At 65.3% G+C, this 57671-nt stretch carries 42 protein-coding genes, 1 other RNA gene and 3 pseudogenes (2 of these 46 running past the window's edge); 29 read left to right on the top strand and 17 right to left on the bottom strand.

Annotated features, from left to right (window positions below; genetic code table 11):
• From accB to XpruCFBP8353_RS08900, 5 genes are all read right to left on the bottom strand, one after another.
• Positions 1-339 carry the 5' portion of an acetyl-CoA carboxylase biotin carboxyl carrier protein gene (gene accB / locus XpruCFBP8353_RS08925; RefSeq protein WP_101362896.1) on the bottom strand. The gene continues 147 nt to the left of window position 1, outside the view, so only the first 339 of its 486 coding nucleotides appear in the window; the start codon lies at positions 337-339; its stop codon lies beyond the left edge, outside the window.
• A gap of 98 nt (positions 340-437) precedes the next feature.
• Positions 438-884, bottom strand: a complete 447-nt coding sequence (gene aroQ, locus XpruCFBP8353_RS08920) for a type II 3-dehydroquinate dehydratase (RefSeq protein ID WP_042821192.1) — start codon at positions 882-884, stop codon at positions 438-440.
• An 820-nt stretch (positions 885-1704) separates the two neighbouring features.
• Complete coding sequence (locus tag XpruCFBP8353_RS08910; RefSeq protein ID WP_101362894.1) at positions 1705-4032, bottom strand: protein-disulfide reductase DsbD family protein; 2328 nt, start codon at positions 4030-4032, stop codon at positions 1705-1707.
• Between the two features lie 15 nt (positions 4033-4047).
• Complete coding sequence (gene cutA, locus XpruCFBP8353_RS08905; protein ID WP_101362893.1) at positions 4048-4371, bottom strand: divalent-cation tolerance protein CutA; 324 nt, start codon at positions 4369-4371, stop codon at positions 4048-4050.
• Between the two features lie 585 nt (positions 4372-4956).
• Positions 4957-6765, bottom strand: a complete 1809-nt coding sequence (locus XpruCFBP8353_RS08900; RefSeq protein WP_101362892.1) for an endonuclease — start codon at positions 6763-6765, stop codon at positions 4957-4959.
• Positions 6766-7196: 431 nt separating this feature from the next.
• Between XpruCFBP8353_RS08900 and XpruCFBP8353_RS08895 the strand changes: the two genes are divergently transcribed.
• Together XpruCFBP8353_RS08895 and groL are read left to right on the top strand one after the other, a co-directional pair.
• Positions 7197-7484: a co-chaperone GroES gene (locus XpruCFBP8353_RS08895; RefSeq protein ID WP_003483210.1), complete on the top strand. Its 288-nt coding sequence runs from the start codon at positions 7197-7199 to the stop codon at positions 7482-7484.
• A gap of 147 nt (positions 7485-7631) precedes the next feature.
• Positions 7632-9272, top strand: a complete 1641-nt coding sequence (gene groL, locus XpruCFBP8353_RS08890; RefSeq protein ID WP_101362891.1) for a chaperonin GroEL — start codon at positions 7632-7634, stop codon at positions 9270-9272.
• A 257-nt stretch (positions 9273-9529) separates the two neighbouring features.
• On the opposite strand, the gene xopX (XpruCFBP8353_RS08885) is transcribed toward groL, so the two are convergent.
• Positions 9530-11737 (bottom strand): XopX family type III secretion system effector, encoded by a 2208-nt coding sequence (gene xopX / locus XpruCFBP8353_RS08885; RefSeq protein ID WP_101362890.1) that lies wholly within the window; start codon positions 11735-11737, stop codon positions 9530-9532.
• A 228-nt stretch (positions 11738-11965) separates the two neighbouring features.
• On the opposite strand from xopX (XpruCFBP8353_RS08885), the pseudogene XpruCFBP8353_RS23920 reads away from it, so the two are divergent.
• A pseudogene (locus tag XpruCFBP8353_RS23920) lies at positions 11966-12739 on the top strand (IS5 family transposase); the annotation flags it as partial.
• A gap of 75 nt (positions 12740-12814) precedes the next feature.
• A non-coding RNA gene (locus XpruCFBP8353_RS08875) (sX9 sRNA) lies at positions 12815-12890 on the top strand.
• Between the two features lie 87 nt (positions 12891-12977).
• On the opposite strand, the gene xopX (XpruCFBP8353_RS08870) is transcribed toward XpruCFBP8353_RS08875, so the two are convergent.
• Both xopX (XpruCFBP8353_RS08870) and xopX (XpruCFBP8353_RS08865) read right to left on the bottom strand, forming a co-directional pair.
• The gene (gene xopX / locus XpruCFBP8353_RS08870) at positions 12978-15194 is read right to left on the bottom strand and encodes a XopX family type III secretion system effector (protein WP_133125637.1); all 2217 of its coding nucleotides are present in this window, start codon (positions 15192-15194) and stop codon (positions 12978-12980) included.
• Between the two features lie 247 nt (positions 15195-15441).
• Positions 15442-17463 carry a XopX family type III secretion system effector gene (gene xopX / locus XpruCFBP8353_RS08865; protein WP_407071307.1) on the bottom strand — a complete coding sequence of 674 codons (2022 nt, stop codon included), beginning with the start codon at positions 17461-17463 and terminating at the stop codon, positions 15442-15444.
• Between the two features lie 47 nt (positions 17464-17510).
• Between xopX (XpruCFBP8353_RS08865) and XpruCFBP8353_RS08860 the strand changes: the two genes are divergently transcribed.
• From XpruCFBP8353_RS08860 to XpruCFBP8353_RS08835, 7 genes are all read left to right on the top strand, one after another.
• Entirely contained in the window at positions 17511-17771 is a 261-nt protein-coding gene (locus tag XpruCFBP8353_RS08860) for a hypothetical protein (RefSeq protein ID WP_133125636.1), read from the top strand.
• Positions 17772-18223: 452 nt separating this feature from the next.
• Entirely contained in the window at positions 18224-19174 is a 951-nt protein-coding gene (locus XpruCFBP8353_RS08855) for an IS5 family transposase (protein ID WP_101362887.1), read from the top strand.
• Between the two features lie 363 nt (positions 19175-19537).
• Positions 19538-22327 (top strand): TonB-dependent receptor plug domain-containing protein, encoded by a 2790-nt coding sequence (locus XpruCFBP8353_RS08850; protein ID WP_101362886.1) that lies wholly within the window; start codon positions 19538-19540, stop codon positions 22325-22327.
• Positions 22328-22651: 324 nt separating this feature from the next.
• Complete coding sequence (locus XpruCFBP8353_RS23385; protein ID WP_133125635.1) at positions 22652-23035, top strand: hypothetical protein; 384 nt, start codon at positions 22652-22654, stop codon at positions 23033-23035.
• A gap of 27 nt (positions 23036-23062) precedes the next feature.
• On the top strand, positions 23063-24136 hold the full coding sequence (locus XpruCFBP8353_RS08845) for a 3-deoxy-7-phosphoheptulonate synthase (protein ID WP_101362885.1): 1074 nt from the start codon (positions 23063-23065) through the stop codon (positions 24134-24136).
• 586 nt (positions 24137-24722) lie between these two features.
• Positions 24723-26900 carry a translocation/assembly module TamB domain-containing protein gene (locus tag XpruCFBP8353_RS08840; RefSeq protein ID WP_162300988.1) on the top strand — a complete coding sequence of 726 codons (2178 nt, stop codon included), beginning with the start codon at positions 24723-24725 and terminating at the stop codon, positions 26898-26900.
• Between the two features lie 92 nt (positions 26901-26992).
• Positions 26993-29434 (top strand): hypothetical protein, encoded by a 2442-nt coding sequence (locus XpruCFBP8353_RS08835; RefSeq protein ID WP_101362883.1) that lies wholly within the window; start codon positions 26993-26995, stop codon positions 29432-29434.
• A 265-nt stretch (positions 29435-29699) separates the two neighbouring features.
• Here the strand turns inward: XpruCFBP8353_RS08835 and XpruCFBP8353_RS08830 are convergent, their stop codons facing one another.
• Both XpruCFBP8353_RS08830 and XpruCFBP8353_RS08825 read right to left on the bottom strand, forming a co-directional pair.
• Positions 29700-30617 carry an SMP-30/gluconolactonase/LRE family protein gene (locus tag XpruCFBP8353_RS08830; protein ID WP_101362882.1) on the bottom strand — a complete coding sequence of 306 codons (918 nt, stop codon included), beginning with the start codon at positions 30615-30617 and terminating at the stop codon, positions 29700-29702.
• Positions 30617-31135 carry a cupin domain-containing protein gene (locus XpruCFBP8353_RS08825; protein ID WP_101362881.1) on the bottom strand — a complete coding sequence of 173 codons (519 nt, stop codon included), beginning with the start codon at positions 31133-31135 and terminating at the stop codon, positions 30617-30619. The genes XpruCFBP8353_RS08830 and XpruCFBP8353_RS08825 overlap by 1 nt, the downstream gene beginning before the upstream one ends.
• 162 nt (positions 31136-31297) lie before the next feature.
• Here XpruCFBP8353_RS08825 and glnE point away from each other — a divergent pair, with 162 nt between their 5' ends.
• Positions 31298-34123 (top strand): bifunctional [glutamate--ammonia ligase]-adenylyl-L-tyrosine phosphorylase/[glutamate--ammonia-ligase] adenylyltransferase, encoded by a 2826-nt coding sequence (glnE, locus tag XpruCFBP8353_RS08820; RefSeq protein ID WP_101362880.1) that lies wholly within the window; start codon positions 31298-31300, stop codon positions 34121-34123.
• A gap of 93 nt (positions 34124-34216) precedes the next feature.
• Here glnE and XpruCFBP8353_RS08815 read toward each other — a convergent pair whose 3' ends face one another.
• Both XpruCFBP8353_RS08815 and XpruCFBP8353_RS23380 read right to left on the bottom strand, forming a co-directional pair.
• A complete protein-coding gene (locus XpruCFBP8353_RS08815; RefSeq protein ID WP_101362879.1) occupies positions 34217-34777 on the bottom strand; it encodes a VUT family protein in 561 nt (186 codons plus the stop codon).
• A gap of 367 nt (positions 34778-35144) precedes the next feature.
• Complete coding sequence (locus XpruCFBP8353_RS23380; RefSeq protein ID WP_133125634.1) at positions 35145-35456, bottom strand: hypothetical protein; 312 nt, start codon at positions 35454-35456, stop codon at positions 35145-35147.
• A 110-nt stretch (positions 35457-35566) separates the two neighbouring features.
• Between XpruCFBP8353_RS23380 and XpruCFBP8353_RS08810 the strand changes: the two genes are divergently transcribed.
• Entirely contained in the window at positions 35567-37453 is a 1887-nt protein-coding gene (locus XpruCFBP8353_RS08810; protein WP_101362878.1) for a S53 family peptidase, read from the top strand.
• 295 nt (positions 37454-37748) lie between these two features.
• Here the strand turns inward: XpruCFBP8353_RS08810 and XpruCFBP8353_RS08805 are convergent.
• The 3 genes and pseudogenes from XpruCFBP8353_RS08805 to XpruCFBP8353_RS08795 all read right to left on the bottom strand — a co-directional run bounded on the left by XpruCFBP8353_RS08805 (position 37749) and on the right by XpruCFBP8353_RS08795 (position 40103).
• Positions 37749-38258 (bottom strand): annotated as a pseudogene (locus tag XpruCFBP8353_RS08805) (hypothetical protein).
• Positions 38255-39113: pseudogene (locus XpruCFBP8353_RS08800) on the bottom strand (DUF2145 domain-containing protein). Before XpruCFBP8353_RS08800 ends, XpruCFBP8353_RS08805 begins: the two co-directional pseudogenes overlap by 4 nt.
• 30 nt (positions 39114-39143) lie before the next feature.
• Positions 39144-40103, bottom strand: a complete 960-nt coding sequence (locus XpruCFBP8353_RS08795; protein ID WP_101362877.1) for a mitochondrial fission ELM1 family protein — start codon at positions 40101-40103, stop codon at positions 39144-39146.
• Between the two features lie 134 nt (positions 40104-40237).
• On the opposite strand from XpruCFBP8353_RS08795, the gene XpruCFBP8353_RS08790 reads away from it, so the two are divergent.
• The 7 genes from XpruCFBP8353_RS08790 to XpruCFBP8353_RS08760 all read left to right on the top strand — a co-directional run bounded on the left by XpruCFBP8353_RS08790 (position 40238) and on the right by XpruCFBP8353_RS08760 (position 47807).
• Positions 40238-40828: a malonic semialdehyde reductase gene (locus tag XpruCFBP8353_RS08790; protein ID WP_101362876.1), complete on the top strand. Its 591-nt coding sequence runs from the start codon at positions 40238-40240 to the stop codon at positions 40826-40828.
• Positions 40829-41033: 205 nt separating this feature from the next.
• Positions 41034-41771 carry a YceI family protein gene (locus XpruCFBP8353_RS08785; protein WP_101362875.1) on the top strand — a complete coding sequence of 246 codons (738 nt, stop codon included), beginning with the start codon at positions 41034-41036 and terminating at the stop codon, positions 41769-41771.
• Between the two features lie 108 nt (positions 41772-41879).
• Positions 41880-42152, top strand: coding sequence for a hypothetical protein (locus XpruCFBP8353_RS08780; RefSeq protein ID WP_101362874.1), 273 nt, complete (start codon positions 41880-41882; stop codon positions 42150-42152).
• 31 nt (positions 42153-42183) lie between these two features.
• Positions 42184-42702, top strand: coding sequence for an RNA polymerase sigma factor (locus XpruCFBP8353_RS08775; protein WP_101362873.1), 519 nt, complete (start codon positions 42184-42186; stop codon positions 42700-42702).
• Entirely contained in the window at positions 42695-43780 is a 1086-nt protein-coding gene (locus XpruCFBP8353_RS08770) for a FecR family protein (protein WP_101362872.1), read from the top strand. The genes XpruCFBP8353_RS08775 and XpruCFBP8353_RS08770 overlap by 8 nt, the downstream gene beginning before the upstream one ends.
• Before the next feature lie 245 nt (positions 43781-44025).
• Positions 44026-46527: a TonB-dependent receptor domain-containing protein gene (locus XpruCFBP8353_RS08765; protein ID WP_101362871.1), complete on the top strand. Its 2502-nt coding sequence runs from the start codon at positions 44026-44028 to the stop codon at positions 46525-46527.
• Positions 46527-47807 (top strand): histidine-type phosphatase, encoded by a 1281-nt coding sequence (locus tag XpruCFBP8353_RS08760; protein ID WP_101362870.1) that lies wholly within the window; start codon positions 46527-46529, stop codon positions 47805-47807. The genes XpruCFBP8353_RS08765 and XpruCFBP8353_RS08760 overlap by 1 nt, the downstream gene beginning before the upstream one ends.
• Before the next feature lie 73 nt (positions 47808-47880).
• Here the strand turns inward: XpruCFBP8353_RS08760 and XpruCFBP8353_RS08755 are convergent, their stop codons facing one another.
• The gene (locus XpruCFBP8353_RS08755) at positions 47881-48675 is read right to left on the bottom strand and encodes a siderophore-interacting protein (RefSeq protein ID WP_101362869.1); all 795 of its coding nucleotides are present in this window, start codon (positions 48673-48675) and stop codon (positions 47881-47883) included.
• A 328-nt stretch (positions 48676-49003) separates the two neighbouring features.
• The gene (locus XpruCFBP8353_RS08750; RefSeq protein ID WP_407071310.1) at positions 49004-49540 is read right to left on the bottom strand and encodes a PadR family transcriptional regulator; all 537 of its coding nucleotides are present in this window, start codon (positions 49538-49540) and stop codon (positions 49004-49006) included.
• A gap of 188 nt (positions 49541-49728) precedes the next feature.
• On the opposite strand from XpruCFBP8353_RS08750, the gene mdcA reads away from it, so the two are divergent.
• The 9 genes from mdcA to XpruCFBP8353_RS08705 form a co-directional block, all read left to right on the top strand.
• Positions 49729-51375, top strand: coding sequence for a malonate decarboxylase subunit alpha (gene mdcA, locus XpruCFBP8353_RS08745; RefSeq protein WP_101362868.1), 1647 nt, complete (start codon positions 49729-49731; stop codon positions 51373-51375).
• A gap of 9 nt (positions 51376-51384) precedes the next feature.
• A complete protein-coding gene (mdcC, locus tag XpruCFBP8353_RS08740; protein WP_101362867.1) occupies positions 51385-51702 on the top strand; it encodes a malonate decarboxylase acyl carrier protein in 318 nt (105 codons plus the stop codon).
• Positions 51703-51713: 11 nt separating this feature from the next.
• Positions 51714-52616: a biotin-independent malonate decarboxylase subunit beta gene (locus XpruCFBP8353_RS08735; RefSeq protein ID WP_101362866.1), complete on the top strand. Its 903-nt coding sequence runs from the start codon at positions 51714-51716 to the stop codon at positions 52614-52616.
• Positions 52607-53311, top strand: a complete 705-nt coding sequence (mdcE, locus tag XpruCFBP8353_RS08730) for a biotin-independent malonate decarboxylase subunit gamma (protein ID WP_101362865.1) — start codon at positions 52607-52609, stop codon at positions 53309-53311. The genes XpruCFBP8353_RS08735 and mdcE overlap by 10 nt, the downstream gene beginning before the upstream one ends.
• Before the next feature lie 2 nt (positions 53312-53313).
• The gene (mdcG, locus tag XpruCFBP8353_RS08725) at positions 53314-53955 is read left to right on the top strand and encodes a malonate decarboxylase holo-[acyl-carrier-protein] synthase (RefSeq protein WP_101362864.1); all 642 of its coding nucleotides are present in this window, start codon (positions 53314-53316) and stop codon (positions 53953-53955) included.
• Complete coding sequence (mdcB, locus tag XpruCFBP8353_RS08720; RefSeq protein WP_101362863.1) at positions 53952-54821, top strand: triphosphoribosyl-dephospho-CoA synthase MdcB; 870 nt, start codon at positions 53952-53954, stop codon at positions 54819-54821. Before mdcG ends, mdcB begins: the two co-directional genes overlap by 4 nt.
• A 226-nt stretch (positions 54822-55047) precedes the next feature.
• Positions 55048-55968, top strand: a complete 921-nt coding sequence (mdcH, locus tag XpruCFBP8353_RS08715) for a malonate decarboxylase subunit epsilon (protein ID WP_101362862.1) — start codon at positions 55048-55050, stop codon at positions 55966-55968.
• An 87-nt stretch (positions 55969-56055) separates the two neighbouring features.
• Positions 56056-57411 (top strand): SLC13 family permease, encoded by a 1356-nt coding sequence (locus XpruCFBP8353_RS08710; RefSeq protein ID WP_101362861.1) that lies wholly within the window; start codon positions 56056-56058, stop codon positions 57409-57411.
• Between the two features lie 78 nt (positions 57412-57489).
• Positions 57490-57671: the 5' portion of a GntR family transcriptional regulator gene (locus XpruCFBP8353_RS08705; RefSeq protein WP_101362860.1), read on the top strand. It continues 538 nt past the right edge of the window; only the first 182 of its 720 coding nucleotides appear in the window; it begins with the start codon at positions 57490-57492; its stop codon lies beyond the right edge, outside the window.

The raw sequence follows: 57671 nt of genomic DNA, 5'->3' as shown, positions 1-57671 counted from the left end.
CTGCTGGCCCACCGTGACGAAGGCCGGTTTGTCGGGCGAGGGCGAGGTGTAGAACGTGCCGACCATCGGCGCGCGCAGCACGTGGCCTTCCGGCAATGCGGCCGCCTGCTTGGCGCCGCCGGTGGACGCTTCGGTCGGCGACTGCATCGGCATGGTGGCCGCAGCCGGCGCCTGCGTGGCGGGGGCCGGCGCGTACTGTTGCACCGGAGCGCTCATCATCGCCGTGCCCTTGGGCACGCGCGCCAGGCGCACGCTTTCTTCGCCTTCCTTGATCTCGATTTCGGCGAGATTGGATTCTTCAAGCAGGTCGATCAGTTTCTTGATTTTGCGGAGATCCATAAGGGCCTCTGGAAGTGAAACGGTGGGGAGTGCCGGCGGATGCCGGCGGGAATGGGGTCAGGACGCCGGCGCGCTGGCCGAGGTCGGTGCTGCGGGTGTCATGCGTCGCGCTCCAGGCGCGCGATCACCGCTTCCAGCGCCAGCCGGTAGCTGTCTGCGCCGAAGCCGCAGATCACCCCGTCGGCCTTGTCGCTGAGATAGCTGTGGTGCCGGAACGGCTCGCGCGCATGCGGGTTGGACAGATGGATCTCCACGAACGGCAGGCCCACGCCCAGCAGCGCGTCGCGCAGCGCCACCGAGGTATGGGTGAAGGCCGCCGGGTTGATCAGGATGTAGGCGGTGCCGTCCTCGCGGGCGGCGTGGATGCGCTCCACCAGCACGTGCTCGGCATTGGACTGCAGGCAGTCCAGTACGTGCCCGGCGGCTTGCGCGCGGTCCACCAGGGCTGCATCGATCTGCGCCAGCGTGGTACGCCCGTAGACCTCCGGCTCGCGGGTGCCGAGCAGGTTGAGGTTGGGGCCGTGCAGCAGCAGCAGATGGGCCATGGGATCCAGCGGAGCGGAAAGGCCAGAAGTCTGCGCGATGTCGCCGATGCTGTCCAGTTCGACGAACTTAGGTCTGTTTAAAACAAGCGTTTTAAATTTTGAATGGTTTTGGTAGGGGCCAACGGCGGCGGGCATGCGCGCGCAGAAGGTCATAGTGCCGGCTGCCAAAGACGCCACGCCGATGCGAGCGGAGCGGGTGGGTTGCCGTGCTCATCCGCTGCGCAGCGGTGACGCCCGCGCCGCCAGATGCACCGGTGCCGGCGCGGCAACGCCGGACTCGCTGCTGTCTGCATCCTCCCCTGTCGGGCGTCAGAATGTTGTGCCGTTGGCAGCAGTTCGGGAAGTGCCGGCTTCCCCGCAGCCGGAGGGCACTTAAGGTGACGCCGCAACATGCGGCGACGCGCGTTTCGCGTGGCGATCTGGGCATCAACAACGCGGCCCCGGGCCGACAAGGTCGCGCGCCAAATGGGGTGCAAGTAGCGCGATCGAACCCATCGACTGCCATGTTCCATGCAACTGCCTGCGGTGCAGTGCGCCTCCGCTGTCCCCGTTGGCGCGCATCGCAGGCATGAGGTGTATCGAATGGGCGACTCACCAACAGACTGCCGCAGCGCATCCTCGCCGAGGGTGCTAGTCAGCAAGGTCTGCAGATCGTCAGCTGAGCGCTTGGGGCCTTAGATGCGCCAGATGGACAAGGCCAGCGTCTCATGCGCAGCAAGGCGTTCCTTGGCACTGGCGCGGTCTACCTGGCCAGCAGGACTTCCGGCGCAGCACTGTGGGCCGTGGATCAAGGACCCAGTCACTGCATCGAAGTCGCGCCTCACCGCGCCGCGCGCAGCAAGGCATCCTCGGTGATCGCGTTGGTCAGCACCGTGGGCAGGATCGCCGGCGGAGCACCGGGGCCGTAGACCACGTATAGCGGCACGCCAACGGCCTGGTGCTGGTCGAGGAAGGTGCTGATGGCAGGGTCGACATTGGTCCAGTCGCCTTTCATGTAGACCGCATCGACGCGGCGCAGCGCATCGCGGAAGTCGGCGCTGCCCAGCACGTTCTTTTCGTTGGCCTTGCAGGTCACGCACCAGTCGGCGGTCATGTTGACGAAGACCACGCGGTTGTCGGCGCGCAGGCGGTCCAGCAGTTGCGGCGAGAACGCCACCACGCCCTCGGCCGCGGTGGCGGCCGGCAGGCGCAGGCGGGTGACGCCCACTACCGGCACGATGGCGAGCACCAGCATCGCTGCGGCCAGGCGCATGCCGGCGCGGTTGCTGTTCCAGCGGCTGCGCTCGAAGCACCACAGGCCCAGCGCCAGCAGGGTGGCACCGACCAGCATCAAGGCCAGTGCATCCACACCGCGCTGCTTGCCCAGCACCCACAGCAGCCAGATCGCGGTGAGATACATCGGGAACGCCAGCACCTGCTTGAGCGTTTCCATCCACGCGCCAGGCGTGGGCAGGCGCCGCGCCAGCGAGGGCACGAAGCCGATCAGCAGGAACGGCAGCGCCAGGCCCAGGCCCAGCGCCAGGAACACCAGCATCGCCAGTAGCGCCGGTGCAGTGAATGCGTAGGCAAGGGCCGTGCCCATGAATGGCGCGATGCAGGGGCTGGCGACCACGCAGGCCAGCACGCCGGTGAAGAAGTCGCCCAGCGGCCCATTGCGCGCGGCCAGCGACTGGCCGATGCCGCCCAGGTTGCTGCCCAGCGTGAACACGCCCGACAGGCTCAGCCCTACTGCAAACATCAAATACGCCAGTGCGGCAACGAACCACGGCTGCTGCAGCTGGAAGCCCCAGCCGGCGGCCTGCCCGGCTGCGCGCAAGCCGATCACCAGCCCGCCTATGGCGGCGAAGGACACCAGCACACCCAGCGAGTACCAGATGGCGTGGCTGCGTGCGTGGCCGCGGCTCTCGCCGCTATGCGCCAGCCCCAGCACCTTCAGCGACAGGATCGGCAGCACGCACGGCATCAGGTTGAGCACCAGCCCGCCGAGCAGGGCCAGCACCAGCATGCCCAGCAGGCCCTTGTCGGTATGTGGCGGCGGCGTACGCTCCGGATTGCCGGCCGAGGCGTCGGCGACCGGGTCGGTAGCGCTGGCGGGGGGCGCAGCAGGCGCGGGTTCGACAGGCAGCTGGCCGGCAGCCAGCGGCGAAATCATCAGCGGGGCGGCCTGCGCCTGGTTTTGCGGCGACACCGTCCCGGCCGGCAAGTCGAGGCTGACGCGGCGGGTCATCGGCGGGTAGCAGATACCGTCGGTCTGGCAGCCCTGGAAGGTGGCCACCAGGGTCACCCGTGCCGGGTCGGGATGCTCGCGCAGCAGCGGCAAGGTCACTTCGGCCTGGTCGAAATACACCACCACATCGCCGAAGTGTTCATCGCGGTGGGCCTTGCCCTGCGGCCAGCGCGGCAGCCCGGTACGTACGCCGCCGACGCCTTCCAGCGCCAGCGAGGTGCGGTCGCGGTAGATGTAATAGCCCGGCGCCGGGGTGAAGCGCAGCAGCAGGCTGTTGCCGTCGCCGACGATGGCTTCGAAGTTGAAGGCTTGCTCGGCCGGCAGCGGCAATGCATCCACGCCGGCGGTCTGGCCGGGGGCACCGAACAGGCGCGGGCCGGCGGCACTGCGCGGCACCAGCGCACCCAGGTTTTCGCGTTGCGGGGCGGTGCCAGGCGTACCGGCTGCCTCGGCGGCGGGCAGGTTGACGCGGATCTCGCGCCGCTGCGGCGGATAACACACGCCGGCGTCGGCGCAGCCCTGGTATTGCACCTGCAGGACAGCGGTCTTCATGGCAGGGTCGGCCTTCCCGGCCAGGGTGGCCTGCAGCTGCTTGCGGTAGGTCTGCACCTGGCCGAAGAACTCGTCGTGCTTGCTCTCGCCTTCCGGCAGCGCCAGTTCGCCAGCGGCAAAGCCCTGCCCGGATTTGACGCTGATGCGGTGGCGATACAGGTAATAGCCTGGCGCGATCTTCCAGGTCAGCGCGATGCGGTCGCGGCTGTCGGCGGTGGCGCTCAGCGCAAACGCCTGGTCCACCGGCAGCAGGTCGGCTTCGGTCACCGCGGCCTGCGCGGGCGCGGGCGCCAGCACCACCAGCGACGCGGCGAACACGGGGGCGGCCAATAACGCGCAGCGGGCGATCCAGTGGGACAGAGACTTCATGGACGTCAGAATTCCTTAGCGGGTATCGGCCCGGACCCAATCGAGATACGCCGGCAGCCCGGCGCTGGCTTGGACAGCGACCGCCTCCGGCAGTTCATAGGGATGCAGCGCCCGCAGCCGTGCGATGGCGTCCGGCAGGCGATCCTCCCAGGTCTTGATCAGCAGCTGTACTTCGGTGCTGCGCTCGATCACGCCATTCCAGCGGTACAGCGATTGCGCGCCAGACAGCTGGGTGACGCAGGCCGCCAACCGCTCTTCAAGCAACGCATGCGCGATGCGGTCGGCGCTGTCGGCGTCAGGGCAGGTGCTGAACAACAAATGGAGGGAAGAGGCGTTCATTCGGCCCGGCAGTGTAATCCCCTGTCTGCGGGGGAGCGACTGCGCGTTCCGGAACACGGCGTCAGCTTCGCTGGATTGGCGCTGCAGGCGGCCGGTGCGGTGGCGGTTCGATGGTCTCTGGGTAGCCGAATGGATGCGCCGGGCTGCGACGAAGGCATCCACGCGCGCGCCGATGAACCCCGTACGCCGGGTGGCTGTCCGGCGCCGTATGCACCGCTGTCCGATGCGTTCCTGAGGGCATTCCGCGCCAGTCGCAGATTTGCGCAGGAACCATACGGCTACCCCGCGATCAGCAAGCGAGCTCCGCTCCTCCCGGCAAGATGGAGTGGAGCGACCCATTCCCCAGGCCCGGCACGGCGATACGCCGGTTTGCGGAGTGCATGCGCGCCGGTTGCCGACGCCGATGGTCGCGCCGCAGGCGGCATCGGCCGCCGCGCAACGCCAGCTGGCGCCCACGCTACGATCGGCGAGAGGCCGCCGGTCGGCTGCCGCCGCTGGCATCGGACAGCACGCGGCTATCTGGCACGCGCGCAACGCGGCTCCAGCCATACCGGCCCGACGCAGCATGCGTCGGGCCGGTGGGGCTCAGTTGGCCAGCTGGCAACTGGCCGGTTTGGCCGAGGTGAACAGGCTGGCGGTGGCCCATTCGGGGTGATCGACGAATGGGTTGCGGTTGCCCTGGAAGCTGAAGATCACCTGGTTGCGGGCGCGTTCTGCATCGTCCGGCGGGTCGGCCTGGTGCCAGGCCAGCAGCGTGTACAGCAGGCCCATGTAGGCGGGCGATGCCGAGGTCTGCACGATCTTGCTGCGGTCGTCGGTGAGTTCCAGATCCGGTTCGGACTGACCGGTGGTCGCATCAAGGCCGCCTTCGTAGCGGATCGCCATGTACATCACCGCCCGTGCCATGTCGCCCTTGCGCTTGCCCCACACCTCGAACGTGCCGCTGTTGCCGTCTGGCGTGCGTACCCAGTTGGAATTGCCCGGATAGCGCCCGCTGCCGCCGCCGCTGCCGTCGTTGACCTCGGTCACCCGTTCGCCGCAGCTGCTGGTGCAGGTGGCGTAAGGCTTGTTGCCGCGGTCGGCGTTGAAGGTGGTGTCGGTCAGGTACAGCATGTGGGTGTCGCTGTAGGGCGCATACGGCAGGCCGCGATCGCCGGTGGCGCTGCCGAAACCCAGCGAGTTGGGCCAGGTGTGCTCGCGGTTATAGGTCAGGCCGCTCCCAGTGCCGGCCCGGTCGCTGCCCTTGGCGTAGCTGCGGTTGCGGTAGGCGTCCAGGATCCGGCCGCTGTTGTTGGGATCCTCGTCGGCCATCTCCAGGATGGTCCAGGTGCTGGTGCCCGAGCCGCTGTACGGATAGACCGTGTGGCCCTTGATCACGGTGTGCAGCGAACAGCGCAGCTGGCTGGCATTGGCGGTGTTGACCCGCGCGTAGTAACCGGTACCGCCGCCGCTGGCGGTGGCCACGGTGAAGGCGATCGACTGGTTGGCGGCCGGGCTCAGCCCGCTGGCATCGCGGATGGCGCTGGCGGTGATCGCCAGGGTGCAACGCTCGCCGCCGACCAGCGCAGTGTTGGTCGACAGGCTGAAGCGGGTGCCACTGCTCGGGTAGCTCAGCGCCACCGTGCCGGAGCTGGCGCAGCTCAGCGCAAAGGCGCCGCTGCTCAGCGTCACCGCCTCGCTGAAGCCCACGCTCAGGTCGCCCGCCGCCGGGAAGCCGGTCGCGCCCTGGGTCGGGGTGGTGCTGGTGATCGTCGGTGCGCCGGTCGTGCCGCCACCGCCGCCGCCATTGAAGGTCTGGCCGCGGTTGCAGGCGCCGAAGGTCTGCGCCGCCGAGCCCGCCCAGCTGAAGTTGGCCGCTGCACTGCCGGTGCCGGTGAGTTGCAGCGAACTGCCGACCGCGCTGCTGTTGCTCTCGCTGACCGGCAGGTTCTGGCTGGTGACGCCGGCGGCAGGGCCGCCGCTGGCGGTGATGGCGCCTTCGTAACTGAGGAACTGCACCAGCTGCCCGCTGGGATCGACCAGCGCCACGCCGTCGTTGGGCCCGTTCTGCACCCCGTTGCTGGCGTAGCCGACCGTGGCCACGCGCACCTGGCTGCCGCAGCTGACCAGGCTGCCGGCCGGAACCGCCGTGTTGGCATAGACCGTGGCCGCACCCGGCGTGCTGCCGTTGTACAGATAGATGCGGTAGCCGCTCAGCGACTCGCCGGCGGTGGCCACCACTTCCACGCCTTCGCCGCTGTCGCCGGAGGCGCCTGCGTCGTCGTAATGCAGTTCGTTGATGAACACCGCCGCGTGGGCGGCGGGGACGGCCAGCGCGAGCGCACAGGCCAGGGGAAGCGTGCAGCTGGGGGACCAGCGCAAGGGGAAAACACGGGCACGGGACGGCAACCTCATCGACAGCTCCTTGTGATCGGGGAATGCGTGGCCGACTGTAAGACGTGCGCATGACAATCGGTGGAACCTGGTTCCATTTTTAGAGCGGCTGCTCCGGCGATTGCTCGGTGCGCACCGTCCGGCGTGCCAGTAGCCCGGTAGCCGGTCTCAGGCGCAGCCGGCGATTGCGCAGCCCGGTTCCCACCCGGCTGTCGGTCGCCAGCGGGGCAACGCGCGCCAGGGCGTATCGGCCGCTTCGTGGCCCTGGCACGCAACTGCCCGGCGAAAATTTTTTGCCCCCAGCCCTTGAAACCCGCCCGCCCAGCACAATCTCTGGCCCGCACCCGCTCTGTCGGGTTTTTTCCGCGCGCTGTGCTGGCAGTCGTCACATACGAGTGCTAACATCGCCGATAATTTCCAGACCAATCAATCACTTAAGAGGGTCTTTCTCTATGAGCATCAAGCCGCTTCACGACCGCGTTGTAGTCAAGCCGATCGAAGCCGACGAAGTTTCCGCCGGCGGCATCGTGATCCCGGACTCCGCCAAGGAAAAGTCCACCAAGGGTGAAGTCGTCGCCATCGGCGCCGGCAAGCCCCTGGACAACGGCAGCCTGCGCGCGCCGGTGGTCAAGGTCGGCGACAAGGTCATCTACGGCCAGTACGCCGGCAGCAGCTACAAGTCCGAAGGCGTCGAGTACAAGGTGCTGCGCGAAGACGACATTCTGGCCGTCATCGGCTGATCAGGCGCTATGCGCCGGGAATCGGGAGTTGGGAATCGGGAATGGGCAAAGCGGCTAACCCACTTCGCCATCCCACCCTGCCCCGATTCACGCTGTTGATCTACCGATTCCCCATTCCCTATTCCCCATTTCCGGAGTTACATACAAATGGCTGCTAAAGACATTCGTTTCGGTGAAGACGCACGTACCCGCATGGTTCGTGGCGTCAACGTGCTTGCCAATGCCGTCAAGGCCACCCTGGGCCCGAAGGGCCGCAATGTCGTGCTCGAGAAGAGCTTCGGCGCGCCGACCATCACCAAGGACGGCGTCTCCGTCGCCAAGGAAATCGAACTGGCCGACAAGTTCGAGAACATGGGCGCGCAGATGGTCAAGGAAGTCGCTTCCAAGACCAACGACAACGCTGGCGACGGCACCACCACCGCCACCGTGCTGGCCCAGGCCCTGATCCGCGAAGGCGCCAAGGCCGTGGCCGCCGGCATGAACCCGATGGACCTCAAGCGCGGTATCGACCAGGCCGTCAAGGCCGCCGTCATCGAGCTGAAGAACATCTCCAAGCCCACCACCGACGACAAGGCGATCGCCCAGGTCGGCACGATCTCGGCCAACTCGGACGAATCGATCGGCAACATCATTGCCGAAGCGATGCAGAAGGTCGGCAAGGAAGGCGTGATCACCGTTGAAGAAGGCTCGGGCCTGGAAAACGAGCTGGACGTGGTCGAGGGCATGCAGTTCGATCGCGGCTACCTCTCCCCGTACTTCATCAACAACCAGCAGAGCCAGTCGGCCGACCTGGATGACCCGTTCATCCTGCTGCACGACAAGAAGATCTCCAACGTGCGCGACCTGCTGCCCGTGCTGGAAGGCGTGGCCAAGGCCGGCAAGCCGCTGCTGATCGTCGCCGAAGAAGTCGAAGGCGAAGCGCTGGCGACCCTGGTGGTCAACACCATTCGTGGCATCGTCAAGGTCGTGGCCGTCAAGGCACCGGGCTTCGGCGACCGTCGCAAGGCGATGCTGGAAGACATGGCCGTGCTGACCGGCGGCACCGTGATCTCCGAGGAAGTGGGTCTGGCGCTGGAGAAGGCCACGATCAAGGACCTGGGCCGTGCGAAGAAGGTGCAGGTCTCCAAGGAGAACACCACCATCATCGACGGTGCCGGCGACTCGGCCACGATCGAAGCCCGCGTTGGCCAGATCAAGACCCAGATCGAGGACACCTCGTCCGACTACGACCGTGAAAAGCTGCAGGAACGCGTGGCCAAGCTGGCCGGCGGCGTTGCCGTGATCAAGGTCGGCGCCTCGACCGAAATCGAAATGAAGGAAAAGAAGGCACGCGTCGAAGACGCCCTGCACGCCACCCGTGCAGCCGTCGAAGAAGGCGTGGTCCCGGGCGGCGGCGTGGCCCTGGTGCGTGCGCTGGTGGCCGTCGGCAACCTGACCGGTGCCAACGAAGACCAGACCCACGGCATCCAGATCGCCCTGCGCGCGATGGAAGCCCCGCTGCGCGAAATCGTCGCCAATGCCGGTGAAGAGCCGTCCGTGATCCTGAACAAGGTCAAGGAAGGCACCGGTAACTACGGCTACAACGCCGCCAACGGCGAGTTCGGCGACATGGTCGCATTCGGCATCCTGGATCCGACCAAGGTCACCCGTTCGGCGCTGCAGAACGCAGCCTCGATCGCCGGCCTGATGATCACCACCGAAGCCATGGTGGCCGATGCACCGAAGAAGGACGAGCCGGCGATGCCGGCCGGCGGCGGCATGGGCGGCATGGGCGGCATGGATTTCTGATCCAGCCGGCGCAAGCCGAACGCAATACCGCAGTCAAAGGAGCCCCGCAGCGATGCGGGGCTTTTTTTATGCAGCGGCGCTGCGCATTGTCGTGCCGGTTGCAGCCGTGGTGAACACTCCAGTCTGGAACGACATTGCAGGCGCCAGGACATCCATGGCGTGCGATCTCATCGCAGCGGCCCTGGATCCAAGGAAGCCCCGCCGCGAGGCGCGGCCTGGATCATCGGCGTGCAGCTGCGCGTGCCTGTCTTGCAGCGTCAATGCAGCGTCGAAGGACGGCCGACTGTCGCGTCATCGCGGGTCGAGGGCGCCTGCGCATCGTCGAGGGTTGTCGGTGCGCTGGGCTCGGCAATATCGCTCTGCGTAGAAGCTTCCAACTCGGCGGTGGTCGGCGCTGTTGCGTCAGCGCTGGTCGACGGTTGTGGCGGACTGTTGTCCGGTGTTGCTGCGATGGGCGCAGCAACGCTGCCATCCTCCTCGATCTCGGTGATGGTCACGCGGCTGGTGCTCGGCCGCGCCGCGGTGCTGGCGTCCTGGATCGCCTGCAGCGCGGCGTCTGGAGCGACGTGCTCCTCGTAAGCCTGCAAGTGCTCCGGCGACAGCTGCAGCAGATACTGCAACGTGCGATGCGTCGTCTCCTGCAGCTCCTCCGGCGTGGAAGCAATGGTGGTTGCGAGCTGCGTGCCGTCGGGCCCGGTGAACAACCGGCCGATCTGCCGTCCACCCCAGTTCATCGCCGACTCGGTGGCGTTGGCGACCGGCCCGGGCATCGTCATCGCCATCAGTGACATGACCGCACCCGCATAGTAAGGCGAGGTGGACGACGCTTCGATCAGGCTCCGGTCGGCGAAGGTCTTGGCCAGTTTCTCGGCCGTAAGTGCCATGGCAATCACCATGCTGCCGCCGCACATGGCCTTGAAACGCTCCATCGCGTCCTGCCGGTTCGCATTCTTGTTGAAAGCCGACTGCAACATCACCGTCGTCACGACCGCGGTATCTGCCAGCGAATCCACCGTCCCGATCCGGTCCGGCTGAATCAGGTAAATCGCCGAACCGGTCACCGCCGTACCCAGCAAGGCCAACGACAATTTGGAGGCAACGTCGTCGTTGGACAGCTGCCGTGGAATCGACTCAGACCGGCCCTGGTCGTGCTGCAGCGCAGTGCTCAGGCGCTGGCAGCAACGATCGAGTGTTTCCAGCAGATGGGTGCACTGGGCATTGAGCGTACGGGTGAGTTCATGCCCCTGGCCCGGGCCGGTGAAGTCTCGGCGCACCTGTTGAAATGCATCCCGGCCGTTGAGCAGCACGGTTGCGATCTGGTCGAGCTGCATGCGCAGTTCCGCGCTGATCTGGCCGGGGGTCATGCCTGCGCGCGTCCGCTGCGCGTAGTCAGTGAAGCCCAATTGGTGCGCAGCGCTCGCGCGCAACCTCGACGCCTGGTCGCGCGCGCGATGACCCAAGGCGCTAATGCTGCTCCAGAGAAAGGGGGTGACCATCATCGCCGCGCACGCCGTTGCGGCGGCTGCGCCAAACCCCATGTTGTTTTCCAATGCTTCGGCTTGATGTGCCGCAGCGTGATTTTGGGTTTTCTTGCTGATTTCGAATGGCAGGAACAAACCATTAAGCAGGTAGGCATACAGATGCAGCTCGTCGGCGTCGCGCCCCAACTGCCCACCCCCAACGATCGGGATGGGAAGCCCGTCGGCGGTAGGGCGTAGTGCGGATGCCGACAACATCAAGACACTCCTGGCGGCGAGTGCAAGCGAATACGCAAACGTCTTGGCCTGGTTCGCCATGAACGGGCTTGGCACGAGCGCTGGCCAGGCATTTGCCAAGTTGAGCAGTGCCTTCAGCGCACGACCGGTTGCCGGCGTTCCGTGCGCCAGCGGATGCAGTGCGTTTTCTACAGCTTTGATGTCGCTCAGGAAGGCGTTACGGAAGCGCTCTTCCAGTCCGTTTTCAGGGTTTGAAATGGCCCCACGTAGCTGCGTGATGGCTGCGCTCAAACGCGCCAGGCTATGGGGCGCGGCCTGCTCTTGATCGAGCTGACGCACCATTTGCAAGAATGCGGGGTCGCTCGCGTGTACCTGCAGCATGGTGCGCAGATCTGAGATCGACCACAGGCCGGAGGCTGCGTGCGATAGCGCATCGGTCGTGTATTGCGTGCCGGTTGCCAGTGCCGAGCGCGCGCGCGCGAGCAGTCCTGTTTCGGTCGATGGTGCCGGCGTGGCCGCGGGCGGCGTTTCGTTGGAGGATGGCTCTGCCACGGTCCCGTGACTCGCAGTGGCGGCAGCGGAGGTGCTTGCGCGTCGACGGGGAGACAGGGCCGCCAAGGGCGCCGCGACGGGTGTATCTGGTGGTGATGCAGATGTCTGTCCCGCCACGCCGGTGTCGGGGCGCGTTTGCTCGTGTGATGTAGCGCCGGGGGATGACGATTCGGCGGCGTGCTGTGGTTGAATCCTCATGAGGTGGTTTCCTCGTTAGGGAGTGGCCGGGCTGCGGTGCGTGACCATGATTCGAGCAGACGCCATATCGATGCGCGCTTGATGCGAAATATTGCGCTGTCATGAGAAACAACGAGTGTTTTCATAGCAGCTCTTTCATGTAGTTTTCCTGGCTCATTAAAGGGCTGCTAACCCCCTGAATGTTGCCTCGTCGTTGACAAAATCGCGGACGTGACACATCGCAAATAGATCCCCATTGCGCTGTGCAAGCGCATCGAGCCACTGATTCTGCAATGAAGCGTTCGCCCAACGCTGCGACGGCCGCATATCGGTGATCGGGAAGTCCTCCATGGCAGCGTCTATGCGTTGCGCACGGCCGTGCATTGGGAGAATAAGCCGTTGGAGCTGGGCTATGCAGCGGCATTACGTGCTGTCGCCGGTTGCGTGATTGGCAGGAGGCCGGTGTGTGGCAGCGCCTGCATCAGGTGCCGCTGGACGCGTTACGACGCGGCCAGACGCCAGATCTGAGTCAGGCACGTCTGGACGCCGCCAGTGTGGCCCCCCAGGAGGGAATCACATACTGGGCCAAAAATCCGACCGATCGCGGCAAACTCGGCAGCAAACGACATCTGATCGTCGATCGCAACGGCGTGCCTTGGCTGTGTGCGTCACCGACGCCAATTGGCACGACTCGGTCGTGTCGGAGGAGTTGCTGGATGCGTTGCCTGCAATCGCCGGAAAACCAAGGCGTCCGCAACGCTTGCCTCGCAAACTGCATGCCGACAAGCCGACGACATCGAGCGTTGTCGCGACGTCCTCAAGCAGCGTGGCATCGTCGCGCCGATTGCACCCAAGTTAATCGGGCGCAATGACCGATTATGCCGTCATCGCTGGGTTGTCGAGCGTACGCATGCCTGGTTCGCGGGCATGGCCAAACTGCGCATCCGCTTTGAACGCTGCATCGATATCCACTTGGCGCTGCCCTTGCTTGCTCCATCATCTGCGTACTGCTTCCGCCTTGGTTGTAGCGGCTCTAAGAGCAGCCAACAACACTACTATGCAGCCGCCAGGCGTGCGCGGCCGGTGCTCGGAATCGGCATGTACCACGCGTACACTCCAGTTCCTGCGCGCCGTCCACACCCGCCTGGCAACTGCTCGCTACGTTTTGTTAGCCGCTCTAAGGCTAACCAGGATGCATCGCCCGGATTGTTACCTTTCACCCAGTCTGGCAATGCGCACTTGCCGGCCATGTGTTGCAGTTTCAGTGGTGATCCGATGGGTGGCCAGCGGTGGTGTCCCCCGGCTCATAGGCGCGCACGCTGCCAGCGTTACTCGCCGAAGCGGACACAGTGGCGTCGCTCTCTTCTTCGATCTCGTTGCCGATACCGCGATTAGATCCGCCCGGCGCGTGGGTACCGGCATCCCGGACCGTCCCATGCTCCATTGTGCCGCCGGCCTCCGTCGGCACGCGTGGCCCCGTAGCGGCGCCGGTGCCATCTTCGACTTCGGTGATGGTGACGCTGCTGGCGCGTGGCTGCGCCGCCGCACCAGCATCCTGGATCGCTTGTAGCGCGGCGTCTGCTGCCAGTCGCTCAAAGGCTTGTTGCTGCTCCGAGTTTAGTTCCAGGAAATACGCCAAGGTGGTGCGCGTCCTTTCAAGCATTCCTTCCTGGGTATCTGGCAGACCGGTAGCGAGCGGCGTGCCGTCCGGCCCGGTGAAGCTACGGGCGAACTGACGTCCTCCCCAATTCATTGCCAACTCCGCACCGCGAGCGACTGGTCCCGGCATCGTCAAGCACATCAGCCCAATCACCAAGCCTGCGTAGTATGGCGACGCCGACGATGCTTCAATGAGGCTCCTGTCGGCCGCGATTTTGGATAGCTTTTCAGCGCCGAGTGCGAGCGCCAGTACCATGCTGCCGCCGCACATGGCCTTGAAGCGCTCCATCGTATCCTGCCGTGTCGCGTTTCTATTGAATGCTGACTGCAGCATCACCGTTGTCACGATGGCCGTATCGGCCAATGTATCCGCGGTGCCGATCTTGTCTGGCTGGACTAGGTAGACACCCAGTGCGCTCAATCCCGAGCCCAAGAGCGCGAGTGAAATTTTGGAAGAGAAGTCGTCGTTCAACCGCTCTCTTGAGATCGATGACGGTTGCTCCTGATCACCCTGCAGGGCATCGCGCAGGCGTTTGCTGCAGCGGTCGAGTGTCTCCAATAGATGTGTGCATTGCCCATTGACGGTGCGGGTGAGCTCGCGCCCCTGGCCCGGGTCGCTGAAGTGTGAGCGCGCCTGCTGGAATGCGTCACGGCCAGCCACTAGTGCCGTCGTGATGTCTTCGAGCTGAGCGCGTAAGTGCATACTGATCTGGCCGGGCGTGAGGCTAGCGCGCCATTGCTGGGAGAGCGTGCCAAAGCCCACTCGCTGCGTGATGCTGGCCCCTAGTGTTTTTGCCTGGCGATACACTCGATTGCCGGTCGCACTGACGCTGCTCCAGATAAAGGGCGTGATCACCAGCGCCGCGCATGCTGTTGCCGCAGCGGCGGAAAATCCTAAATTGCCTTCCACCGATTCGGCTTGATGTCGCGTCGACGGAGAGCCGACTCTCTTTGCAATCTGAGTGCCCAGAAAAATTCCATTCAACACGCTGGCGTACAAGTGCAATTCATTGGCGTCGCGCCCCAACTGGCCGCCAAACAGGGGTAATGGGAATCCATCGGCGGTTGGGCGCGCTGCCGAGGCTGCGAGCATCATCACGCCCTTGGATGCCAACGCAAAGGTGTAGGAAAACGTCTTGGCTTGGTTGCCCAGCAATGGGCTTGGCACAGCTATTCGCCACAGATTTACCATGCTGGCCAGCGCCTTGACTGCCCGCCCGAGTGCGGGCGTCCCATGCTCCAGCGGTTGCAGGGCGTCTTCCACCGCCTTGATATCGCCAAGTATCTGTCGACGAAAGCCAGCCTGCAGCCGCTGCCCGTCTTCTCCCACTAGCAACTCGCGGAGTTGGGTGATCGTTGCACGGCACTGGGCCAAGCTGTGCGGCGCGGGTTGTTCGGGATCGGTCTGACGCACCCACTGCAAGAATGCAGGATCGCTCGCGTGGACCTGCAGCATGGTGCGTAGATCAGAGAGTGACCATAGATCCGAGGCTGCCTGCGACACCGCAGCAGTGGCGTGCTGTGTGCCGCTTGCCAGTGCCGAACCCGCGCGTGCGACGAGCCCTCTGGCGGTCGATTGCGTAGCAGTGGCGGAACGAGGCGGCTGGGGTGGCGCTGGCTCCGCGTTCGCTGCGTGGCTTGCTGCCCTGCCAGCGAAGGTGCTGGCACGGCGAGAGGGAAGTGCAGCCAGGGCGGCTGAGACCGGCATCGCCTGCGGCGATGCCGATGGTTGTATCTCGCCGCCGCTTTCGGCAGACACCTGCTCGTGTAACGTGTCCGCCGAAGAAGAGTGTGCGGTCGTTGGCTGTTGGATCTTCATGACTTGGTTCCTGGTGAGGTAAGCAGCAAATATTCACTCTTGCGTGCTGTCATGATCCGAACAGGGTCGCCCGCTCCCAAGCGATGGCACGAAACGCTGCGCTGCAGAAAGAAGCAGCGGCCGCGTGTTTGATGCATCTTTTTTCATATCTTCATGCCAATACGGCGCGATGACGGAGCGGATGCCTGCTAACCGGCTTGGCACCCGCATCCGTTCTGCTTTTAGATCCGGCGCATGCTGAAGGTGCTTACTTGGGGCGTGGTCGGTCCGCGTCTGTGGCCGAGGAATGCTCAGGCATGGCGGCAGACCCGGTCTCTTCTATCTCGGTAATGGTCACACTGCTCTGTGGTGCCTGCGGCGGCGTTTGGCTCGCTGCTGCCTGGATCGCTTGGGCAACGTTCTCGCCGACCCCTCTGGCGTAGTGCTCCCGTTGCTCTGGGTCAAGGCCTTCTACATATTGGGCGGTGGCTTGCATGTGCTCCTGCATGTCCTGGAAGGAGGTGGGCGTCCGTGTCGCGAGTTCGGTTCCGTCCGGGCCGGTAAAACGCCGCAACAGACTGCTTCCTACCCAGTTCATCGTCAGCTCTGCGCCGCGTGCGATCGGTCCCGGCATGGTGACCGCCATCAGCGACATGATGGCTCCAGCATAGAACTGTGCGTTGGGCGACCCCTCGATCAGACTCTCGTCGTTCAGTACCTTGGATAGTTTGTCGGCACCCAACGCAAGCGCGATGACCATGCTGCCTCCACACATCGCTTTGAAGCGGTCCATGGCGTCTTGACGTGTGGCCAGCCTGTTCCACGCCGACTGTGCCATCACCGCCGTCACGATCATGGTGTCGCTCAACAGATTAAGCGTGCCCAATCGATCCGGTTGCACGAAGTACACGGTGGAACCAGTCACGGTGGTGGCCAGTATCATCAATGCCAACTTGGAGGAAAAATCATGGTTGTGCAGTTCACGTGGGAGACTCGATGTCTGGTTGCCTTCGAGCTGCAGCGTGCTTGCCAGACGTTTGCTGCACCTGTCCAGCGTCTCCAGCAGATGCGTGCATTGTCCATTGACTGTTCTGGTCAATTCCTTTCCGCTTGGGTCGCCGACAAAATCCTGGCGCGCCTGTTTGAACGCATCGCTTGAGGCGTCCAGATGCGCGCGGATATCCTGCAGTTGCGCACGCAGTTCCTCACTGATCCGGGATGGGGTCAGTCGGTTGCGCACGCTTTGCGCTGCGTTATTCAGGCCAACCGACTGCGCGAGACCCGCCCTCAGGCCCGCTGTCTGGTCCAGAACCTTGTTGCCGAGTTTGCTGAGGCTGCTCCACAGGAACGGAGTCAGCATGATGGCTGTAAACGTCACCGATACGCTGGCGCCGTAGCCGATGCTGTCGCCTACCGCCGCGGCTTGCTTCTTGGAGCTTTCATTGCCGAATTTGTTCTTCGCAAGTTCGTTGCCCAGAAAAAGCGTGTTGATCAGGCCGTTGTAGAGGTGCCATTCGTTCGCATCGCGACCCAGTTGGCCATTGGAGAACACAAATGGGTACCCGTCAGCGGTGGGGCGCAGTGCGGACATCGAAACGGCGAGCACGCCCTTGGTGGCGGTAGACATCGTGAAGGCGAAGGTTTTCGCCTGCTTGGCGAGCAGTGGGCTTGGAACCAGCACGGGCCATAAATTGACTAGGTTGCCGATCGATTTCAAGGCTCGGATCGCCTTAGGTGCGCTATGACCTAGCGGCTGAAGGGCGTCTTTCACTGCCTTGATGTCGCTCAGTAACTGCTTGCGGTGATGCTCGGTCAGACCCGGCGCCCGCGCAGGCGTGATGAGGTCTTCGAGTTCGTCTATCTGTTGCCGGCACGATGCCAAGGTATGCTGCATCGGCTGCTCCAGGTCTTCCCCCTGCAGAATCGCCAGGAATTCGGGATCGTGTGCGTGTATTTGTAGCATCGTGCGCAGATCCACAAGCGAGTAAAGATTGACCGCGCCCGAGGACAACGAGCTGGTGAGCTTTTGCATGCCATTAGCGGCACTGGAGCGGACTCTGGAAAGGAGGCTTGGGGATGCTCCATCGGTCAGGGTCGACTGGGCCTGTACGGAGGATGCTTGAGAAGACGACCTGCTTGGTCGGGGAGTGAGGTGAGCAAGCTCGGAACTTTCCTGGGTAGGGGAGGGCTGGTCCTGGGCGACCGTCGTCGGGAGTACGGGCTCGCTCTCGACGGAAATCGGGGGCACGGACGATGAGACAGGTGCAGACGATATAGACGGCTTGTGCATATGACTACGCGCTCCATTGCTGACTCGTTGAAAAAAGGAGTTACATGATGCTTGGTTATAATCGGAGCAAGCTCGACCACCTTTGGTTGATAAGCGAAATTTGCGACTTCCAAGAGAAGCGAGTAATGGATTTTTCTCGCGCCCAAGCGCTGCGATGCCAGGCCCTTGACGAGGTGCGCATCGTTTCCCTTGTGAAAGCCGTTTCTGTTCTATGCCTCTACGAATTCAGACATGTCTGTGCACAGAGCGGCATGCTGGACGTGCTGCACTTTATGGATTCCCTACACCTTGCCGTGCATGCCAGGTGATTCGTCGCTAATTGCGCGCGGTGCTGGGGATCGACTACCTGGGCCTGCCTATGAATCGTTTTTCGCCGAAGCTGGCTCTCTACTAGCGCACGGCGTAGTGCCGCCGGGTTTTGCACCGGTGCGGGGAAATTCGCACCAAAATCAGGTAGTCATTATCCGAATTGGTGCAAGTTGTCTGCTCGCCATACCGTGCTAGCCGCATGTGCATGCTTTATCGGGTCGGTCTGCACCATAAAAGTGCTGATGAAGCGGAGTCGCTGAACGCGATCAAGTCGTTCGCTCGCGCCAGACATTGCGAAACGGTCATCAAGCGCGCTTATCCCGCCGAGTAGCCGTTCACTGCTGTCGGCGGCGTTCACTGCCTTACGCATTAGGCAATGAGAAGCCCAGGGAACCTCTGAACAAACCACGGCAGATGCGCGACACTATTGCCACACAGTGAAGAATCATCCATGCAACTGACGTTCGGTGACTCTGAGGGCCTGGGCAAGCGCAAGCAGACCCGGCGCGAGATCTTTCTGGCCGAGATGGAGCAGGTCGTTCCGTGGCCGCACTTGCTCGGGCTGATCGCGCCGCACTATCCGGTGTCGGGGCGCCCTGGTCGACAGCCATACGCCCTGGCGAGGATGTTGCGGATTCATTTGCTGCAGCGGTGGTATGCGTTGAGCGATCCGGCGATGGAAGAAGCGCTGCACGAGATCCCGACCTTGCGGCGCTTTGCCCAGCTCGGTGGCTTGGACGACATTCCCGACGCGACCACGATTTTGAACTTTCGGCGCCTGCTGGAGACCCATGGCCTTGCCGGACGGATACTGGAGGCGGTCAACGCGCATCTGGCGCGCCAGGGTCAGAGCCTGCAGTCGGGTACGATCGTCGATGCGACGCTGATCGCTGCGCCCAGTTCGACCAAGAATGCCGATCGCGCGCGCGACCCCGAGATGCATCAGGTCAGGAAGGGCAATCAGTGGTATTTTGGGATGAAGGCGCACATCGGCGTGGATGCGTTTTCCGGGCTGGTGCACCACGTCCATTGCACAGCGGCCAATGTCGCCGATGTCACGGTGACGCACACGTTGCTGCATGGCAAAGAAGACAGCGTGTTCGGCGACAGCGGCTATACCGGCGCGGACAAACGCGACGAACTGCAGGCGTGCAAGGCTGCATTCTTCATCGCCGCCAGGCCCTCGACGATGCAAGGCATCGGCAACAAGCGCGAGCGTGCTCGGGAACAGCGTTGGGAGCCCTTCAAGGCCAGCGCGCGCGCGACGGTGGAGCATCCATGCCGGGTGATCAAGCGCCAGTTCGGCTACACCAAGGTCCGCTATTGCGGCCTGGTCAAGAATACGGCGCCAGTACTGACGTTGTTTGCGCTGTCAAACCTGTGGATGAAGCGAAAGCAGTGACTGCCTGCGATGGGGAGCGTGCGCCTGTGCTCCGTGGAATTCCCACGGAAAGAGCCAGAAATGGCGAGAAATCCGAAGATTCAAACGCGACTCTCCGGAACGATGCGACATTCCGCGCTCTCAGGCCGCGTTGTTCAGAGCTTCCTTAGGGATGTCGGGCCGTTGTCCAGCGTATTGACAGCCTTGTCGCTGCATAGCAGTTTTGTTGGGCACTTGAGGCAGGGGGCCATGCGCGTACTGGGGATGCCGTGATCGACGACGTCTCTTTTCTCAACCTGCATCGGGGATTCCAGCATGCACCGTTACCAACGGACCCTTCTCGCGTTCTGCACCGTGACCGCGCTTCATTGCACTCCACCGGCGATGGCGCAACAAACCACAGACCTGGGCGAAGTTATTGTCACCGGCTCGCGCATCAAGCGCGCGCAGGTCGAAGGCGCGCAGCCGGTGGTCACCATCAGCGCGCAGCAGATCCAGCAGGAAGGCTTCGCCACCGTCTATGACGTGCTCAACAGCATGAATCAGCAGGGCTCGGTGGAAGCCGATACGCAGTGGGGCTCGCACACGCCCAATGCCTCGCCGATCAATCTGCGCGATCTGGGGCCGGGCCGCACCCTGTTGCTGGTGAACGGCCATCGCGTGGCCGATTACCCGCTGCCCTACGGCGGCGAAAGCAACTTCTCCAACTACAGCAATATTCCCTCCGCAGCCGTGGAGCGCATCGACATCCTCACCGGCGGTGCGTCGGCGATCTACGGCTCCGATGCCGTGGCTGGCGTGATCAACGTGATCCTCAAGCGCGACTATCAGGGCGACCAGGTGCGGTTGCGCGGTGGCACCGCGACCGAAGGTGGACGCGATAGTTTCGACGTGTCGTGGGCCGGCGGGCGCACCGGCGAGAACTGGAGCCTGACCTACGCCCTGCAGGCCACCAAGCGCGACCCGCTGAGCGGACGCGATCGCTCCAAAATGGACGATTCGGACGACATGTCCTATTCCAACTGGACCGGGCAGAACCGCCTGTACGGCTTCAACCCATTCACCGGTCTGAGTCTGATCGACGCCAATACCAACCAGCGCCTGGCGCCACCGGCCGGTACCTGCGCGCGCTTCGGCGGTGAGTTCATCGACGGGCAGCGACTGAGCTACAACCAAAACACCGGCGCGCTCACCAACGCCGGCAGTTACTGCGGCGTGGCACACGATTACGGCGACTGGGGGCTGGTCACCGGCAGCGAGGATTATTCGGCGTATCTCTACGGGACCTGGAAGTTCGGCGAACACACCGAAGCCTGGGCCACGCTATCGGCCAATCGCAGTATCGGCCGCTGGACCTACGACCCGCCTTACGCCTATCTGGGCCCGTTCCAGGACGCGGCGACCGGTCGCTCGTTGAACCTGATCCGCCAGCTCACCCGGCGTGAAGCCGGCGGCTGGGACCGGCTGGCCAACTACAACAAGGAACAATCCTGGGATCTGAGCGCCGGCTTGCGCGGGGTGTGGTCCGACCGTTTCGATTGGGAATTGAGCGTCGGCCGTTCGCGTTACACCGTGGACGAATACATTCGCACCGTGGATACCGCGCGCGCCACCGACTACTTCCTCGGCAGCTCCCTCGGCACCGCGGCCGATGGCACGCCGATCTATGCGATCAACGAAGCGCGCTTGTACACGCCACTGTCGGCGGACCAATACGACGCCCTGGTCGCCAAGTCGCACAACTCGGCGTATTCGTGGGTCAATCAAGCCAGCTTCAGCGTGAGCGGCGATGTGGTGCAGGGCTGGGCCGGGCCGATCCGCTTCGCCACCGTGGCCGAAGTCGCAAAGCAGGGCTATCAACTCTCGCCCGATCCGTGCGCCAACGAGTGCTACCCGGTGGACGTGGTGGACAGCGGTGGCGGCGAACGCATGCGCAGTTCGGCGGGTTTGGAATTCCAGATTCCGTTGCTCTCCACGTTGAGCGCGAATGTGGCCGGTCGCTACGACCGCTACGGCAATTACCGTTCTTCGGCTGCCATCCCCACGGATGTGGGCACGCAGAGCGACACCACCTGGAGTGCCGGTCTGGAATGGCGGCCGGTGGAAAGCCTGCTGGTGCGCAGCACGGTGGCCACCAGTTTCCGCGCGCCGGACATGCATTACGTGCTGGGCGAACCCAGTTCCACCAATCAGACGGTGATCGATCAGTACCGCTGCATTTCGTCGGGCGCGTACCTGACCGGCGGCTGCAACGACGAAAACAACAACATCTACTACACCGTGGATGTCAATCGTCGCGGTACCCCGGATCTCCGCTCGGAAACCGGCCGCTCGTTCACCGGTGGCGTGGTATGGGACATCGCCCAAGGCCTGTCGTTGAGTGTGGATTACTACCGCATCCAACTGCAGGAAATGATCAAGGATCTGGACCGCGATGAGATCCTGTCGGCCGAAGCTGGCTGCCGCACCGGCACCACCATCAGCGGCGGCACCTGGAACAATCCGGGCGGCGCGGGCTATTGCGACACCATCACCTCACGCGTGAGCCGCAATGCCGACGGCACCATCGCCAGTATCGAGCGCGGCCCGATCAACCTGGCGCAGATGGAAACCTCCGGCATCGATGCGGCGTTGAAGTATCGCCTGGCCACCGCTGGTTGGGGCAATTTCCAGTTATCGCTGGACTACAACAATCTGATCGCCTATCGCGAGCAGATCTATCGCACCGACAGCGACGAAAACCGTCGCGACGAACGTGTGCGCAGTCGCGTGCGCGGCAGCGTGCATTGGGACAACGGTGGTGCCTGGGACTGGACCGTCTACTTTCGCCGGATTGGCTCGATGCGCGCCGTCAACTGGGGCACCTGCGAACGCTTCGACGACGGCTATCAACCCAGCGCCTCCGATGCGTGCCTGGTCACCGATACCGCCAACGTGCACCTGGGCGAAACCAGCAAGCGCTACTTCGGCCGTGTGGGCCCGGCGATCTACTGGAACCTGAGCACTGGGTACAAGATCACCGACCACGCCAAGGTCAATTTCTACGTCAACAACGTCTTCAACGAAGTGGGCTACGACCATAAGGAACGTTTCTATGGTTACGGCTTCTACAACACCACGTTGTTCAATCCGATCGGCCGCGAAGTGGCGGCTGAGTATGTGTTTACGTTCTGAGTGATCGCAGCGCACCCGCACGTCACGGTTGGTGTGGTGGTGTGCGGGTGCCATATGCCGGTGTTGCAACGGAGTGGAAGAGTCTGCAATCGCGGTGGCGATCGCAGCTATCAGCGAAGCCAACATGGGCGCTCGGCCACATGTGCCTTGGCGTCGTACGACGCCACGTTCGGCACTGAGATGTATGTGTTGAGTTGGCGACGTGGTCGCAATGCACCCGGTAGATCGCTGGTGCCGCGCCGAAGCATACGCGGCCTTTTGAGATGGCGATGCTCCCGGTGTGCCGTGACATCTGTTGAGGCAACCCGTTAGATCACTGCTTCATTGATTGGTCGCATCGAGACGATTGGCCACAGCGATGCCGCCACCCAGCAGGTGGGTTATCGGCCCTGCACCCTGTGCCGAAATCACCGCTTCAACGATCATTGCGCTTCGATGTGCATGCCGGCCAGCGGCGGCACAGGACGTTTGCTCAAACCTGTGCCCGGTCCGTTGCCGATGAAACAGTGGCAACGGCCAAACGTGCGTGGTATCAATGCACCCAATGAACGCACCCCGCAGCCAGTTTTACTTTTGGTACTACGGTTTTCCGATGCCGCTGGCGGAGGACGGATTGCGCTCACCCTGAAGGAGACTTCAGCAGCATTCCCGAAAAGCCGCCAGCGCACACTGGCGGCTTTTTTGTTGCCGCCGCGCCTGGCTCCCTGATGCAACACCGCCCACCGAGACACTGTTATGCCGCCTGTGACCGATGACCTGCGTATCCGCAAGATCGAAGCCCTTGCCCCGCCCTCGCAGCTGCTATCGCTGCTGCCCTGCGACGAGCGTGCCTCCGAAACCGTGACCAATTCGCGTGCCGCGCTGCACGAGATCCTGCATGGCCGTGACGACCGCCTGGCGGTGGTGATCGGGCCCTGCTCGATCCACGATCCGGTCGCGGCGATGGACTATGCACACCGCCTGCGCCCGCTGCGCGACCAGTTCGGCGACGCGCTCGAAATCGTGATGCGGGTGTACTTCGAAAAGCCGCGGACCACCATCGGCTGGAAGGGCTTGATCAACGACCCGGATCTGGACGGCAGCTTCCAGATCAACAAGGGCCTGCGCGTGGCGCGCGGTTTGCTGCGCGATATCAATAATCTCGGGCTGCCGGCGGGCGTGGAATTTCTCGACATCATCTCGCCGCAATACATTGCCGACCTGGTGGCCTGGGGCGCGATCGGCGCACGCACCACCGAGAGCCAGGTGCATCGCGAGATGGCCTCGGGCTTGTCGTGTCCGGTGGGCTTCAAGAACGGCACCGGCGGCGACGTCAAGATTGCGGTGGACGCGGTGGGCGCGGCCTCGCATCCGCATCATTTCCTGGCCGTGACCAAGGACGGACATACCGCCGTGGCAGCGACGGTGGGCAACCCGGATTGCCATGTGATTCTGCGCGGCGGCAAGCAGCCCAACTTCGATGCGGCCAATGTGGAAGCGGCCAGCCAGGTGCTCAACACGTCCGGCTTGCCGGCACGCTTGATGATCGACGCCAGCCACGCCAATAGCAGTAAAAACCCAGAGAATCAGCCCAAGGTGATCGACGACATCAGCCGTCAGCTGGAAGCAGGCGAAACGCGCATCGTCGGCGTGATGGTGGAGAGCCACCTGGTCGGTGGGCGCCAGGAATTGGTGCCGGGTTGTGCGCTGACCTATGGGCAGAGCATCACCGACGGCTGCATCGGCTGGGATGCCTCGGTCCAGGTGCTGGAACGTCTGGCGACAGCAGTGCGCGCGCGCCGTGCGCGACGGATTGCCGAGGCTGCGTGAGTTGCAGACTGCATCATCAGCGGCGGCAACGCTTGCTGATGCTGCATGGCGCATCGCCAACGGCCAGTGATGACGAGGCAGCGCGTTGGCTGGCTTGCGTTGCGTCCTCGTTCGCACCGTCCACCGGCACTGCAGTGAGGACATCGGGCAGCGCGCGAGCGAGCGCGCGCTGATGGCCGCTGCAGACCGAGAACGTCGGGCCGGCGCAGGGAGCCGGCCCGACGGATTGGACACCACCGAGTGATGGCCCGTTTCGCTCCGTGGAAGGAGGGGGAGAGCGCCTTCCTGTCACTTCAAGCGAGCGGGCAGTCACGTTATCCGCCCAACGCGTGACCTTGCGATGTCGCTGCATGTCGGCGGCGGCAATGAAGTGTGAGAAGCGTTAAACGCACGGGCTGTTGATGCCGAATATTCAGCACAGCACCAGTGCACGCATTGACTGGGATGCGATCCTGCTGCAATCGCGATTGGCCGCTCGTCAATTGCCAAGCTCTACCGCCAATCCCCGCAACGGCAACAGCCGTATTCACGCGTCGCGGTCGGCATAACCGCGATAGTGGCGGCAGACTCTTTCCTGCCTGTGCCCATGCCCTCACTTCGCGATCGCTTCCAGCGCTGGCCACGGTCGTGGCGTCGTGCAGTGGTCGTGGTGTTGGCGCTGTACGCGCTGTATCTGCTGGCCGGCAACCTCTATCTCAATACCCCGCTGTTCGACGCCAGCACCAACCGGCAGCCGCACAAGTTCACCATGCAGACCGGCCCAGCGCTGACGTTGTTCCCGGGCGAGGTCATCGCCTGGAACGTGCGCATGCGCGGGCAGGCCAACCGCACCGTGTACGTCTTCCATGCCGACCGCGCGCATGCACGGATTGCCCTGCTGGCCTTGTTTCGGCGCGAAGTGTGTTTGCCTTGGCTGCACGCCACCGGCGTGAGCGCGGAAGTGGAAACGTCCGATACGTCGATTCCACCGCCGCCACGTGGTGACCAGGGCTGGACCTTGCGCTTCGATGCGATCACCAGCAACAGCATCCGCAGTGCGCGTCTGGGCAAATTGCTGATTGCCGGGCAAGGACACGGCAAGGTCGGTTTCCTGAAGCAACTCAAGGGCGGGCCGTCGGAGCTGTTTCCGTCCGAAGCGGGCTTTACCGATGCAGTAGTCAGCTACGACGGAGTGCAGGTGTTCAATGGCGCGCAGTTGGACGCGCAGTTCCAGTTCCCGCGCCATTACCGCGACCAAGCCCCCGGCTTGCGCAAACTCGGCATCACCCGTGCGCGGCTGCAGTTGAAGGCCAATACCGTGGCGCTGAAGATCGATACCGGCGCGCCGCACGTGGACGTCAGCAGCGGACCCTCGGCGGCGCGGGTGGAGGCCGATATCCGCCTGGACGGTGGCGCGCTGAGTCCGGGCAGCCGTGCGGTGTGGCGGCTGCCGTTGCTGGCAGGCGTCGGCGCCACCGATCGCGGAATGCTCGCGCTGCAGCTGGATGTGGCGCAGGACATCCGCGTGCAGGCGCGGCTGCCGCGCGATGAGAAGACCGGCAGCGAACTGCACGCCGATCTGCGCATCGCCGGACGCAGCATTCCGTTCGAACAGCCGGCACAGGTGCTGCCGCGCATGTCGGGGCAGGTGCGCGGGCGTTGGAAGTTTGAGTCCTTGAACTGGATTGCCGAGCTGTTCGTGCGCAAGCCCTGGTTTCAGCTGGAAGGCGGCGGCCTGGTCGAGGCGGATCTACGCCTTGCTCAGGGGCGGCTCACCAGCGGCAGCACGCTGGATATCCCGCGCGTCGAGGCGGCGGCGCAGGTGTTGGACACGCGACTGACCGGTATCGCCAGGGCGCACGGGCGCATCGACGATGCCGCCACCCCGCAGGCGCATCTGGATGTGACCATTCCCACCTTCAAGGCGGCGCCGCGCGATGCGCCCAAACACCTGTTGCTGGATGGCCGCGATCTGCAGCTAGCCATGCATGGCGATGCCGAGCTGGCCCGCTTGAGTGACACCCTCACGGCGCAGCTGCGTTTCAGCGATGCGCGTGTGCCTGACCTCACCGTCTATAACCGCTATCTGCCCGGCAACAACGTGCGCCTGCTCGGTGGCAGCGGCAGCCTGACCGGCGATGTGGCGCTCAATGCGTCCGGCGATGTCGGCAACGGGCATGCGAATCTGCGCGGCCAAGGCGCGCATCTGGCATTGGCCGGCGTGCAGATGCGCGGCGATGCCGAGCTGCAGGCAACACTGCAGCGCGCAGACTTCAAGAACAAGTTCTTCGACCTTAGCGGTACGCGCATACGCCTTCGCAACATGCGGGTGGGCGACGACGGCAACGATGCCAACTGGTGGGGTGAACTGCAGGTTGGTGCCGGCACCATTCAGGCCGACGCACCGTTCCAGGTGGATGCCGATGCGGCCATTCGCATGCGTGATATCTCGCCGCTGCTGTCGGTGTTCGCGCAGCGCGCCGACTATCCGCGCTGGGTACTCGGCTTGCTGGATTCGGGCGAACTGGATGCCACCGGCCGGGTACGTTGGCGCAAGCAGCAGTTGCTGGTCGACGACCTGCATGCGGAAAATGCGCGTCTGTCGCTGCGCGCGCGGCTGGCCTTGAACGATGCGCAGCGGCGCGGCGATCTGTATCTGCGCTGGGGCGTGCTTGGTGCCGGCATCGAGCTTGATGGCAAGCAGCGGCAATGGCATCTGGCCGGCGCGCGCGAGTGGTATGACGCGCAACCTGGGTTGTTGCCCGCGGTCTCCAAAACCAAGTGACGCGGTTGCCGCCGCGATAGCGCTGCGTCCTGCTCACGGCAGACTTGGCACACTGCGCATGCCGCGTGCGCGGCCTTCAGGAGCCTGCCGTCATGCCGATGCCTGTTCGCGCCCGCTGGCGCGCCTTGCCGCGCGCACTGCGTTGGCCGCTATTTGCGCTGATCACGCTGTACGCAGGCTATTTGCTGGTGGGCAATCTATTGCTCAACACACCGCTCGGCCCGGCTGCGCTGAACCGCTCGCCCGAGAAGTTCACGATGCAATGGGGCACGGGGCTGACCTGGTGGCCTGGGCGTGTGGTGCTGTGGAAGGTCGATCTGCAAGGCCATTCGACGCGCACGAACTGGAACGTGAGTGCGCAGAGGCTCAGCGGACAGATTCGCTTGCTGCCATTGGTGCACCGGCAACTGCTGGTGCCGGAGTTGCACGCGCACGGCGTGCGTGGCGGCATGCAGGCTGCTACTGCCGTACCCGGGACGGCATCGGCGCAATCGCCTGCGGCAACGCAAGCAACGCGTGCTGCCGTCGCTCCGGCGAAGGGAGTGGCCGATACACCGGCCGCTTCAGCAAACGAGGGGACGCCCACGGCAACGCCCAATGTCGAAAAAACGGCGACGGCGCAGCCGCCCGCGCAGAATCCGCGCGTAACGAGCACAACCACCACAACGAACGCGACGCGCACATCCGGTGCGCCGCAATCAGCCCAGCGCGTTGACGCTCAAGCCAGCACGCCAACACCGCCAACCGCCTGGACCCTGCAATTCGACCGCATCGTTGCCGATCAGGTGCAGGACGTGTCGCTGCGTCAGCTGCACATTGAAGGTGAGGGCAAGTTGCAACTCGGCCTGTTCAAACGACTGCGTGGCGGGCCGATGGAAATCTTCCCTTCGCGTGCGGTATTCGAATCGGCGCGTGTGCGCTGGGGCGAACACGAAGTGATGCGCAATGGACAGCTGCGTATCGAAGCCAGCATCGCGCGGCATTCACCGGATCAGGTAAGTGGACGAGCGGTGCTGCAGTTGACCGATGCGCTGATCGCCTTGCATGGCGACACCGCAGCGCTGGATGTCACCCGCAATGCGCAGGGCCGGCACACCGTCGCAACACGTGCCGGCAAGGGACGTGCAGATGGTGAACTGCGCTGGATACGCGGTGCCTTGCAGCCCGGTAGCCAACTGCACTGGCGCGCGCTGCTGCACGACAGCACGCGCGCACCGGCCGCGTTGCTGGGCGAACTGACCGCGCAGTTGCAGGTCGATCAGAACCTGCGTTTGCGGGTGAGCATGCCCGAGCCGGCCGATGCCGGGCTGACGCTGGATGCCGACCTGCGGGTGCAAGGCCGGCAATTGCCATGGCAACCCATGCGCCGCCTGTTGCCGCGCACCTCCGGGCATGTACGGCTGCATTGGCAACTGTCTTCGTTGAGTTGGATTCCCGCGCTGTTTCCGGAGGTGGATTGGCTCACGCTGGAAGGCGATGGCCTGGTCGATGCCGATTTGCAGATCGATCGCGGCCAGCTTGCCGCCGGCAGCCGCCTGCAGGTACCGCACGTGCAGGCACACGTGGGTGTCATGGGGCACGCGATCACCGGACAGGCCAGTGCAGATCTTCGCGTGGATGCCGATGCCAATGGACACTTGCTGCCGGCGCTCGCACTGCAGATGCAGCAGTTTTCCATCGCACATGGCGACGCACCCACACGCCCGTTCGTGCAAGGCCGCGATTTACGTCTGGATCTGCGCACACGCGCCGATGCGCGCAACTTGAGCAGCCTGCGCGATGCCACGCGCGCGCATCTGGTGTTTACTGATGCCCGCGTGCCGGATCTGCGCGCCTACAACCGCTATCTGCCGCAGCAGCAACTGCGTTTCGACGGCGGAAACGGCGTGCTCAGCGGCGATTTGCAGATCGAGCCGGGCGGGCGCATCGGCAAAGGCGGTTTGCGCATCGGTGCGCGTGCCGCGCGGCTGCAGTTTGCCGGATTGGCATTACGCGGCGATGTGGATGCGGATCTGCGCCTGCAGCGCGGTGATCTACTTGCCGAAAATTTCAGTCTGGATGCCAGCAGCATCCAGCTGCGCAATGTTGGATTCACCGGCCCGGACGGGCAGCGTCGTGACGGCTGGTGGGCGCGCATCGTGCTCGACGACACGCGCATGCAATGGCGTCAGCCGGTCGGTGTCGATGGACGTGTGCGCATCCAGGTGCGTGACCTGGCATTTTTGATGGCGTTGTACACACGCGACCGTTCGATTCCGAACTGGATGCTGCAGCTGGTGGATGCCGGCCAGGCGCAGGTGACCGCATGGGTGCATTGGCAAGGCGAAACGGTCACCGTCGACCAGTTGCAGGCACGTAACGAACGCTTTCAGGTCGATGCGCGCCTGCGTTTGCGGGGCAATCAACGCAGCGGCAGCCTGCTGGCGCGCTGGGGACTGCTGAGTGCGGCCGTGGGCCTGCGCGGCGATGTGCCCGAGTGGCATCTGCTGCGTGCACAGGAGTGGTATCGCGCACAGCCGGACCTGCTGCGCTGAGTGCCGGAGCGCGTGCACGGGTGTGAAGGAAAAAGCACCAGTTCTGTACTGCTTAGTATTGTTTTGCAGTGCAGCGTGCAAGTCGGATTCGGGGCGCGCACTATGATCCTGCATCCCGACGTGGGGGAGGGAGCAAAGCCCGCTGGCAGTTCGCTGCAAGCGGGCTTTTTATTGCCTGAACGTTGCCGGGTCAAGCGCCAACCCGCCGCATGACGGACTTCGAACACGCCTGCCTGGCGGCTGCGGATCGTTCTGGTAGCTGCTCTTATTGCAGCTCCAGCAGCCATAACGTGCTGCCGCCGGTGATGAACAACCGCCGTTGCTCCAGATCGAATGTGCAATTGGAGGCCGTGTGCGGTGTCGGCACCAGGCCCAGCCATTGGCCGTCGCTGTCGAAGATGCACACGCCTGCGCCGGAGCTGCTCCATAGCCAGCCCTGGCGGTCCACGCAGACTCCATCCGGCAGGCCTTCCGGCACCACTGCGAAGCGGCGCCGGTTGTGCAGTCCGCCATCGCGCCAATCGAAGGCGGTGATGTCGGGTTCGCCCGGGCCGCCTTCGGGCGTCTGCGACACGTACAGCACGCGTTCGTCGGGCGAGAACGCCAGTCCATTGGGATGATCCAGGCTGACCATGCACTGCAGGGCGCCGCCATCGGGCGGCAACCGGTAGACGCCGTGATGGTCCAATTCCTGCGGGCCCGGGCAGCCCTGGCTGGGCTTGAGCAGCCCGAAGGGCGGGTCCGTGAACCAGATTGCGCCATCGCGCGCCACGATCAGATCGTTGGGCGAATTAAGCCGTTTGCCCTCGAAACGGCCCACCAGCAAATGCGCCTGGCCATCCACATCGCTGCGGGTGATCGCGCGGCGCCCGTGTTCGCAGTGCACCAGCCGCTGCTGCACATCCACCGCATTGCCGTTGGTGAAGGCGGTCGCGTCCAACAGCACGTCCACCGCGCCGTCTTCGCGCCAGCCAAGCACGCGGCGGCCCACCACATCGCTCCATACCAGCGTGCGCTGTGCCTCCCACCAGGCCGGACCTTCGCTCCAGGTGGCCTGGTCGTAGATGATTTGCAGACGCGCGTTACCCAGCCGCGCCGCGACGGCAGCGTGCGGTGTGATGGGGGGCGGGCATTCAGCGGGCTGGGCCGCGCCGGGTGCGCGAACGCGGCAGTGGCTGTCCATCAACGTGGCGCCGCATGGCCGAACGGATGCGCAGTGGCGGCCCCGGGTGATTGCGCAAATTGCACCATCATCTGCAGGCAGGGCGTATCGCCCAGCTGGCCGGAGCGGTGGCCGCGCTGATCGGTGGTGCCCTGATCCTGGCCGAAGTGGATGTCGCCAGGGCCCATTTCGACACGTGTGCCGTCGCCGGTTTCGATGAACCAGCGGCCGCGCAACGGAATCACCCATTGCGGGTGCGGGCTCTCGTGCCAGTCGCCGACCCAGCCCACCGGCAGCACCGCGAACTGGATGCCGAGCACCTCGCCCGGAAACGGCCGCAACCACTGCGGTGCCGCGCCGCCACCCACGCTCTTGCTGCCGAAGCCGGGCAGTTGCGAGGCGTTGAGGCAGCTCTTGCCATCCGGTCCAGTCCACAGATGCAGGAAGGGGAGGCTGGGCGGCAGCGCAGGGTCGTTGCCGTCCGTGTCGAGCGGAATCTGCGAGGGCAGCAATGCTGCAGGCACTGTGGTGGGCGACATGGCGATGCCTCGTGTGAAAACCGCAGTGCAGCATGGGTGTCGTCAGGGCCGCGTAAGCGCGATGTTCAAGGCGGCGAAATGCAGCCTGCCCGGTTGCAATCGCGGCGCGGCATTTCGCGCATGCGCACACCGACTGTGTGGCAGGGATGCCAGAATCCCCGCATGTCGATGCCTACCGCTTCCATGTCTGCTGCGCTCACCGCTCTGATCGAGCGGGCCGTGGCGCGCGTCCGTCCATCGCTGCCTGCCGAGCAGGTGGGGTCGGGCGGCGATTTCGATCGACAGCTTGCGCAGGTGGCATTAGTCAGCGATTTCGCGCTCGACACATTGGCGCGGCAACCATCATTGCTGCAGCACCTGGCACAGCCCGATCCGCCACCGCTGCCATTGCCGCAGCTCGATCCCGCGCAGCCGCAGCTGTGGCCTGCGCAATTGCGGCGCTACCGCAGCGCCGAATCCACGCGCCTGGTGTGGCGCGATGTGCTTGGCCTGGACAGCGTGGATGACACGTTGGCCGGCGCAACCCGGCTGGCCGAACACTGCCTGCACTGCGGGCTGCAGGCGTTGGAGCAGCAATTCGAAACCCGCCATGGAAACGTCATTGCCGAAGACGGCAGCGTGCAACGCCTGGTGGTGTTCGGGCTGGGCAAGCTGGGCGGGGGCGAGCTGAATTTCTCGTCGGACGTGGATCTGGTGTACGCCTATCCGCAGGGCGGTCAATCCGATGGTGCGCGCCCTCTGGCAGCAGAAGAATATTTCGCGCGGTTGGGTCAGCAGCTGGCCAAGCTGTTGGACGAAACCACCGCCGATGGTTTCAGCCATCGCGTGGATCTGCGCCTGCGTCCATTCGGCACCGCTGGCCGCGTGGCGTTGTCGTTCGCCGGCATGGACCACTATTTTCAGCGTGAAGGACGCGATTGGGAACGCTATGCCTGGCTCAAGGCGCGTGCAGTGGCCGGTGATATCGACGCCGGCGAAGCCTGGCTGGAAACCCTGCGGCCGTTCGTCTACCGCCGGTATCTGGACTTCACCGCGCTGGACGGCTTGCGCGAGATGAAGGCGGCCATCACTGCCGAAGTCGCGCGGCACGACCGTCTGGACGACATCAAGCGTGGGCCCGGTGGGATTCGCGAAATCGAGTTCCTGGCGCAATCGCTGCAGCTGATTCGCGGCGGACGCGAGGCGAGTCTGCGCGAGCGCCGGCTGCTGCCCGCACTGCAGGCATTGGTGGCTGCAGGTCAGATCGATCAGGAGAATGGCCAGACGCTGACCACGGCGTATCGTTTTCTCCGTCGCCTGGAAAATCGCCTGCAGATGTTGCGCGATGCGCAGACCCACGCATTGCCGCAGGCACCGCTGGATCGCGAGCGGATTGCGCTAGGCCTGGGCTACGCGGAGTGGTCGGCCCTGCTGGACGCGCTGGCGCCGCAACGCGCGCGGGTTGCGGCCGAATTTGCCGAGCTGCTGGCCCCGCGTGTACGCGCTACCGCACCGGATACGCTGGCCGATTACTGGCGCGCGCTGCCGGAGGGCGATGCAACGCCGTTGTCGGGGATTGGCTTGAGCGATCCCGGCGGCGCGCATCAGGCGCTGGCCGACTTTGCGCAGTCGTCCGGCGTGCGCGCACTGTCCGATGGCGCGCGTGCGCGGCTGGATCGGGTGATGCCGGCGCTGCTGCACGCGGCCACCCGCGCCAGCCAGCCGGATGCGGCGGTGCGGCGCATGCTTGGCCTGTTGCAGGCCACCTTGCGCCGCACCAGCTACCTCGCCTTGCTCGACGAGCAACCCAGCGCGCTGGCACGCCTGGTCGATGTGCTCTCGCGCAGTGCGCTGCTGGCCGAGCGGCTGGCGGCGTATCCGCTGCTGCTGGACGAATTGCTTGACACCCGCATCAGCGGCCCACTGCCGGATCGCGCAGCGCTGCACGCGGCCTGCGCCGACACCCTGCACATCGACGACACCGAAGCGGCGCTGCGTGAACTCAACGAGCGCCGGCTTGCACTGAGTTTTCGCATTGCACTGGCCACGCTGGATGGCCGCCAGCAGGCGGTGGAGAGCACCCGGCAACTGGCCTGGCTTGCCGAAGCCGTGGTGCAGACCGTGCTGCACCTGGCGCGCAGTGAAATGGTGGCAGCGCACGGACACGTGCCCGGCGGCAGCTTCGCCATCATCGGCTATGGCAGTTTGGGCGGGCTGGAACTGGGGTTCGGATCGGATCTGGATCTGGTGTTTCTCTACGATCATCCGTCCGAGGTGGATGCCTCGGACGGCAAGCGGCCACTGGAGGCCGGGCGCTGGTTTGCGCGGCTTGCACAGAAGGTGATGGCATTGCTCGCTGCCGAGACCGGCGCCGGCCGCCTGTACGACATCGATGTGCGACTGCGCCCGGATGGCGGCAAGGGGGCGCTGGTGTCGTCGCTTGCCAGCTACCGTGAATACCAGCGCGAACGCGCCTGGACCTGGGAGCATCAGGCCCTGGTGCGTGCACGCGTGGTTGCCGGCGATGCTGCTCTTTGCGATGCGTTTGCACAGGTGCGTCGCTACACCCTGATGCGCGTACGCGACACCGCGCAGTTGCACGAGGACGTGTGCAAGATGCGCGCACGTATGCGCGCCGAACTGGATCGCAGCGATGCCGGCCGGCTGGATCTCAAACAAGGTGCCGGTGGTCTGGTGGACCTGGAATTCGTCCTGCAGGCCGGCGTGCTCGGCTTGGCAGCACAGCAGCCGCAGCTCCTGGATGTTTGCGATACGCCTGCGTTGATCGATGCGCTGGTGCAGGTGCGCTGGCTGCCGGATGACCGCGTCGCACCGCTGCATCAGGCACATGCAGCGCTCGTGGATGCCGGCCTGAGCTGCACGCTGGACCGCCGTCCGCGCCTGATCGCACCGACGCCGGCCATCCAGCAGGCGCGCGGCATCATCTTCAACGCAGCGCGGGGGCAGGGCCTGACATTTCCGCTAGGCAAGGATGAAGCAGCGCTGTGAGTGCAACGCTGGGTGCGCTGCACTCGATGCGTGCGCAGCAAGCGATAAGAACTGCGTTGCCGTCCTCGCGGAAGCAACGCACGCACCAGCGCGTTATGCGTTCTGTCGACGCGGCGCGCTACGCCACAGCAACGCGCGAAACGGGCCAAGCAGACACACGCCCATGCCCAGCTTCACCGCCAGATCGCCGGCGGCCCAGCTGATCCACGGCAGGCCCACGCCAGCGAAGGCGATGCTCCAGAAGATGGTCGTATCCAAGGTGGCGCTGCAGGTGGTGGCCACGATCGGTGCGCGCCACCAGCTGCCGTTACGCAAACGGTCGAACACGCTGATGTCCAGCAATTGCGCTGCGATAAAGGCGCTGCACGAGGCCACCGCAATGCGTGGCGTCGCCAGCCAGAACGAGAGCAACACCGCCAGTGCGAACCCGCACCAGGCCACCGTGCGTGCTGCGCGCGGCCCGAAGCGGCGGTTGATCAGATTGCTGACCAAAAATGCCAGCGGGTAGGAGAACGCGCCCCAGGTCAGCCAGTCGTTGATGGGGTACTGCACCAGGATGTTGGACAGCAGCACCACCGCACCCATTGCCAACACCGCCCAGGTCAATGCGCGGGTTGTGAGCGGTGCGAATGCAGGTGGCGAGGCAGGGCGCATGGCGACACGGTGTTGATTGGGAACGTAATTATCCCTGCCGCGGGAGGGATGGACCAGCGCAACGATGCGGTCGCCTGCCGCGGCCTCCACACATGACGGCTCCATGACGTGTTGCGCAGGCGTTGAGCAGTAGGGCCGCCTCTGTATCGCGCGTGTGACCGGCTTGGCGCGTGCGTGCATCGTGACCGCAATCGGTAGTCACATCCGCATGCGTTTGTGGGTGCGCACACCTTGACAGCATCATCTGCACAGCGTGAGTGCAAACAAAAGGGTAGGTCTCGCTGCGGCGAATAGTGGCGTCGCGGGATGGATGGGCGCGACATGCGCACCTGCATGTGCTCGCGGCGAGCGCGTGCCGCTTTAGCCATCACTGTGGCGACGTGTCGGGAGGAGCGGCACGCGCAGCAGAAGGCAAGCGCGCCTCGCTGGTGGCGACACAATCTCGCCCGCCGGCGTTTCGGCAGTGAACATCGCACGTATCGTCAAGGGCCGTGCCGTCGTCGTGATGTAAGGATGGCGGCTCTTGCAAGCCCAGCGACATGCCGATGCCGAGCAAGGAAAGCAGCCGAAGATGCAGTGTTGTGATCGTGCGCACCGACAGCTTGCGGACCTCTTTATTCGCCTGCAGCAGGGTGATGTCGCAAGTGGCCCAGCCATCTGTCGCAGCCGGCACATGCATCCGGTCGCGTGGTGATCCGGCCAGGCACCGTGGGTCTGCGATCGAACGTGCACGTCCCCTGCGATGCCGTTGCGGCCTCGCCTATTGGCATTACTCCGGGAGAAATACCTATGCTTGACCGTATTCGCCATCGGCCACTGCTGGCTGTCGCGTTGTCCGCGACACTGGCCGCAGTCGGCATCGCCAACGCCAACGCTGCCACGGCAGTCCCGGAGGCCAAGCTCGCCGCGATGACGGCGACCTTGCGTGCTGCGCCGGTGTCCTTCGACGTGCATCTGCCGTCGCGCGATCAGGCCGGCCTGGACGCATTGCTTGCGGAGATCCAGGACCCATTGTCGCCGCAGCATCACAAGTGGTTATCTTCTGCCGAATTCCAACGTCGCTTCGGCCCTGCACCGGCGCAGCTCGCGCAGGTGCAGGCCGCCCTGCAGGCCGCGCACATGCGCGTGGTGCAGCAGGGGGCGACCTTGCATGTCAGCGCGAATGCCGACAGCGTGGAGCGACTGTTCGCCACGCCGCTGGTCGCCGATCTGAAGGCAGGCCAACAGGCACGCCTGGCCGCCGCCGCTCCGCTGCAACTGCCGGCCGCGCTGCGCGCCAATGGCGTGACTGTCACCGGCTTGACCCGCGGCCTGCCGCCGGCGCACATGAACTCGCGCTTGGTCGCCAGCGATCCCGACAACCGCTATGGCGATGGCACAACCAGCTATTGGTACAACGATCTCAAGCAGGCATACGGCTATCCGTCCTACCAGACGATGGTCGGCGCGCCGGGGCAGCAACACCGGCTCGACGGCAGTGGCAGCACAATCGCTATCCTGATCGGCAGCGACGTGCTGGATTCGGATATCGCCACGATGTTCGACCACGAGCACTTCAGCCGCTATGCCGCCAACCATGCCAATCCGACCCTGTACGCACGCCGCTACGTGGCCGGCGCCAAGCCCGGCTTGCAGGACGGCAATGATGCCTCGGCGCGCGAGGCGACGCTCGATGTAGACATGGCATTGGGCGGCGCACCGGGCGCGCATGTGCTGCTGTATGTAATTCCTGATCTGACCATCGATTCCATGCTGGCCGGCTATCGACAGATCGTGCAGGACAACGAGGCGGACGTGGTCAGCTCCTCGTTCGGGCTTTGCGAACAGTACTTCACCGCGGCCTACAATGGCGGCAAGGACGCCACTTCCATCCTTGGCCTGTTCGATTCGGTCTTCAAGCAAGGCAATGCGCAGGGCATCACCTTCGTCGCCTCCAGCGGCGACAACGCCGGCCTGGAATGCGCGGACACGCAGTACCTAGTGGATGGCAAGAACGGCCGTTACATTCCCAGCGTGGAATGGCCCGCCACTGATGCGCACGTGACCGCGGTCGGTGGTGGCAACCTGCTCACCGCTTACAAGAAGGGCAGCCTGGACTCGAGCTACGTCAGTGAAAGCGCATTTGCCGACCCGCTGCAGGCAGAGGACCCCTATGGCGTCGGCGCGCTGCTCAGCGGCGGCTACTGGGGCGCAGGTGGCGGCGTCAGCACGCTATTCCAGCGCCCGGCCTATCAGTTGCGCGCGCTGGGCGGTACACGCACCTCGATGCGCAGCCTGCCCGATGTCGGCATGCTGGTCGGTGGTTGCCCGGGGGGGATCGCCGTGCATCCCTGTCAGCAGGGCACCAGTTCGGTGTCCATCTATTTCGCCGGCGCCATCGCCAAGTTGATCGGCACCAGCGTTTCTGCACCGGAGTTCGCCAGCGCGGCCGCGCTGCTGGTGCAGAAGCAGGGCCGGCAGGGCAATCTCAACGACTACCTGTATCGCCTGGCCGCCAACGGCCCGGAGGCCTATCACCGCGGCATTCCCGGCAATAACGGCGTGGTCAGCAATGACGTGCCGATCGCCGGCAAGTACAACTACACCACCGGTCTGGGAACCCCGATCGTGCGGTTGATGATCGGTGCGCTGGACGCAGCGCCTGCCGGCATTCCGCGTTCTCCCAGTAACCCGTAAGCAGGCGTTGGCCGCTGTGCCGGCGAGGCGGTCGCCTTGTCGGCGCAGCGAGCAAGCCGGTAGAGCGCACAGTGCCTGGCAGCATGTGCGCCAGTACTTCGCGTGTGTATCGCGATACGTGATCGATGGTCGAGCGGACGTCACCGCTGCCGCCAGCGACGCAGAAAGCCCACTGCGCCCACACAGATCGCTGACGCTGCTTTCCGGATTCAGCCAAGGGGGGAGGCGTGTGCCCGCGACGCGCCGGCCAGTGCGCGATCGCTGTGCAGGCGCGCTGCTGGTCAGCCCGCCGGACTCACCAATGGCGGCTACCGTTGTAGGCCGCCGCGTCGCTGGTCGGCAGGAACGCCAGCGCCTGGCCTTGCGGCGCATGCACCGTCCAGCCACTGCCGGCCGGGCTGGGCTGGAACGACACAATGTCGCCAACGCGAAAGCCGGCCGTGGGGGCGTCCTGACGCGCGGGCCAGCGCAGCACCACGTTGGCCTAGGCGTTTTGCGGATCCTGCAGCCGGACTTCGCGCTCGCCCTCGGGCAAGGTGTGCACCGAGTCGACCCGCATCGGTGGCAACGTGCCCGCGCGCGGTCGACGGCGGTCATCGCGTCTTGCGGCGCATGCGTTGAAAGAAGCAACGAACGGCGAAACAACGATGCCGCTCGCCACGACCACCGGGACAGACACCGCCAGGGCGGAATAGAACTGCGACTTCTCGCCCGGGGTGGTCATCTCCCCGGCCTGCACGCACGTTGGCAAAAGGGCGGCCAGCGACAGCGCAGCGGCAAACCGGGAGGACAGCGGACGCGTCATGGCGTGGCGCCAGCGATGGCAGTGGCGTGTGGGATCGACAGCTCCTGTGCGAGGGCGTCGCGTTGATGCAGGAAATCGAACGCCGATTCGACGGTCACCACCGAATAGTTGCCGGAAACGCGCTCGCCGACCGGGTGATCGGTGGTGGTGGCATTGGCTGCGACAAAGCGTGCGCCCAGGCGTTGCCGCACATCCAGATGCAGCATGCTGGGGTGATAGCGCGCCGCTTGCAACCAGGCCTACGCCGTGCGGCGGTCGCTGATGGCCGTCGGAGGTTGCGCATCGGCTGCCAACGCCGCTGCCAAGACTTCCAACACCCATTGGTTGGAAGTCTGGTAGTCGGTGGAGAACGGATGGGCCACCATGCTGTAGCGCGTCTCATGCAGGCGATGCGCGAGCTCGCCGGAGTCGCTCAATAGCGCTTGCAGGCGCTGCTGGACCGCGGGTGTCAGGACGCCGACAACGCAGGTCGCTGCTGGTGGCGCTTTCGCCGACGAAATTGCGCAGGCCTTCGACGTAGAGCTGCGAGGCGTCGCTCTTGCAGCGATCGAGCAGGTGGCCAACGCGCCAGATGCCATCGTCGTCGCGCATGGCGAACGCCAGGTGGCTGGGTTTCAGGCCATAGCGACTCAAATCCTGGCCGCCGCGCGCCAGCACGACCACACGTGCATCGGGCAGCGCATCCAGCATCTCGGCGGTGGAGCTGGCCATGTCGAACATCGCTGCGGTGGCTTGCGGGGTGGGATAGCGCGGCTGGCACGGTGGCGTCGCCGCCACCGCAGCCAGCGGCACCACCGCGAGCAGGACTGCCAGGGCGTGGCGCAGGTGGAGTGGGATCTTGCGTGGCTGGGTCATGGCCGAGCGTCCTTGCTCTGCGGGTTTGCATCACGCGGTGGCATCGCCCTGCAGGCGTGCACGCACCTGCAGGGCGATGCGTTCGGTCTCGCGGATAGGAACGGTATCGGCGCGCAGGCCGAGGACGTCAGCGGTTGCCTGCAATCGCTGGCGTTGTCGCAAGGCCTGCAGGTAGCTCAGCACCCGCCCGCGTGCCTGCTCGGCAAAGGCGGCAGCGACCGCGACGCGGGTGGCGCAGGCCTCCGACAGCAGGTTGACCGAATCGGCCGTGGCGATCAGGGCGTCGGCCCAGCCGAGCAGACCAGCGTAGGGGTTCGTGCCGTCGCGCGGGTCGCACCACAATCGATGCGGCAGGTCGGTGCAGGCCGCGCGCAGCGTGGCGATCGCCGCGGGTGGGGTGCGTCGCGAAGCGGTGATCAGCAGGCTACCGCCGGCCGCGCGGAGCTGCTCGCGCAGGTGTGCGCACAGCGCTGCCAGGTCCTGCAGCGTCCACGGCACCTGCGCGGTCGGGCCGCCGACCAGCAGCGCCAGTCTCGGGCCGGGCAGGCGGGCAAGCTGGGGGAAGTCCGCGCGGCCGGCGGCCAGCCAGGCGTCATCGACCGGATGCAGGCTGCCGAGCACCGGCAGTACGTTGCCGCCGCGCAGTGCGTCGTGTGCCGGCACGATCAGCAGATCCCAGTGGCGGCGGTCCAGGCGCGGATCGAGGATTTGCACCACCCGGCTGCCGCGGGTGCGGAGCAAGCGGGTGGCCAGCGCCGCCTGGCGGCCACAACCGATCGCGACCGTGGGCGGCTGCTGCAGACGGTCGGCGAACGTGGGGCCAAAGGCCGCCGCGGCCCCCGGCAGCAGGCGCGGCGCGGCCCAACGCCAGGGCACGCGTGCCTGCAGATGCAGGGCCTCCGCGGTGGTGCCGGACAGGGCCTGGGCCAGTGCTTCGGCCTGACGCGCATTGCCGGCGCGGCCGTCGCTCAACGCCCAGGTCAGGCCCATCGTTTCAGATCCGACATAGATTTGTTTCAGATTGAACGCGTGTGGCGGCAATCGCGTCACTCTACACTGCGGGTCTTCACACTGGCGCCGACGCTGCAGCCTACCGTCGCACCACCCCTTCTTCTGGAGTGCTCATGTCCGACTCGCTCAACGCCGCCGCACTGGATCAGCTGTTCCGCACCGCCCGCACGCAAAACGCGTTTGCCGACAAGCCGGTCAGCCAGGAGGTGCTGCGTGAGCTGTATGAGTTGGTGAAGTGGGGCCCCACCGCGGCCAATAGCTGTCCGGCGCGCTTTGTGTTCGTGACCAGCGCCGAGGGCAAGGCCAAGCTCAAGCCGGCGTTGTCCGAGGGCAACGCCGGCAAGACCCTGGCCGCGCCGGTGACGGTGATCGTGGCGCACGATGAGGACTTCCACGAAAAGCTGCCGTACCTGTTCCCGCATGCCGACGCCAAAAGCTGGTTCGACGGCCCGCGCGAAGGCCGCACCGAATCGGCGTTCCGCAATGGCTCGCTGCAAGGCGCCTACCTGATCCTGGCCGCGCGTGCGCTGGGGCTGGATGCCGGCCCGATGTCCGGCTTCGACAACGCCAAGGTGGATGCGGCGTTCTTCGCCGGCACGCCAATCAAGTCCAACTTCCTGATCAATCTTGGCTACGGCGACCCGGCCGGGCTATTCCCGCGTTCGCCACGCTTGAGCTTCGACGAAGCCGCGCGCTTGGAGTAAGGCGATGCATGCTTGCGGGGCGCGAGCTCTGCACAGCGTGCATGCCTGCCGCGTTTAAGCGATGCAGTTGGCCGTTCGCCGGCCGACCGCTTGATCTGGCTCGCCGTCTCGACGTACATGGTCTCTCGGTTTCCTGCAGTCCTCGTCCGTCTGCATCTGTCCCACCCGCGTTGATCCAACGCGTCTCTCATCACATGGAGTTTCAATGAAGACCACCCACAAGCTGTTGCTGCCGCTCGCCCTGACCCTGGCCATTGCCGCCTGCTCCAAGCCGGCCGACAACACCGCAGCACCAGCCGCCGAAACCACGCCTGCTGCCACCGCTCCGGCCGACGCCGCTGCTGCGCCGGCACCGGCGCCTGCCGCCTCGACCGCCCCGGCCGTGGAAGTGGCATCGGGCACCTACACCCTGGACCCGTCGCACACCGACGTGCTGGCGCAGTGGAGCCACTTCGGCTTCTCCAACCCGAGCGCGCACTTCGGCAATGTCGACGGCACCCTGGTGTACGACGCGGCCGACGTGACCAAGTCCACCGTGCAGGTCACCCTGCCGCTGTCCGGCTTGAACAGCTTCACCGCCAAGTTCGACGAACACCTCAAGAGCGGTGATTTCTTCGACGCGGCCAAGTTCCCGACCGCCACCTTCAAAAGCACCAAGGTGGAAGCGGCCGGCACCAACAAGTTGGCCGTCACTGGCGATCTGACCATCAAGGGTCAGACCAAGCCGGTCGTGCTGGACGTCACCCTCAACGGTGCCGGCGAGCACCCGATGAAGAAGGTGCCGGCGGCTGGTTTCGACGCCACCACCACCATCAAGCGCAGTGATTTCGGTCTGGGCCAGTACGCCCCGAACGTCAGCGACGAAGTGAAGATCCGCATCACCACCGAAGCCCTGCAGGCCAAGGCGGGCGATGCGGCTGCGAAGGATGCCGCGGCCAAGTAATCGGTCTCGCTGCTGTCCAGGCAAAGGCCCGCTTCGGCGGGCCTTTGTCGTTGTAGGCGGCAGCCAGGTGCAATCCCGGTGGGTGTGACCACGCTGCGGTGTGCATCGATGGCGCAGCCGAAACCGCAGCGTCTGGGCACCCTGCAGGGCGGGGCGATTCTCTCCTGGCCCGGCCAATCCGCGGCCAAACGCATCGCGTTCGCCAATGTGCAGCTGACGCCCCTGTTTGTAGGGGTCTTCCGCAGCGTGGATGTTTCGATTCCTTGGATCGCCGGCACCGACGCCATCGTCGGCACCTACAGGCACCCACGCGCCAAGTGCAACGTGCGGCAACGGGCGCGGCCGCTGTCATCCAGGTGTCATCCAGTCCACGCAGCCTGAGTGGCGTTCTTCTGGCCGGCTGTCTTTCGTCTTGCGCTCCGATGCATCGCCGCTGCTGTCCCGGCTGTTCCTGCAGTGGCGGCCATCGCTCAACCGCTATTTCCTGCGTCGTCGCGCGCCCGCCTGGGATGCCGAAGATCTGGTGCAGGAGGTCTATCTGCGTCTGCAACGCAGTCAGGTGCAGGCCGGCGAAATCGCCAATCCCGAAGCTTATTTGTTCACCATCGCGGCCAATCTGCTCAAGGAGCAGGGGATGCGTCAGCAGCGTCACGGGGGCGCTGCCGCCACGCTCGACTCCTGTGTGGACGAGGCCTTGTCGGTGCCGTTTCAGGCTGACAGCGAACTGCATGCCGAGCAGCGCCGCGCGCGCTTGGCGCTGTTGATGCAGCGGCTGCCGCCGCGCTGCCGTGCGGCGATGGTGCTGCGCTACCGCGAAGGGCTGGACCACCGGCAGATCGCCGAGCGGCTGCAGATCTCCGTGCCGATGGTCAAGAAACACATCGCGCGTGGCGTGGTGCTGTGTCGGGAGGGAATGGCGGGCTATGGCTGAGCCACGTCCATCCAGCCCGCGTGCCGCCACGCAAGCCGCCACCGACTGGTATCTGCTGCTGCACGAGGGCCAGCCCAGTGCGTCCCACCAGGCCGCGTTCCTGGACTGGCTGCGTGCCTCGCCGACGCATGTCACCGAGTATCTGGCAGTTGTGCGGCTGTTCGCCGACTTGCCGCTGGCAGCGCAGCAGCAAACCATCGAGGTCGACGACTTGTGCCGGCGCGCGCTGCACGACGAAGGGGTGGTGGTGCCGCTGCGGCGCACCGCGGCGTTCGACCCGTTGCCGCGCGGCGGCGCTGCACGTGCGGCGCGCAAACGCGCCTTTCCTGCGCGCCGGTGGGCGCTGGCGGCCAGCGTGGCGATTGCGGTGCTCAGTGCCGGCTGGCTGCTGACGCCGCCGGCCGTGCCGGGCGGCGTGGTCTACCGTGCCACGGCGGCAGGACGCATCGTCGATCTGCCCGACGGCAGTCGCGTCCAACTGGATCGCGGCAGCGCGATCGCCGTGCGCTATACGCCCGAACGGCGCCGCATCGATCTTCTGCAAGGCGCGGCGCTGTTCGATGTCGGGCGCGATCCACACCGACCGCTGCAGGTCCGGACCGGCCGCGTGTTGCTGCGCGATATCGGCACTGTGTTCGGCGTGCAGCACGATGGTGCAGCGGCACGCGTCACCGTGCTCAGCGGGCACGTGCAAGTGCACGCACAGCCGGCGCGATGGTTGGCGCGCTGGCGCGACACCGGTGCGGTGCTGGCCGATCTGCGTGCCGGTCAGCAAGCGCAGCTGGATGCCGGCGGGCAGGTACTGGCGCTGGAGCCGCACGCCGATCTGGCGACCGCCACGGCCTGGATGCCCGACCGCGTCAGCCTGCACGACCAGCCGCTGGCCGAGGTCGCGCGCCGCTTCAATGCCTTCGCCTCGGTGCCCGTGGAGATCGACGACCCGCGACTGGCCCAGCGCCGCGTCAGCGGCGTCTTCCATCTGCGCGACAACGCCGCCTTCCTCGCCTATGTGTCCGCCATACCAGGCGTGCGCGTGGAGCGCGGGCAGGCGCGCGTGACGGTGCGCACCGCGCGCTGACACTTGGGCGACGGCGGCTGCGCTCCGGGTTCGCGCTCGCTGGGTAGTGCTGGGCCTGCTCGCAACGCCCGAGTGCTGCCGCCGTGGCTCCTGCGTTGCTGGCACTCCCGCGTGCCTCAACAGCGCCTGTCAAAAAAAATTCACGAAAACCGAGGTGTCCGTGGCGCCCCCGGGGCCACTCATGTACGAGGTCGGTCGCGTTACCCGCGTGATCTCCCTCTCACTCCCGTTGGAATGACGTCCCCATGCGCCACCCGCTCGCCCTCCAGATCGCCCTGCTGCTCACCGCCCTGCCGCCGACCCTGACCGCCGTCGCTGCCACACCGTCGGCGCAGGCGGCGCCGGCCATCGCTCCGGCCAGCCTGGACACGGCGCTGGAGCAATTCGCCCAGACCAGCGGGTTGCAGCTGATCTACGATCCGGCGCTGACCGCGCACCTGCGCAGCCCCGGTGCGCCGGCCGGGCTGGCGCCGCTGGCGCAGTTGCAGCGCCTGCTCGGCGGTACCGGGCTGGCCGCGCGCCAGCTCACTGCCACCTCGCTGAGCATCGCCCCAGCCGCGCCGGCCAGCGCGCCCGCGCCTCCATCGGCTGCCAAGGCGGCGCCGGCGGAAGCCAGCGCCGACCGAAGCGCGGCACGCGATCTGGCACCGGTCACCGTGGTGGCCAACCAGGTCGATACGCTCGCACCCAGCGCCCCGCCGCTGGACGCGATCCAGCCCACCTCGGTCATCGATGAGCGTTTCATCCGCGATGGCCTGCGCTTCAATGCCAATTACGACGACATCATCAAGTACGCGCCCAGCGTCAGCGTCACCTCGCCGGAAGGGCCGGGCATGGGCAAGAACGAAGGCATTTCGATCCGCGGCTTCCAGGATGGCCAGTTCAACATCACCTTCGACGGCATTCCCTTCGGCGATGCCAGCGATCTGCACCACACCACTTCGGCCTACTTCAACAACCACATCCTCGGCCAGGCGGAAATCGATCGTGGCCCGGGCGGCGGCGCGACCATCGGCAACGCCACCTTTGGCGGCACCGTCGGCCTGCGCTCGCGCGATCCCGGCACGGTCGACGGCGTCACCGCCTACGGCACGGTCGGCAGCTGGAACACGGTCGCCGGCGGGGTCAGCGTGGAGCAACATCTCGGCAGCGGCACGCGCTTGCTGGTGGATCTGTCCAAGGAACACAGCGACACCTATCTCGACGGCACCGACGACCGCCGCGAACACGCCTTCATCAAGACCATCAGCGACGTGGGCGAGGCCAGCACGCTGACCTTCGTCACCAGCTACAACCAGGAACACCAGAACACCGTGCAGGGCGCCACCAAGGCGCAGATCGCCGTCAACGGGTGGCGCACCGGGTTGGGTGAGGATCCGGCACTGCAGAATTACACCGGCTACAACGATGCGGCGTATTACTCCAGTTTCAGCTACCTGGCCTTGCTCACGCAGTGGGGCGGCTGGGACGTGGATAACCGCGTCTACGCCAACACCTTCGACCACCGCGCCGACAAGACCACCGAGCCAACCAGCGACAGTCTCAAGGACAACGGCGTCACCTTCTACAACGCCGCCGGCAAGAAGATCGGCAAGGCCGCCATCGATGTCCCGGGCAAGCTGGCCGATAACGACAATCTTGCGTTCGGCGACGTGTTGCGGCTGGCGCGCGACCTCGGCCCGGGTGAGCTCAAAACCGGCGTGTGGCTGGAACGTGCGCTGGATCATCGCTATCAAACGCCGTTGGACATGAGCACGGGCATGCCGACCGGTACCAAGTACGGCAACGCGGATAACTACCGGCTCAAGGACCGCACCGACACCGCGCAGCCCTATGTCGAATACGCCTGGCGCCTGAGCGATGCGCTCACGCTGTCGCCAGGGCTGCGCTACGCCGATGTGGCGCGCCGACTCAGCGCGGAGGTGAACAAGTCCACGCCGCCGCTGCCGTCGTACACGCGCGCCAGCTATGACGCCTGGCTCCCCTCGCTGAGCCTGCACGATGCCATCGACGACCACTGGAGCGCGTATGCGCAGGTCGCGCGTGGCTTCCTGGCGCCGCCGATCGATGTGATCGAACTCAATGGTGCGCGCGGACTGGATCCGGAACTGACCACCAACATGCAGTTGGGCACCGGCTACGCCGATCGTGGATTGACCTTCGGCGTGGACGTGTACCACATCGACTTCAGCAACTTCATCAGCCAGACGCGCGTGGCGACCAGCAGCGGCACCGAGCAGGCCTTCGTCAACGGCGGTGGCGCGGTGTATCGCGGCATCGAGAGCGAAGCCACCGTGGCGCTGAGCCCGACTATGAGCGTGTACGGCAACGCCAGCTACAACGAGGCCACCTACAAGGGCAGTAGCGTGCAGGTGGCGGCGGCCCCGCACGTCACCGCCACATTGGGCATGCTCTACAACAGCGGCACCGGTTGGTATGGCTCGTTGATGGACAAGTTCATCGGCGCGCGCTACGGCGTAGACAACCGCACCGATGCCAGCGGCGCGACGGTGTTCGGCAACGACGAGCGGCTGCCGTCCTACACCAGCCTGGATGCGGCCGGCGGGTATCGCAGCACCCATGGTCCCTGGAATCTCAAGGGCTATTCGCTCAGCCTGGCGATCAATAACCTGCTCGATACGCACCGGCTGATCGGCTACGCCGGCACGCGCTCGACCGATAATGCGCCGCTGTACTTCGGCCTGGCCGGCCGCGGGGTGTTCCTCGATCTGTCGGCGACTTTCTGATGCAGACCAGGCGCACCGATCGTCTTTCCAGGATGTTGCGGCGCGCACTGCTCAGTCTGGTGCTGTGTCTGCCGACAGCGGCGCCAGTGGCCGCGAAAGAGCCCGTCGCAGCAACCGCGCAGCTGCGCCTGACCATCGTGCTGGTGCGGCATGGCATTCGCGCACCGACGCAGTCCGGTAGCCAGTTGGATCGCTACAGCGCGCAGCAATGGCCGAACTGGCCGGTGGCACCGGGCCAGCTGACGCCGCACGGACGGGCCGGCATGCAGAGTTTGGGCGCACGCTATCGCGCGCTGCTGGCCCCGCCGCTCGGACTACCCGCGAGTGGCTGCGACGGCACCGAACAGATCGTCACCATCGCCGACAGCACCGCCCGCAATCACGCCAGTGCGCAGGCGTTGCTGCAGGGCATGGCGCCGGATTGCGCCATGCACTACCAGGCCTTGCCCGAGGGCACGCGCAATGCCTTGTTCGATGGCGGCAAGGTGCCGGCGCCGCTGGTGCAGCTGGACGCGGACACGCGCGTGCGGCTGGCGCAGTTGCAGGCGGTGTTGAGTGCCTGCCAGCACGGACGCTGCGCCACGCCGCCGCCTACCAGCCTGCTCTACGATCCGGCCACCCGTGATGGATCGCCCGCTGCAGCCAGCACGCTCAAGCTGGCCGGTGGCCTGGCCGAGAATCTGATGCTGGAGGACGTCGAAGGCTTCGACGCCGCACAACGCGGCTGGGGGCGGGTGGATCGCGCGGCGGTGGCGCAGTTGATTGCCTTGCACAACGCCTCGTTTGCCCAAAGCAAGCGTTCGTTGCCGGTTGCCAGCGCGGCGGCATCCAACCTGCTCGCGCATCTGCTGGCCACGGTGCAGGCGGCGGTCGGGCAAGACCCGCCGGTGGCGGCACTGGCGCCGCCATCCACGCGGCTGCTGGTACTGGTGGGCCACGACACTAACCTGGCCACGCTCGGTGGATTGATGGGCGTGCAGTGGCATCGCAGCGATCGCCCGGATGACTATCCGCCCGGCGGTGCGCTGGTGCTGGACGTGCTCGAACGCAACGGCGCGCCGTTGCTGCGCGTGCGGACCCTGATGCCGAGCCTGTCGGCGTTGCGCAGCGGACGCTTCGACGGCGATGCGCTGGCCTCGTCCACGCTGGTGCTGCCCGGTTGTCACGGCCAGACGGTATGCCCGTTGCCGGTCGCACTGGCCTGGTTGCGCACGCGTCTGGATCCGGCCCAGGTGCAAACGGCGCTGCCGGCCATGCAGTCCTGGCCGGCGCAGCCCTAGCGTGGGTCATGCACGGTGAGTGCGGGCGCAGTAGGCCTGCGGAGCGTCGAGACACGCCGCGCGCGGCGTGCCCTCAGTCCTCGCCGTGCTCGGCACGCGCCTTCCAATAGCCTTTGGCGCGCACCCACTCCTTGTCCACGCCCAGGTGCTCTTCGAGAAACTTGCGCATGGCGCGTGCGCGCATCGACTCGGCGCCGATCCAGTAGAACGTATCGCCGTCCTCGGGCTCGTAATCGCGCAGGCTGTCTTCCAACAAGGTGCTGCTGGCGGCATCGAAGCCATTGCGCTCCAGCCAGTTCACCCGCACCTCGGCCGCGCTGAGCAGTTGCTGCCGTTCGGCGGCGTCGGCGATCTCGATGAACACCTCCGCGTGCATGTCGGCGGGCATCGCTTCGAGCCAGCGGCCAATGGCCGGCAGTGCGGTTTCGTCGCCGATCAACACGTAGTGGTCGTAGTCGTCGGCGACCAGAAACGAGCCGCGCGGGCCGCCGATCTTTAGTGGGTCACCGGGTTGTGCGTGCGCGGCCCAACTGGACGCCACGCCGTCGCCGTGTAGCACGAAGTCGATGCTCAACTCGCCGCGTTGCGGGTCGAAGTGGCGTGGCGTGTAGTCGCGCGCGGGCGACGGCAGCGCGCCCTCCTCGTAGCGCGGACCGTCTGGCGTCATGGTCGGCAGCACGAAGTCGCCGTTGGCGTTTGGGAAAAACAGTTTGACGTGATCGTCGGGGGCAGCGCTTTCAAAGCCGGCCAGGTCGCTACCGCCGAAAACAAGACGGCGCATCTGCGGCGTGATCTCTTCGCAACGCACCACCTGGACGGAGCGTAGGCGCGTGTCGCGACGGACTTGGGTGTTGGTGTGGCTGGCCATGGGGGTCGAGTCCTGGAGTGCACGCACATGTGTGCGGCGTTGGGGAAATGGAGCGGTGACGAAATCGATGCCGTGGTGAATAAATCAAGGCGTGAGTGTCTGACCTGTGCGCTGTCATCCAGCGCAGTGGCGGTTTCTTCTCCGATCGGGAGAAGGCGCCAGGCAGGGTAGATGCGGGCGTGGCGAAGCCTCATGCCGTTGAAGCGCATGTCGCGCGTCGCATGCACATCACCTCCATCCGCAACGCAAACACGGCGATGATGTGCACCTGTCGCACAGCGCAATCGAGCCGGCAGCGGCTGGCGTGGGATCACAGCGCTACGCGCACTCAGTCGTCGTCGCGCTCCATGCCGTCGGCGGCGGCGCTGAGTAGGGCAGCAATACGTTTGGTTTCTTCCTCTGTCCATTGTCCGTGCCGCGCAAACAGGCCGTGCTTGATGCGATGAATCGCAGCGCGAATCGGTGCCGGGGTCTGTGACTTGATCAACGCGCGCGCGCGCAGATGGGTGCGGGCCAGCGCGGCGTCGAGCGCAGCGCGTTGCTGCGCGACGTAGTCGCTACCGACGGCGGTGACGTGATACCGCTTACGCCCGGCCTCCAGATCCGTGTGCACCCAGCCGGCGGCTTCCAGCTGCGCCAGTGCCGGATAAATCGTGCCGGCGCTGGGCGTGTACAGCCCTTTGAAGAGCGCGGTGATCTGTCGCATCAACGCGTAGCCATGGCACGGGCGCTCGGCGATCAGCGCGAGCAGCAGCAGGCGCAGATCGCCGTGCTCCAGCGGACGCATTCGCACGCCCGTACCGAAACCACGGGCAGGCGCCGCGTCTAGATCGGCAAGGGCAGGGGAGGGTGTATCAGGTGTCATTCGATATATCGAAGCATGGCGAAACGATATATCGACATTGCGCGGGTGCACAAGCGCTTGCCTGTCGTGTGGCCGACCGACCCTGCAGCGACAACCTCAGATGCTGCAACGCGACTAGACACGAGTAACTCTCATAATTACGATGTAATTACTTTGACATTACGGGCTTGGCCCGGCGAGGCAGAGGCATGAGTCGACAGTGGGACGTCCAGGCCGAAAGCCGGCGCCAGCGCCTGCAGCGCGCCGCCGCACTGGCGCCGCAGGGGCGCGTGGTGGCCGCTGACGATGTGGTGGCATTGCTGGAAGCGGTGATCGAGCCCGGCGACCGCGTGTGTCTGGAAGGCAACAACCAGAAGCAGGCCGACTTCCTGGCGCGCTGCCTGACCGAAGTGGACCCCGCGCGCGTGCACGACCTGCACATGGTGCAATCGGTGTTGTCGCTGGCCGCGCATCTGGATGTATTCGAACGCGGCATCGCCAAGCGTCTGGATTTTTCGTTCTCCGGCCCGCAGGCCGCGCGCCTGGCCGGGTTGGTCAGCGAAGGCCGCATCGAGATCGGTGCCATCCACACCTATCTGGAATTGTTCGGCCGCTATTTCATCGACCTGACCCCGCGCATCGCACTGGTCACCGCACAGGCGGCCGATCGCCACGGCAATCTCTACACCGGCCCCAATACCGAAGACACCCCGGTGATCGTGGAAGCCACTGCGTTCAAGGGTGGCATCGTGATCGCGCAGGTCAATGAAATCGTCGACACCCTGCCGCGCGTGGATATTCCGGCTGACTGGGTGGACTTTGTCACCCAGGCGCCCAAACCCAATTACATCGAACCGCTGTTCACCCGCGACCCGGCGCAGATCTCCGAGATCCAGGTGTTGATGGCGATGATGGCCATCAAGGGCATCTACGCCGAGTACGGTGTGGACCGGCTCAATCACGGCATCGGCTTCGACACCGCAGCGATCGAGTTGCTGTTACCCACCTACGCCCAATCGCTGGGGTTGAAGGGCAAGATTTGCCGGCATTGGGCGCTCAATCCGCATCCGGCGCTGATCCCGGCGATCGAATCGGGCTTCGTCGAATCGGTACATTCGTTCGGCTCCGAGCTGGGCATGGAGAAGTACATCGCCGCACGCCCGGACATCTTTTTTACCGGCGCCGACGGCAGCATGCGCTCCAACCGTGCGCTGTCGCAGACCGCCGGTCTGTACGCCTGCGACATGTTCATCGGGTCTACGCTGCAGATCGATCTGCAGGGCAACAGTTCCACCGCCACGCGCGACCGCATCGCCGGCTTCGGCGGTGCGCCCAACATGGGTTCGGATGCGCGCGGCCGTCGGCATGCCAGCGCTGCCTGGCTCAAGGCCGGACGCGAAGCGGCAAAGCCCGGTGAAATGCCACGCGGGCGCAAGCTGGTGGTGCAGATGGTGGAAACCTTTCGCGAACACATGGCACCAGCGTTCGTCGACACGCTCGATGCCTGGGAACTGGCCAAGCGCGCCAACATGCCGCTGCCGCCGGTGATGATCTACGGCGACGACGTCAGCCACGTGTTGACCGAAGAAGGCATCGCCAACCTGCTGCTGTGCCGCACGCCGGAAGAGCGCGAACAGGCGATCCGTGGCGTCTCCGGCTATACCGCCGTGGGTCTGGGGCGCGACAAGCGCATGGTCGAAAACCTGCGCGATCGCGGCATCATCAAGCGGCCAGACGATCTGGGCATTCGTCCGCGTGATGCCACCCGCGATCTGCTGGCCGCGCGCACGGTCAAGGATCTGGTGCGCTGGTCCGGTGGGTTGTACGACCCGCCGAAACGTTTCCGCAATTGGTAAGGGCTCAGCATGGAAACCCTGCGATATCGCTTTGATGGCCAGCGCGGTGCACGCGCCGGGCTGGAACACGCGCTGGTTGGCGTGGTCGCCTCCGGCAACCTGGAAGTGCTGGTCGAGCGCGTGCCGCTCGAGGGCGCAATGGAAATTGACATCCTTACCGCCGCACGCGGCTTCGGCGCAATCTGGCAGGCCGTGCTGGACGACTTCGCCGCGCGTCACCCGCTGCGCGATGTGCGCATCAGCATCAACGATGTCGGCGCCACGCCGGCGGTAGTGAGTTTGCGCCTGGAACAAGCGCTGGATGTGCTGCAGGGAGCCGGCGCATGAGCACTGGTCCCATGGCCGAGCGCAGCTACTATGAAGCCGATGCACGCGACCGCATCGATGGCTTGCTGGATCCCGGCAGTTTTCGCGAATTCGTCGGCCCGCGTCGCCGCCTGATCAGTCCGCATCTGGCACAACTGGAGACACCAGGTGCCTTCGATGACGGCATCGTGGTAGGCGAAGGCACGCTACAAGGCCGCAGCGCGTTGATCGCTGCACAGCAAGGCGCCTTCATGGGCGGCGGCGTGGGCGAAGTGCATGGCGCCAAACTCACCGGCCTGCTGGAACGTGCCGCCACCACGCAACCGTCCGCAGTGCTGTTGCTGCTCGACACCGGTGGTGTGCGTCTGCATGAAGCCAACGCTGGCCTGATCGCGATCTCCGAGATCATGCGTGCCACCTTGAACGCGCGCGCTGCCGGCGTGCCGGTGCTGGCCCTGATCGGTAGCGGCAACGGCGCCTTCGGTGGCATGGGCATCGTGGCGCGCTGCTGCAGCGCGGTGATCATGTCCGAAGAAGGCCGTTTGTCGTTGTCCGGCCCGGACGTGATCGAAACCGTGCGTGGCGTGGAAGAGTTCGACGCGCGCGATCGTGCCCTGGTGTGGCGCGTCACCGGCGGCAAGCATCGCTACCTGCTTGGCGAGGCGCAAACGCTGGTGCCCGATCGCATCGGCGCTTTCGCCGATGCCGCGCTGGCCACGCTCGATGCACGCAACGAAGCGACCGGCGAGGCCGCATTGCAGGCGCTGGAACATACGCAGCAGCAATTGGCTGCACGCATCGATGCCTATGGCGATTGTCGCGACGGGCTGGAGATCTGGAAGCGCCAAGGCATTGTCGACGCAGAGCGCTTGCCGCTGCTGGACACCGAGGCTTTTCTCGCCGCGACTGCAGACCGGAGCATTCCATGGAACTGAGTCACTTGCTCGATCGGCTGTTCCCGCTCGGCCACGCCATCGCGCGCAACGACGATGTGCTGACCGGCAGTGCGACCACCGCAGCCGGCGAGGTCACCGTCATCGGTACCGCCAACAAGCTCGAAGTGGGGGTCGATCACGCCTTGGCATTGGCCGCCACCGTGTTGACGAGCACGCGTGCGCACCCGCAGCGGCCGATTGTGATGTTGGCCGATACCGCCGGGCAACGCTTGGCACGGCGCGATGAATTGCTCGGCATCAACGGGTATTTCGCGCATCTGGCACGCGCGCTGGATCTGGCACGCAAGCGTGGCGCGCGGCTGGTCACCCTGGTCTATGGCGAATCGGTTAGCGGCGGATTTCTGTCGTTTGGTTTGATGGCCGATCATATCCACGCATTGCCTGACGCGCAGATCCGCGTCATGGACCTGCGCGCGATGGCACGCGTGACCAAACAATCGGTAGACACCTTGCAAGCGCTGAGCAAAAGCTCGCCGGTGTTCGCGCCGGGCGTGGAGAATTACGTGCGCATGGGCGCGGTGGAATCGCTGTGGGAGGGCGATCTGGCGCAGGCGCTCCTGGATGCACTCGCCGCGCCGGCCGAGGGCGACCAGCGGCGTGCACTGGGCGCGCAACGCGGCGGGCGCACGCTGGCGCGCGATGTCGCCACAGCTGTGGCAGCGGGCGAGGCCTGAGCATGGCCGGCCGCCATGCCCTGGTGTGGTTGCGCGAGGACGCGCAGTGGCAGGCCGTCACGCCTGGCGCGCAGTCGCGGCTGCAGCAGTGGCTTGCTGCTGGTCTGCCAGCGGTGGTGGCGCGTGGCGATGGCAGCCAGGCAGCAGGCACCCTGCGGCTTGGTGTGCCGCTGCCCCCCAGCCAGGGTAAGCAGCGCCTGGCATTACAGGCGCACGTGGCCGATATCGCACGCTGCATCGCGCCGCTGACACTGGATGCGGTGATGCCACATGCGCCTGTCGCGGTGCAGCCGGCATTGCAGGCGTTACTCACCGAGGCGCAAACGCAAGTCTTGCACCCACGCGTGTTCGGCAGCTTTGCCTGGCAAGCCCTGACCGGCCTGGCGTACGTGCACGCGCAATCGGATCTGGATCTGTTGTGGTCCATCGAAACGCCAGCGCAAGCGCACGCGGTGGTCACGCTGGCGCAGCGCTGGGAGCAGCGCCACGGGCTGCGTGCCGATGGCGAGCTGCTGTTGCCCGACGACAACGCAGTGAACTGGCGCGAGTACGCCGGCAACGCGCAACAGGTGTTGCTCAAGTCTGACCAAGGCTGTCGACTGTTGCCGCGTGCTGCGCTGTTTCCGGTCCGGAGTGCGGCATGAGTGCGCAGCTGCAACAGAGCGGCGTTGCTGCTACGCCTGCGCTGCCGCGCGAGGTCGCATACCGGCTCGGCCGTCTTGCAGTTGGCGCCCTGCATGCAGAACTGGCCTGCGCGCCCAAGCCAGGGTTGGTGACGCCGTTCGACAGCGGCAGCCACACCGACATGGATGCATCCACCTTTGTGCGTAGCCTGTTCGCGTTGCGTGGCTATTTTGTCGCCATCGCTCAAGCCAGTATCGACCAAGCGCCGTTCGAGCGGCTGCGTCAGCTGGGTATCGAGGCCGAGGCCGCGATGCTGCGCGCCACCGGCTCCATCAATACCCACCGCGGTGCGATCTTCAGCCTGGGCTTGCTGACGGCCCAGGCGGCACGCATGCGTGTTGCGCACGGCCGGCGTCCCACCCCCGAACAGGTCTGCGATGGTGTACGCATGTGGCGCGATGCGTTGCAGGCTGCACCGATGAACCCGCACAGCAATGGCCAGCGCGTGCGTGCGCGATACCGCATCAGCGGCGTACGCGAACAGGCTGCTGCGGGATATCCATTGCTGCGCGAGATCGCACTGCCTACGCTGCGCAGCGCGCTTGACGGTGGCGCCACGCGTGAAGCGGCGTTGGCGCAGACCCTCATGCAGCTCGTCGCCGAGGTAGACGATCTCAATCTGTTGCATCGCGGTGGTTCCGACGGGCTGGCGTTTGCCAAGGCGCAGGCAGTCGCCTTCCTTGCCGACGGTGGCATCGCACAACCGCAATGGCGTATGCGCTTGCATGCGATCGGCCGGCAGTTCGTCGCGCGTCGCCTCAGTCCCGGCGGCAGTGCGGATCTGCTGGCCTGCGCATGGTTCCTGCATCGGCAGGAGATGGTATGAGCCGCGCTGGACTCGTATCCGTCGATCAAACGGTGGATTCGCGCATGCATGGGGGCGCCGATTTGCGTGCAGATGCGGCTCACCCTGTGCTTCGGCCCGTCGCAGCAGATGTTGCATATCGCTCATTGGTGCGAGCCCGCCTCCAGGTGCGCGGGCATCTTTGCCGCACCACGGAACGTCGCAACGCGCGCTCAAAGCATTCCAACCGAATCAGGCAGGCCAGCGCATGAGTCTGGCCGTGCTCTGCCCAGGCCAAGGCGGCCAACACGCCCAGATGTTCGCGCGCGTCGCCGATGCACCTGCGGCAGCCGCCGTCATCGCCAGCGCATACCGTGTGCTTGGCGCCGTGCCGCAAACACTGGCCGCAGATCCTGGGCGTTACGCCAATGCCATCGCACAACCATTGGTGTGCGCCGGCACGCTTGCCCATTGGCAGGCGCTGCGCGCGCAGCTTCCCACGCCGCTGCTGGTGCTGGGTTACAGCGTCGGTGAGCTGGCAGCGCATGCGGTTGCCGGCAGCATGTCGATCGAGACCTGCCTGCAGTTGGCGGCGACGCGTGCACGGTTGATGGATGCCGCCAGCCCGCAACAGGCCGGGCTGATGGCGGTGGTGGGGCTGCCATTGCGCGTCGTGGAAGCCTTATGCCAAACGCATGGTGCGGCGCTGGCCATCATCAACGGCGATGACCATGCCGTGCTCGGTGGCCCGCGCGCTGCATTGCAGGCGCTTGGCGATGATGCAATGTCGCACGGTGCGCGTGTCACGGTGCTGCCTGTCAGCGTGCCCGCGCATACGCCATGGTTGCGTTCCGCTGCAGATGGCTTCGCCATTGCACTGGCAACCGCACAGCTCATCGGACCCACGCTGCGCGTGATGGCGGGCATCGACGCACGTGCGGTCCGTACGCAAGCCTTGGTGATCGAGACGCTGTCCAAGCAGATCGCGCAGACCGTGCGCTGGCACGACGTGCTGGTGCAGGCGGCCGAGCGCGGTGCGCGCGTGTTTCTTGAACTCGGGCCAGGCAGCGCATTGGCGCGCATGGCGCGCGAGAGCGTGCCGGGCTGCGAAGCGCGATCGGTCGACGAATTTCACAGTACCCACGGGGTGGTCGAGTGGGTCAACGCCGCCTGCGAGCGTGCGGCATGACGATCAGGCAGGTGCTGCACACGGTGTAACCCCGGGATGGCGGGTGGCCATCCGTGCTGTACGCGTATCAGGTGTCTGGGAGGGCGCATGACCCCGCAAATTGCAACGATTCTTGGCTTGGTGATCATGTTCGTCGTTGCCACCGCATTGCCCATCAACATGGGTGCGGTGGCCTTCGCGCTGGCGTTCATCATCGGCGGCGTGTGGGTGGGGCTGGAGGGTAAAGAGGTGCTGGCCGGCTTCCCCGGCGACCTGTTCCTCACCCTGGTCGGCATTACCTATCTGTTCGCCATCGCGCAGAAAAACGGCACCATCGATCTACTCGTGCACTGGGCGGTGCGCGCGGTGCGCGGGCGCATCGTCGCCATTCCGTGGGTCATGTTTGTCATCACCGGCCTGCTGACCGCCTTCGGTGCGCTGGGGCCGGCGGCAGTGGCCATCATCGGGCCGGTGGCGCTGCGCTTCGCCAAGCAGTACCGCATCAATCCATTGATGATGGGCTTGCTGGTGATCCACGGCGCGCAGGGCGGCGGTTTCTCGCCGATCAGCGTGTACGGCGGCATCACCAACAAGGTGGTCGAAAAAGCCGGGCTGGATGTCAGCGAGATGGCGGTGTTCCTCACCAGCCTGGGCTTCAACCTGATGATGGCGATCATCTGCTTCTGCGCCTTCGGTGGGCTGAGGTTGATGCGCCGGCAGGAACTTTCGCTGGCCGACGCGCAGTACGTGCCGGTCAGTGGCGATCAGGCATCGCAGCGTCGCTTTGCCATCGAAGGCCATGGTGCGCTGGTGACGCCGGGTGGCGGCACGTTGTCCACCGACCCGCTGGCGCTGGAGGCGGTGTCGATCACCCGCGACCGCGTGATCACCTTGATCGGCCTGTTGGGCCTGGGCATTGCTGCGCTGATCTACAACCTCAACGTCGGCCTGGTGTCGATCACCGTCGCGGTGGCATTGGCGCTGATCTCGCCAAACGCGCAGAAAGGCGCGGTAGACGGCATCAGCTGGTCCACGGTGTTGTTGATCAGCGGCGTGGTGACCTATATCGCCGTGCTGGAAAAATCCGGCGCGGTGGATTACATCGGCACCGGTGTGTCGCACATCGGCATGCCGCTGCTGGGGGCGCTGCTGGTCTGTTATGTGGGCGGCATCGTGTCCGCATTCGCCTCGTCTGCGGCGGTGCTGGGCGCCACCATTCCACTGGCGGTGCCGTTCCTGATGCAGGGCCACCTGGGGGCGGCCGGGGTGATTTGCGCGCTGGCAGTGTCGTCCACCATCGTCGATGTCAGCCCGTTTTCCACCAATGGTGCGCTGGTGGTGGCCTCTGCCGCCAAGGAAGAACGCGAAGGCCTGTTCCGCCGTTTCCTGGTCTACAGCGGTCTGGTGGTGGTGTTGGGACCGCTGGCGGCGTGGCTGGTGTTCGTGGTGCCGGGCTGGCTGTGATCCGTTCCGTACGCAACAGCGTAGCGGGGCGCCCACGTAGAATGGGCGCCCCGCCCTCATGCCGACGACCTGCCCACCATGACCCTCGCTCCTGATTCGCGCGCCTCCAAAAAGCGCGTGCCGCTGTACGAGGAAGTGGCCGAGCGCCTGCGTCAGAAGATCTACGACTACGCGCTGCCGCCGGGCGAATGGATCGACGAGCCAGCCCTGGCCGAGGAACTCGGCATCAGCCGCACGCCGTTGCGCGAAAGTCTCAAACT

Source organism: Xanthomonas prunicola, assembly GCF_002846205.1.
GTDB lineage: Bacteria > Pseudomonadota > Gammaproteobacteria > Xanthomonadales > Xanthomonadaceae > Xanthomonas > Xanthomonas prunicola.
The sequence above is the reverse complement of the archived record's forward strand: the minus strand, read 5'-3'. Positions and strand labels throughout refer to the sequence as shown.

Bases quoted from the DNA above. Each gene is read 5' to 3' on its own strand.
- aroQ (WP_042821192.1), bottom strand. From the start codon at position 884: ATGGCCCATCTGCTGCTGCTGCACGGCCCCAACCTCAACCTGCTCGGC.
- XpruCFBP8353_RS08780 (WP_101362874.1), top strand. From the start codon at position 41,880: ATGGCGCAGCCGAAACCGCAGCGTCTGGGCACCCTGCAGGGCGGGGCG.
- XpruCFBP8353_RS08810 (WP_101362878.1), top strand. From the start codon at position 35,567: ATGCTTGACCGTATTCGCCATCGGCCACTGCTGGCTGTCGCGTTGTCC.
- XpruCFBP8353_RS08760 (WP_101362870.1), top strand. From the start codon at position 46,527: ATGCAGACCAGGCGCACCGATCGTCTTTCCAGGATGTTGCGGCGCGCA.
- xopX (WP_133125637.1), bottom strand. From the start codon at position 15,194: ATGAAGATCCAACAGCCAACGACCGCACACTCTTCTTCGGCGGACACG.
- mdcG (WP_101362864.1), top strand. From the start codon at position 53,314: ATGGCCGGCCGCCATGCCCTGGTGTGGTTGCGCGAGGACGCGCAGTGG.
- XpruCFBP8353_RS08815 (WP_101362879.1), bottom strand. From the start codon at position 34,777: ATGCGCCCTGCCTCGCCACCTGCATTCGCACCGCTCACAACCCGCGCA.
- XpruCFBP8353_RS08795 (WP_101362877.1), bottom strand. From the start codon at position 40,103: ATGGGCCTGACCTGGGCGTTGAGCGACGGCCGCGCCGGCAATGCGCGT.
- XpruCFBP8353_RS08850 (WP_101362886.1), top strand. From the start codon at position 19,538: ATGGCGCAACAAACCACAGACCTGGGCGAAGTTATTGTCACCGGCTCG.
- XpruCFBP8353_RS08855 (WP_101362887.1), top strand. From the start codon at position 18,224: ATGCAACTGACGTTCGGTGACTCTGAGGGCCTGGGCAAGCGCAAGCAG.
- XpruCFBP8353_RS23380 (WP_133125634.1), bottom strand. From the start codon at position 35,456: ATGCATGTGCCGGCTGCGACAGATGGCTGGGCCACTTGCGACATCACC.
- XpruCFBP8353_RS08840 (WP_162300988.1), top strand. From the start codon at position 24,723: ATGCCCTCACTTCGCGATCGCTTCCAGCGCTGGCCACGGTCGTGGCGT.
- XpruCFBP8353_RS08825 (WP_101362881.1), bottom strand. From the start codon at position 31,135: ATGTCGCCCACCACAGTGCCTGCAGCATTGCTGCCCTCGCAGATTCCG.
- XpruCFBP8353_RS08735 (WP_101362866.1), top strand. From the start codon at position 51,714: ATGGCCGAGCGCAGCTACTATGAAGCCGATGCACGCGACCGCATCGAT.
- XpruCFBP8353_RS08910 (WP_101362894.1), bottom strand. From the start codon at position 4,032: ATGAAGTCTCTGTCCCACTGGATCGCCCGCTGCGCGTTATTGGCCGCC.
- mdcE (WP_101362865.1), top strand. From the start codon at position 52,607: ATGGAACTGAGTCACTTGCTCGATCGGCTGTTCCCGCTCGGCCACGCC.
- XpruCFBP8353_RS08845 (WP_101362885.1), top strand. From the start codon at position 23,063: ATGCCGCCTGTGACCGATGACCTGCGTATCCGCAAGATCGAAGCCCTT.
- cutA (WP_101362893.1), bottom strand. From the start codon at position 4,371: ATGAACGCCTCTTCCCTCCATTTGTTGTTCAGCACCTGCCCTGACGCC.
- mdcB (WP_101362863.1), top strand. From the start codon at position 53,952: ATGAGTGCGCAGCTGCAACAGAGCGGCGTTGCTGCTACGCCTGCGCTG.
- groL (WP_101362891.1), top strand. From the start codon at position 7,632: ATGGCTGCTAAAGACATTCGTTTCGGTGAAGACGCACGTACCCGCATG.
- XpruCFBP8353_RS08830 (WP_101362882.1), bottom strand. From the start codon at position 30,617: ATGGACAGCCACTGCCGCGTTCGCGCACCCGGCGCGGCCCAGCCCGCT.
- mdcC (WP_101362867.1), top strand. From the start codon at position 51,385: ATGGAAACCCTGCGATATCGCTTTGATGGCCAGCGCGGTGCACGCGCC.
- xopX (WP_407071307.1), bottom strand. From the start codon at position 17,463: ATGCACAAGCCGTCTATATCGTCTGCACCTGTCTCATCGTCCGTGCCC.
- XpruCFBP8353_RS08710 (WP_101362861.1), top strand. From the start codon at position 56,056: ATGACCCCGCAAATTGCAACGATTCTTGGCTTGGTGATCATGTTCGTC.
- mdcA (WP_101362868.1), top strand. From the start codon at position 49,729: ATGAGTCGACAGTGGGACGTCCAGGCCGAAAGCCGGCGCCAGCGCCTG.
- XpruCFBP8353_RS08785 (WP_101362875.1), top strand. From the start codon at position 41,034: ATGAAGACCACCCACAAGCTGTTGCTGCCGCTCGCCCTGACCCTGGCC.
- mdcH (WP_101362862.1), top strand. From the start codon at position 55,048: ATGAGTCTGGCCGTGCTCTGCCCAGGCCAAGGCGGCCAACACGCCCAG.
- XpruCFBP8353_RS08770 (WP_101362872.1), top strand. From the start codon at position 42,695: ATGGCTGAGCCACGTCCATCCAGCCCGCGTGCCGCCACGCAAGCCGCC.
- XpruCFBP8353_RS08750 (WP_407071310.1), bottom strand. From the start codon at position 49,540: ATGACACCTGATACACCCTCCCCTGCCCTTGCCGATCTAGACGCGGCG.
- XpruCFBP8353_RS08900 (WP_101362892.1), bottom strand. From the start codon at position 6,765: ATGAGGTTGCCGTCCCGTGCCCGTGTTTTCCCCTTGCGCTGGTCCCCC.
- XpruCFBP8353_RS08765 (WP_101362871.1), top strand. From the start codon at position 44,026: ATGCGCCACCCGCTCGCCCTCCAGATCGCCCTGCTGCTCACCGCCCTG.
- XpruCFBP8353_RS08860 (WP_133125636.1), top strand. From the start codon at position 17,511: ATGCTTGGTTATAATCGGAGCAAGCTCGACCACCTTTGGTTGATAAGC.
- XpruCFBP8353_RS08835 (WP_101362883.1), top strand. From the start codon at position 26,993: ATGCCGATGCCTGTTCGCGCCCGCTGGCGCGCCTTGCCGCGCGCACTG.
- XpruCFBP8353_RS08755 (WP_101362869.1), bottom strand. From the start codon at position 48,675: ATGGCCAGCCACACCAACACCCAAGTCCGTCGCGACACGCGCCTACGC.
- XpruCFBP8353_RS08790 (WP_101362876.1), top strand. From the start codon at position 40,238: ATGTCCGACTCGCTCAACGCCGCCGCACTGGATCAGCTGTTCCGCACC.
- xopX (WP_101362890.1), bottom strand. From the start codon at position 11,737: ATGAGGATTCAACCACAGCACGCCGCCGAATCGTCATCCCCCGGCGCT.
- glnE (WP_101362880.1), top strand. From the start codon at position 31,298: ATGTCGATGCCTACCGCTTCCATGTCTGCTGCGCTCACCGCTCTGATC.
- XpruCFBP8353_RS08895 (WP_003483210.1), top strand. From the start codon at position 7,197: ATGAGCATCAAGCCGCTTCACGACCGCGTTGTAGTCAAGCCGATCGAA.